Raw genomic sequence first — 56,304 nt, forward strand, 5'->3', positions numbered from 1 at the left:
TCGAACAGGTCGGCCGCCATGCCGGCGCAGTCGCCGACGTTGTCGCCCACGTTGTCGGCGATGGTGGCCGCGTTGCGCGGGTCGTCCTCGGGGATGCCCTGCTCGACCTTGCCCACCAGGTCGGCGCCGACGTCGGCGGCCTTGGTGAAGATGCCGCCGCCGACTCGCATGAACATCGCCAGCAGCGCCGCGCCGAAGCCGAACCCTTCGAGCACGCCCGGGGCGTCACCCTGGTAGAGGAGCACGACCACGGCCGCGCCCAGCAGGCCGAGGCCCACGGTGAACATGCCGGCCACGCCGCCGGTACGGAACGCGATCCGCATGGCGCGCTTCTCGCCCGCCTCGTTGGCCGCGGCGGCGACGCGCACGTTCCCGCGCACGGCCAGCCACATGCCCATGAACCCGGTCAGCGCGGAGAAGACCGCCCCGACCACGAAGAAGATCGAACGCCCGATCCGGACGTCGGTCTCCCCTGGTAGCAAGAGCAACAGGAACGGGATCACGACGACGAAGATCGCCAACGTGCGGAACTGCCGCGCGAGATAGGCGGCGGCGCCTTCCTGTACGGCACGGGCGATGTTCTGCATACGTTCGGTGCCTTGGCCCGCGCCCAGCACCTCGCGCACTAGACCACCTGCCACGGCCAGCGCGATCAACGCGACCGCGGCGACCACGACCACGATGGTGAGATTGTTTCCGCTCAGGGCCAGATTTGACGCTGGCTCCGCTGCCAGCATGTGCCTGCTCATCGTTCTCCTCGGCAAGACCGGTCGTCCTGCCCGGGCGGTGCTGCGCCCCCTCCTCGGCGGGTGTTGCGGCACCATCCGGGTTGTGGGTGCCGCTTCCGGTTGAATCCGCGTTCCGCCGGATCACCTTGGCCGGTGCCGGGAGTCTACGCAGGCAGTGAACGGATATGAAGGCTCCGAAGGTCACTAATTATCCGCGAGTCCAGTAAGAGCCGGTCAGCAGCCCGGTATGCGGCCTGACAAGCAGAATTTCCCTGGGATTAAGGTCATGACACGGAAACGATATGGGCTGACCGAAACCAATCTCCATCGAACGCTTGCCCGACGGTCCTGCGGCGGTCCGATGCCCTCCGTGCCGCTCGGCGGAAGCGCCGGTCGCCCGCAGGTTCGCGGCGTCATCGCCGGAGGCGGGGCAGTTCGACGCGGTGCGCGGCGAATTTCTGGATCATGGAAACCTGGGTGACCACGCTACGCGCCTCAATAGGCGGTCACACAAAAGCAAACAGATCGTCCCACAGGTGGACGGTAAGCACGCCTTTACCCAGCCTTTTGGATCATCAGGGGGAACGCACAAAACCGGAGTGCCGCACCAAACCGCCACATTGTCGACCTGCACACTGCGACCTGCATCCCGAACAGGCCACACGCCGCGACCAACGGACCGCACTCTCATGCGACCTGGGCCCAGGCCCTATGGACGGGCGCCCCATGGGTGGGCCAGACGCCCCACGGACGGGCCAGACCGCCCGTGGAAGGGCACACGCCCCCAGGGACGGAGCCGCACACCCCGCGGACGGGCCAGACGCCCGGAAGGGCAAACGCCCCACAGGCCGACCACCCACCCCGCATCAGGTGCCTGTGCCCACTCCCGCACCCGCCCCGTGCCCCCCGTGCTCGTGTCCGCCCCCGCCCCCTCTCGTGGTCCTGCCCGCCCCCACTCCCGCCATCGCGGTCGGGGCGCTGAAGGCATGCAGGGGGCACGCACAGCCACAGGGGGTAACTGGATGGCGTAGAACCGTCGCCAGGCGGTCAGAGGCGCTACAGAGGCCGTCAGACGCATTCTCCGGCTACCGGGACGCGCCACCGCGCCCGGGCGAAGAAGCCGGTCAACGCTTCGCCACGGCGATCGGGATTGGGGCGCCGTGACGGCGGCCGGCCACGTGCGGGTCAGGAGCGTCACCCTGGAGGCCCCCGGCGGGGGTCGGCGGGTGGGGCTGGGGTGGCTTGCCGTAAAAACACAAAAAGAAAAAAGGGGGTGTCAGGCGCCCGGGGAGGGCGCCCGAAGCACTTATGGGAGGGCGGCAACCCTCACGATGCGGGAATCCCGTTGGTCGCGGGCCAGCTCATCCGGATGTCGGTCCCTTTGGCCGTGGGAAAGACCTCGACATCGTCGGCCAGCCCGGTGATGACCGCCAGGCCGAAGCCCGTCATGAACGAGTCGGACAGCGTACCCAGGTCGAGCGGCTGTTCCAGATGGATCTCGTCGCTGGGGGCATGGTCGCTGACCGTGACCTCGAACCGCCCGGAGTCGTCTCGGAGCTCGATGCGGATGGGCTCGCCCGGGCAGTGGGCGCGGTGCGCCTCCACAGCCCGGGAGCATGCCTCACCCACGGCGAGCCTGACCTCGTCCAGCAGGGACTCCTCCACGCCTGTGCGCCGGGCGATGGCCGTGGCCACCAGCCGTGCGGTGCGCACGTGCGCGGGGAGGGCGCTGAACGTCAGCTCGACGGTAGCCATGCTACTTGTCTTTGCCGTGAGCTTCCTTGGCCTCGTCGACCGAAGCGTAGATCCCGAAGACCTTGGTCAGGCCGGTGATCCGGAAGATCTTCAGGATGCGCTCCTGGGTGCAGACCAGTTCCAGGGAGCCGTCGTGCGCACGGACCCGCTTGAGCCCGCCGACCAGGACACCAAGACCCGTCGAGTCCAGGAAGTCGACCTTCTCCATGTTGACGAGAAGGTGGAAGTTGCCCTTGTTCACCAGGTCGATGAGGAGCTCACGCAATCTCGGCGCAGTGTAGACATCGATCTCACCCTCGACCTCGACGATGGTGAGTCGGTCCTCGTTGTGGTGATCCAACTTCAGATCCACAGATCCTCCAGCGCCTCGCCTGCGAAAGTACTCTTGCCGGCCTGGCAATCTGGAGCGTGGCCCCAGACTGTCCGACCCTGACGCGCGGCATTCAACCACGCGTCTGGCTTGTGTCTATACGAAATCACGATTCCCGGCGACTTTGCCCACTGATGCAAGACTGGAAACAGTGACTTCCTCCGCATCCTCCCCAGAACAGGCAGGTCCACTCCTCCGCCACCTGCTCGGTGTTCCCGCACGTCATGAGCGCGTCACCCATGTGGAGCATGTTCCAGCACGTCAGGCGGGTCAAGTCGGTTGGCCCGATTGGGCGCCGGACGTGCTGGTTACGCGCTTGGCGAACCGCGGAGTCACGGGCCTCTGGCCACACCAGTACGAGGCCGCCGACCTGGCATTCCGTGGCCGAAACGTGATCGTCTCCACGGGCACGGCGTCCGGGAAGTCCTTGGCGTACCTGACTCCGGCGGTCGCGTCCTGTGTCGACGGCGGGACGGTGCTTTACCTGACGCCGACCAAGGCCCTGGCCGCCGACCAGCTGCGCGGGCTCCGCGAACTGCACCTCACGCAGGTGCGCGCGGCCACGTACGACGGCGACACGCCGTTCGAGGAACGCACCTGGATACGCCGACACGCCAACTACGTCCTGACCAATCCCGACATGCTCCACCGGAGCATCCTGCCCAGGCACGCGAGCTGGATGTCGTTCTTCCGGCGGCTGCGCATGGTCGTCGTGGACGAGTGCCATGGCTACCGGGGCGTGTTCGGCTCCCACGTCGCCCAGATCCTGCGCCGTCTCCGCCGGGTGTGCGCACGGTACGGCTCGACGCCGACGTTCCTGCTCGCCTCGGCGACGGCGAGCGAGCCGGGGGCGTTCGCGATGAGGCTGACGGGGCTTGAGATGGACGAGGTGACCGTGGACGCCTCTCCCAAGGGCTCCACCACCATCGCGCTGTGGGAGCCGCCGCTGACCGAGCTACGGGGCGAGGGAGGGGCGCCGGTGCGGCGTACGGCCACGGCGGAGGCCGCCGACCTGCTGGCCGACCTCGTGCTGGCCAACGTCCGCACCTTGGCGTTCGTACGCTCCCGGCGCGGCGCCGAGACGGTCGCACTGACCGCCCGCGCCAAGCTCGCCGACGTGGCCTTCTCGATGCCGTACACGGGCACCCCACTCCCGGCCACCCACCGCCCAGAGGCCGCAAAGCCAACCACGACCTCACCCCCTCAGGCCATCCACTGGTCACCTGACCCGGCCCTCGACAACACGATCGACAACGACCCCCACAACGGTCCTGACCACGCCCCAGTCAACGACCTCGGCCAAGCCCTTCTCAACGACTCCAGCAGCGGTCCCGACCACGTCCAGCTCAAGGACCCCAACAACGGCCCTTGCAACAGTCCCCACCACGGCCCCAGCCGCAGCCCCAGCGAGGGCCCCAGCAGCAGCCCGGCCAATGACTCTGCCGAAGGTCCTGCCCACGGCTCTGCCGATGACCCTGCCGACCGCCCTGCTCAGGGCGCAGCCCAGGGCCCTACCGACGGCCCTACCGACGGCCCTGCCGACGGCCCTGCCGACGGCCCTGCCAAGGGCCTTGCCGAGGGGCGACCCGGCAGTGCTCCCACCGGCGCTCCCGAAAGCGACCCCGCCCGTCCCCCATCCCGCAACGCGCCCGACAACCCCTTGTCCTGGGCCTTGCCCGACATCTCCGACCTGTCCAACCTCCCCGACAAGATCGCCGCCTACCGCGCCGGCTACCTCGCCGAAGACCGCCGCGTCCTGGAGAAGGCGCTCCGCGACGGCACCATCATGGGCCTGGCCACCACCAACGCCCTCGAACTCGGCGTCGACGTCTCCGGCCTCGACGCCGTCCTCATCGCCGGCTGGCCCGGCACCAGGGCCAGCCTCTGGCAGCAGGCGGGCCGCGCGGGCCGCGACGGCCAGGACGCCCTGGCCGTCCTGATCGCCAGAGACGACCCTCTGGACACCTACCTCGTCCACCACCCGCAGGCCCTGTTCGGCCAGCCGGTGGAGGCGATCGTCCTGGACCCCGACAACCCGTACGTCCTGGGCCCCCACCTGTGCGCCGCAGCCGCCGAGATCCCGCTGACCGAGGCCGACCTGCCCATCTTCGGCCCGACCACCACCGACGTCCTGGACGACCTGGTGAGCCAGGGCATGCTCCGCGCCCGCCCGACCGGCTGGTTCTGGACCAGGCGCGAACGCCCCACCGACCTCGCCGACATCCGCGGCGGCGGCGGATCCCTCATCCACGTCGTGGAGTCGACCACCGGCCGCCTCCTCGGCAGCGTGGACGAGCCCTCCGCCCACACCACCGTCCACACGGGCGCGGTCTACATCCACCAGGGCGAGACGTTCCTCGTGGAGGCACTCGACCTGGACGCCGACGTGGCCCTGGTCACGGCCGCCAATCCCGACTACTCCACGTTCGCCCGCGACATCACCGACATCTCCATCCTTTCCACCCAGCGCTCCCACCCCTTGGGACAGGGCACGCTGCACTTCGGCGAGGTCGAAGTGACCAGGCAGGTGGTCTCGTACCTCAAGAGGCGCTTCCAGTCGGGCGAGATGCTCGGCGACGAGCCCCTTGACCTGCCACCGCGCACCCTCCGCACCCGCGCCGTCTGGTGGACCCTCCCGGCGTCGGCCGTGACCCCCCTCGCGGAGTCGGGCATCGACCTCGGCGGCGCGGCCCACGCCGCCGAACACGCCTCCATCGGCCTCCTCCCCCTGTTCGCCACCTGCGACCGCTGGGACATCGGCGGCGTCTCCACCGAGCTGCACGCCGACACGGGCCTGCTGACGGTCTTCGTGTACGACGGCCACGAGGGCGGCGCCGGATTCGCCGAACGCGGCTACGCCCGGGCGAACGACTGGCTGACGGCCACCCGCGAGGCGATCACCTCCTGCGAGTGCGACCGCGGTTGCCCGTCCTGCATCCAGTCACCCAAGTGCGGCAACGGCAACGAGCCCCTGGACAAACGGGGCGCCATCCGCCTCCTGAACACCCTGCTCGCCACCGACTGACCCAGCAAGACCGAACCCGCGAGCCCATCTCGGCAGAGCGCCATCTCGCAACGGCCCCTCCGGCGGTTCGGACCGCCGTGCCCGCCGCCCAACCAGATCCCTAACTGAGACCACCCTTGTGCCGCCGCCCTGCATAGGCGGAGGAACCAACACCACCAGAACCATCCACCCCAGCAGCGCCACCAGCACCAGCGGGCTTGTCCACCTCAGAACCGTCGACACCGCTCCCACCAACGCGGGAACCGCCTGTAACAGCACTACCGGCACTACCAGAACGACCGGTCACAGCACTGGCAGCATCACCAGAATCGCCTGTCACAGCCCCCGAACCACTAGTTCCGGCATCACCCGAGCCGCCGAGAGCCGCCCCACCAGAACCGCCAGTCCCCGAACCGCCGATCCCGGCATCACCCGAACCGCCAGTCCCGGCATCACCCGAACCGCCAGCCCCGGCATCCCCCGTACCGCCGACAGCGGCACCCCCAGAACCGCCAGTCCCGGTCCCGCCAGCACCACCGGCTTCGATCGTCCCGGCACCCCCGACGCCACGACTCGTCCGGCCCTCAGCGCCCTCGTCATCTGGCGCCCAGAAATCCCGCGCCCCGGGCTGCGGCCGCTCCCAGAACCCACTGTCCTCCATGGACCTGGGCGAAGGCGGCAGATAGTCATCCCAGCGCTCCTCGATCCGCACAGCCGGCCGCGGCGCCGTCCCCACGGCCGCCTCCGACACCTCGATCACCGCCGAACTGGGCAGCGCGATCCGCATCGGCTCCTGCCGTCCACCACGCCCACCACGTCCACTGTGATCAGCCGAGCCCCCTTCACGGCCCTGGCCACCGGCATAGCCCTGGCCCCCCTTGCTAAAGTCACCGCCATCCCCTTGACCCTGCACACCTCTGTAGCCCGGATCGCCCTCGTAGCCTTGCTGACCTGGACGATCGACCGTCGGCGGAACCAGATGCGCCGAACCCCCCTCCGCCGGGAGCGCTCCTCGCACAGGAGCAGCATCCGCGACAGAAGCGATGCTCGCCCCGCCAGCCCCTAACCCAGGCACCGCAGACACTTGCCGCAAACCCTGCCCACCACCATCCGCGAACGCCGCCCCGCCGCCCGCACCCGCCCCCTGCCAACCAGCAGGCAAAGGCGACGAATCACCATTACTGGAAGCTCCGCCGGAAGCCGAAGCCTGCCCATCAGCCGTCTGCGACCCCGACGGCATCCGCGTCTTCGCCACCGCAAGGATCACAGCCGGCCTACGCCGAGGCGTCACCCCAGCCGCCCCTTCTCCCCCTTCACCACGCGCGGCCCCCGCCCCCGAAAGTCCCGGCTCGGTCCCGGTCCACGAAACACCGGCACCCCCCGCCACCCTCGAAGCAGAAGCAGAAGCAGAAGCCGGAGAAGCAGAAGTCCCCCGCGCCATCGACGCCAGCCCCGTTCTCAGTGCCCGCGAACTCCCGCCCCTTCCTCCCTCGGCAGCCAACGCCCGCCGCCGAGCCCAAGCTCCGGCATGCGCCCCGAGCAGCAGCAGAAGCAACCCACCCGCGACATACAGCCCGTACTGCCCGACGTCCCCTAACGCAGAATCGCTCGACTGCGCCTTCACGCCGTTCACTTGTACGGACGCGGCATCCGTGCCCCCCTCGCCCCGATCACTCCGATCCTCGCCGGTCCCACCTGACGGCGTCAGACCGTCAGTTTCTCCCTGCCGTTCATCAGCAGTCGGAATAGGCAGATTGCCCTTCGTATCCGTGTCAGGAATCGCGGGAACCTTGGCCGTCGCCTTGGGCCGGTGAGTCGTCGCCTTGCGTGTCGGCTGAGTCTGCTTCTTCGCGGGCAGAGTCGGCAGCGGATCGACCCTCTCGGACACCTTGGGCGCCTGCCGTGTCTTGTTGACTTCCTTCTTCGGCTGAGCGGCGGGCGGAGCGGGCACGCTGACGTAGGCGGTGCCCGACTCGCCCGATCCGATCGACCCGCCGTCCCCGTCGCTCCGGAACGCCCTGACCGTGAACCCCACCTTCTGCCCCGCCGCCTTGGCCGGCACCGCGAGCACCGCCTTGCACGACCCACCGCTGCACGCGCTGTCCGCCGCCAGCCGCCCCACGACCCCCGACTGCGTGTTGGACACCTGGTACGTCTGCAGATCGGGCTCAGCACCCTTGCTCCAGGTCACGACGACCTTCGTGGTGCCCTGGAGATCGGCGCTCACATTGCTCGGCGTCTCGGCGGGCCGCCGCAGCTTGAAGGAGCTGCTGTCGTACCTGGTGCCGGTGATCTCCCCCTTGAGGGTCACGGTGAAGGTCCCGTTAGGGGCACTGCCGGCGTCGAACGTGCCGGAGATGGTCTGGTTGGAGCCCCCGCCGGCCACTTTCACCGAGCCGGTGGACGGCCCGTCGACGTACAGCCCCATGCGCAGTTGCATGAGCCCCGTACGTGCAGAAACGGTGACCGACGACCCGGAGACGACCTGCCCGTCCGACGGTGAGGTGATCTGCCCGGAGGCGCCGCTTCCCGCCGTCACGGCCGCATGAGCGGGTCCACCGAACACCATGGACCCCACCGCGACGATCCCCGCGGCCACCACTCTGCCAACTACCGTCACGACGCTTCCCTCCATCGAGAGACTCGCGCCACCCGGCCCACTCGCGAAGAGCGAGTCGAGCGACGACCGGAAGTGCAGTTCGCCCGGCGATACGGTCACCGACCGCCCCTGGCCCGCACGCTAGCGACTCCGTTCTGGCTCTCCCAGATCCTTCATCAAGAACGGCATGGACCGCGGGTAAGCGGAACGTTACGTGAGCAAGCGGACTCTTGGACACCGAGTCCAAGAAGTCGTGACTTGATTGCGACCTAGCCCCACAAACCCCAAAAACCACTTTTCTTCACCACGTACGCCACCACCAGCAAACCCTCCTTACAAGCCACACCTCACACCACCGGCTGCACCCATCTCAGCACCACCAAAACCGCCTTATGAGCATGTCCCATATCTCCGCACACCACCCTGCAGCACTCATCCAGGAGAACCGACACCACGCTGATCTTTACGACGAAATACTTGTCAACAAAACCCGACCACCCATCCACACACCCAAAAGGAAAACCACCAATATCCGGGATTACGCTTTTCGTGCCCCCATAGCTGATGATTTGGCCAATAGCGCCACCGCGCGCCCGCGAACCGATGGCAACGTCTGGGAACCGACCAGGCGCACGTCCACGCCACCGGCAGGGACGCGGACGAGCGCAGCCACCCCAGCGCCCGAGAGTGCTGCGAGGTCTATGATCACAAGCTCATGAGCCCATCACCCACGCTGTCCGCCACGGAAGTCACGTCCGAACGACTCGTGCTCCGCAAAGTGCACCGCGCCGACCGCGAAGATCTCATCGAGCTCATGACCGACCCCGAAGTTCAGGCATACCTCGGTGGTCCCCGCCCTCGGAGCGAGGTCGAGCAGCACTTCGATACCATCATCGCGAACTCGACCCCCAGACCTGGCAATTTCGTCATCGCCGACAACACGACGAACCGGCTTGTCGGAACATTGATGCTCGCCCGCCGGTCGGCCGATCGCCCCGGACATGTCAATAAGGACGGCGAGGAACTGGAACTGGGCTACGTATTGCGGCGCAGTGCGTGGGGCGCGGGATTCGCGTACGAGGCCGCGACGGTCGTGTTGCGCGCCGCGGCTGACGAACTCCCCGACCAGCCAGTCCTGATCGTGACCCAGACGGCGAACCAACGATCTCTGAAACTCGCCGCCCGCCTTGGCTTCCGCCCTGTCAGCACATTCGAGGAGTTCGACGCCGAGCAGACTCTCTGCACGGCCCCCTTGTCCAAGTTCCGAGTCTGATCCCGATCATCAACACATCTGTCTTCAAGACCCCCGTCCTCAACGCGACGGCCCTCAGACAGGCGACCCGGCTTCTCGTGCTTCCCAGGCCACCAACTGCCGTACGAGCTCGATCTCGTCTTCATGCACTAATCGATCAGAGCCTGGTTGATCCAATCGGCTCGGGTCCTCGTTCACCACCACACCGACTCGACGCGTGTACCCCTCGCTCAGAGCGCTGGTATCGCCAGAGTCCGCCTGCATTGACCGATCCGCGGTCCTCATCCCGCAGGGCCGGGCTACTTAGCCGGGCCGGCTCGGGCTCTGCCCGTGACAATCCTGGTGCCTACGACCGGTAGCGAGATCGACAGAGTGGTCCAGACATCGGCCACCTCGCCGCTGATCTCGCATCGCGTCATCTCGACACCGTTGTCGGCCGCCAGCGCGCCGGCTCTGGCGCACGCCTCCTGGGGATCGAGCAGCGCGAGCCGGGCTGCCGCCAAAGCGCTGAGGTCGGCCGCGTCATTCACACGGTGGCGAGCCACCCGCGCGGTGCCCACCGTGGCGAAAGCCGTGGCCACGGCCATCAAGAGCCCCATCAGGGCCACACCCCAGAGGGTGGCGGAACCACGTTCGCCGGCATCGGCACCATCCCCTCGTGTCACCACCCACAGCCGCCGATGCGCATCGAACTGTGCGCGCCTTCGCCGGCAGGACTGCGGCGAACGTCGTCCGTCATGTGCCCGTTCTCGAACCACTCCTTGCACCTGGCTTCCCTTCAGCCGCGACTCGTGCTTGATGTCTTTCAGCGGAGGCGATGACGCCCTCCTCGGCTCGGCTGACTTGCGCCGCACAGCAGGGACCACGGGGCCGTGGCGGCGTGCTTCACCACCAGGCGGAGTGATGACGTTGGCGCACGTCACCTGGCCCCGTGGTCGCGACGATGCGGCAATGCGTGCGACAAGATGCGATGGATCTCGGCTACGGCTCTGTGTCGGCGAAGGCTGAGGCGGATACGCGTACGGGCGGGAATGCCGAACCCCATGCTGGTCTCACTTGAACGGCGATCTGAACTTTCGTCGTCTCCGGGTCACGGATGATGTCTACTTGCGCGTCCGGGCTCGTGGCCGTGATGGCTACCGCGCGGACCTTCTCCAATGGCTCGCCTCTTGCGGCGGCTCGGGCCGCGGCGCGAGCCGCATCCACGCATTCGAGCTGGACGGCGACGGACTGGATGGCCCATAGACCGGCTGCCAGGACGATCATCAGCGCCGGAAGCACGGCGGCGGTCTCAGCGGTCACCGAGCCTCGCGTTGCCGAAGCGCCTCGTGGAGGCCGCCCCGGGCTGAAAATCATGCGTCCGTGTTGAGTGCTCGGCTGATGATGCCGGTGAGCAGTTCCGCGATCTCCGTGCCGCTGACGATCTTCATAAGGAGCGCCGCGAACGCGCAGGCCGCGATGGTACCTACGGCGTATTCGGCAGTGGACATGCCGCGCTCGCGGTTGGTGGCCGCGTAGTGCAGCCATTTGTTGGAGCGGGGGTGGGGGCTCGGGTGCCTCGGGCTTTTCGCGCGTGTCCTGTGGCCGACAGTGCCCGCGCCGTTGGCCGAGGGCGCCTGGCGGTTGTCCGTCTCGGCTGCCGCATGTCCGGGCGCCGGGGCTTCACGCACAGGGGATGTCGGGGCTGTGATCGTGGTGTCGTGGTGGGCTGCGAGGACACGGCTTGTCCGGGGAGTGAAGCGGCTGGTCGAAGGCTGAGTGATGTCGCCGTGGTTTCGCTTCAGGGCGGTGGTGGGCGGGGGCGGAGTGGTGGCGGCTTCTGGGGTGGACGTGGTGGCGTCCCGTGCGGGGGCGGGGCTGTGCATTGTGCCTCCAGGTGCTTGGTCGAGCCGGTTCTGCCCGGCGAGCTACAGGTTCGTCGAGATCGAGCCGGCGGAAGCCGCCGAGCGGCGTTCTGTGGATAACAGTGCGCCGGATGGGTGTGAGGTGATCAGGAGTGGCGCGAACAGGGGAATCCGGGTGAGGACCGATGACGGGGTGACGTGCTGATACCTAAGCCGACGCGGCTGTCCCTTGTGGTGGTGCTGGTGTCCAGTGGTGATGTTGCCCAGTAGTGGCGGGTGCTGTGGACGTGGTGCGGCCCGGTGCTGATCAAGGCGGATCGCCGGGTTGCCGATCATGGTTGCGTGGCTATGGGAGGTGGAGTGGCTATGCCGTGATTGCGGGAGGCGGCCTGCTTACCGGGGGTTCCTGATTGCGACAGGTGGCATAGCAACGTTCATCCAGCTGGGGGTGACGTGCCTAGGCGATGACGTGACTGACGTGACTACGGGGTGGCATGGCTACGGCGCGACCTAGAGGGGTGATGGGCGGCGCGACATGGCTACGGGAGGACGAGGGCGGAGGCGAGGTCGGCTACCACCGGGACGATGCCCAGGAGGACGAACGCCGGGAGGAAGCACAGGCCCAGAGGGGCCACTGCCTTGACCCCGACGCGCCTCGCTGCCGCTGCCGCGGCGGCCCTGGACGCGTCGCGGGCGTCGTCCGCCAGGCGGGTCAGGGCATCGGCTACGGGGGTGCCGCTTTGGGTGGCTCTGATCATGGTTCGGGAGAGCTGCCCTAACGCCGGGTCCTTCGACAGGAGGGCCCAGGTGGGTTCTGCGTCCGCGCCGAGGCGCAGTTGAGTGCTCACCCAGGCGAGGCGCCGGCCGAGAGGACCGCCTATCGCGTCGGCGGCGATCTCGGTGGCGGAGCTGACCGGGCATCCCGCCAGGAGGCAGGCGGTCATCAGGTCGGCGGCGAAGGGGAGATCGGTCAGGATCTGCTGCTGGTCTTGTTGTGACCACGTGGGTTGTCTTTTGTGCAGGTAGATGCCGGCAGTGGGAGTTACGAGAAGTCCTACGGCCACACCGATGGCGCCGCCGATCAGGACGGCGATCGCCAGGCCCGCCGATGTCGCGATGAGAATGGTCTTTCCGGTGACACGCGGACGAGGGTGTTTGCTGAGCTGGTCCAGCCAGGCTGGGGGCGGCGGGTCGGTGTCGGCAGGGTGTGTGGTGGTTACGGGATCGAGCACCGCTGTTTGGGCTTGGGATTTGGAATTCGGACGTCGGCGGTGGTCAAGGCCTGGGGACAGGTTCAGGCTTCGCTGGTCGCCTGGGCTCATGGGTGGCTTCAGGCGGGTCAGGCGTTCCTTGGGCGTGTGTGCGGGGAGCCAGAGCCAGACGGCCATGGCGGCGCATAGCGCGGACAGCAAAGGGAGCAATGGGGTGGTCCCGTCGGTCGAGGGCGTGCGGGCGACTGGTCGATGGACCCGATGGCGTGGAGGTCCGAGTTGCGCGATCGGCTCGCGATGCTCCGATCGCTCGACGGCCACGCCATCGGCCCACGGTGCTCCGGCCGCTTGGTGATGGCGCGGTCGGTTCGTGGTGGCGCGGTCGGTTCGTGGCGGTGGCGCGGCCGCGTGGCGGTGGCGCGGCCGCGTGGCGGTGGCGCGGCCGCGTGGCGGTGGCGCGATCGCCCACGGTGAACCCAACCCGCGAGGCAGCGACGCGATCGGCCCAGGATGACCCAACCCACGCGGCGGTGGTGCGGTCGACCCGCAGTGACCGACTGCGTGGCGGTGGTGCGGTCGACCCACAATGACCGACCACGTGGCGGGGGCGCGATCGGCTTAGCAGGGTGTGGTTGGTTCTGGTTCGGGTGTTGGAGGGGCCGCGGCAGCTGGGAGTACCCGGAGGGCTGTGGATGAGAGGGAGGTAGGTGGCCGGCTGCTGGGTGTTGAGTGGGGGTGGTTGTCAGCGTTCGGCTTCGGTGGACATGCTGTGGGTCCACCACAGGCCGCAGGCGTTCAGGGCGATGCCGGTTGCCAGGCAGGCGGCGCCTGGGAGGCTGCCGAGCAGGAAACGCAGGGGATGCATGTTCAGCGTGGCGGCCATGAGGAGGCCCAGCACGGGGAGGACGGCGAGCATTCTGGCCGTGGTTCGTGGGCCCGCGAGTTGGGCGGCCACGTCCTGGCTGTGGAGCTGGGCTGTGCGTAACGTGGCGGCGACGCGGTCAGCCAGGGCGGCGAGGCCGGCTCCCGCGGTGGTGCTCACCTGCCAGCAGGCCGCCAGTTGGCGCAGTCCCTCGCCGCCCTGTGGCGGGGCCGCGTTCGTGAGGGCCGCCGGGACGTCGCCGCCGTCTCTCGCCGCGGCGAGGATCGGGCGCAGGAGATCGGGATCGGGGACGGTGATCGCCGACATCGCCCTGGTCAGAGCCTCACCCGGGGTGCGGCCTGTGGATAGTTCGGCGGAGAGGGCCTGGCAGAGCTCGATGGAGGCCAGTCTCCAGGCTTCGGTACGACGTTTCGGGCTTTGTGGAGCGCGGAGGAGAGCCCGGAAAGGACGGGATTGTCGTGATTTGGCGGACGCTGTGAGCTTGGCCAGGCGCGTTGCGGCGGTGGCGGGAGTTGTCCACAGCCAGACGGCGAAGCCTGTGGACAACGCGGCCAGCCAGACGACGGTCGGCACGGTTTTCCTCCTTCACAGGGTCAGGGGTGAGGGGTGCGCCTATGCGCCCGCCGGGTGGTGGGCGGGACGTACGGCGTGAGTGAAGGCTTCGTAACCGGGGCCGAGGTGGGTGTCGCCGGACGGGTCGAACGTCACGGCTGGGACGGACTCGACGAAGCCTGTGGATGTCCGGGTGAGCAGGCAGATCTCGGCGATGCGTCTTCGGCCGTTGTGGCGGTCGCGGGTCAGGTGGATGACGGCGTCCAGGGCGGCGGCCAGTTGGCTGTGGACGGCTTCGCGGCTTAGTCCGGCGGCGCAGCCCAAGGCTTCCAGCCGGGGCGGTACGTCGGCCGCGGTGTTCGCGTGCAGCGTGCCGCATCCGCCCTCGTGGCCCGTGTTGAGTGCGGCGAGCAGGTCCACGACCTCGGCACCCCTGACCTCGCCTACCACGAGGCGGTCGGGACGCATGCGCAGGGCCTGGCGTACCAGGTCGCGCAGGCTGACGCCGCCGGCGCCCTCCAGGTTGGGTGGACGGGTTTCGAGGCGGACCACGTGAGGGTGAAAGGGGCGGAGTTCGGCCGAGTCCTCCACGAGGAGGAGGCGTTCGCCCGGGTCGGCCAGGGAGAGGAGTCCCGAGAGCAGGGTCGTCTTGCCTGTGCCGGTGCCGCCGGTCACCAGGAAGGCCAGCCTGGCGGACACCATCGCCGTGAGCATGGCGACGGCCGGCTGGGTGATCGTGCCCGCTGTGACGAGGTCGTGCAGGGTGAACGTACGGCGTGGCGGCAGGCGTAGGGACAGGCAGGTGCCTTCAGGGGCGATGGGCGGGAGCACGGCGTGCAGGCGTACGCCTCCCGCAAGTCTCGCGTCCACGTAAGGGGAGGCGTCGTCCAGGCGTCTGCCCGCGGCGGCGGCGAGACGCTGGGCGAGGCGGCGTACGGCGGCGTCGTCGGTGAAGCGGATGGGGGTGCGGCTGAGGCCGGTGCCGTCGTCCACCCACACCTCGTCCGGGCCGTTGACGAGGACGTCTGTGACGTCCGGGCGGGCGAGGAGCGGCTCCAAGGGGCCGGCCCCGATCAGGTCCGCGCAGAGGGCGCGGGCGACGGCGAGGATCTCGGCGTCGCCGTAGACCGCCTTCTCCGCCCGCAGGGCAACGGCGACCTGGGCGGCACTGGGTTCGGCGCCGGTGCGAGCGAGGCGTACGCGGACGGCCTCGACGAGTTCGGGGGACACGGATGGTGGGGGTGCCGCGGGCGGAGGCGTGGCCGGCCAGGTGGTGGCCATTCCGGGTGAAGTTCTGCCGGGTGAAGTTCTGCCGGATGGGAGGGCGGTGGTGGTGAGCGGGATGGTGGTGAGCGGGATGGTGGTGAGCGGGGTGTTCATGGGCGGCGGTGCGGGCTCGTCGGGATGGGGTGGTGGCATGTGGGTGCCTGTTCGGCGGGGGTGGGGCGGTGACATGTGGGTGCCTCTTAGGTGGGTGGAAGTGCGGCTTCGGGCGGGTTCAGGAGGTGGTTGCGAGGAGGTCTTGGAGGAGGGAGGCGCAGAGGGTGCCCAGGGCGGTGCGGGGGCCCAGTTTGGGGAGTTCGCCGCGGTTGAGGGTGGCGGTGAGCCGGGGCTGGTCGGGGAGGGTGCCCGCGTAGGGAATGCCGAGGGAGGTGACGGCGGTGTCGGCGTCCACGATGCCCGGGCGGAGGACCGTGCGGAGGTCTGTCGTGTGCTTGCCGGCTCCGCCCAGGACCTGGCGCGCGGAGAGGATGCCGCGTACGTCCGCCGCGGCCACCAGCAGGGTGGTCTTCGCCCTGGTGAGGGCTTCGGCGGCGGCCGGGTCGAGGTGGCGTGGGAGGTCCACTACCACCAGGTCGAAGCCCCGCTGACCGGCGTCGAGGACCGAGCGCATGGCCTGGGCGGGGATCGGGGCCGCCTCGCCCCTGTGGAACGAGAGGATCGCGAGGTCGCCGAACGCGGGCAGGGCCTTCTGGAGGGCGCTGCTGCTGATCCGGCCCTCTCTGGCGACGAGGTCGCCCCATCGGGCTCCCGGCGCTTCCTCGTGGCCCAGCAGCGCGTCGATGCCGCCGCCCAGCGGATCGGCGTCCACGAGGAGGGTGCGGAGTTGGGCGCCGCCGGAGGCGTGGAGGGCGAGGCAGGCCGACAGGACGCTCGCGCCCACCCCGCCCCGCCCGCCCAGTACGCAGATCACCGGGCCCGAGCGGGGCTCCGGCTCCATGGCGTCGGCGAAGCGGTCGACGAGGTGGCGTTCGTCGCCGGGGAGGGTGACGACTGCCTGGGCGCCCGCCGCGACGCATCTTCGCCAGGTGTCGGGGTCGTCGGGGGTGCGGGTGACGAGGAGGACCTGGTCGCGGGGTGGGGGCGCGGTCGCGGCCACGGCGTCCGCCTGGTCTGCGCCTATGGCCACGAGCGGGGCGAGGTTCCAGTGCGGGCGGGCGTGGGCGGGGAGCTGGGCCACGTCGAGCTGGGCCCCGGCTGCCGCCGCTATGCGGACCAGGTCGTCGAGCAGGGCGGGGTCGTCGGTGATGACCAAGGGGCGGTGCATCTGGGCCTCCCGTTCGTGGGTGGTGGGAGGTCCAGGGTGGGGCCGAGGGCGAGTGCGGCGAGGGGCCGAACGGGGTTCTGTGGATGAGCCGGCTTCGCATGCGCGGGCCTGTGGAGAAGCACGCCAGAAGCCTGTGAAGCGCGAAGGGGCCGGAGACGCGGCTGAGACGGGAGAAAAGGGGCGACCCCCGCCGGGGGGGAGAGCGGGGGTCGCCTGATCGGTCCGGCTCCGGGGGGGTAGAGCCGGTCCCGTTTCAGAAGAAAGCTTTCATCACTTCACCGCAGCCTGGCAAGGGACTTGCAAAGCCATCCCGCGCAAGTGCGCTCCAGTTCCTGGGCGATACCAACGTATGCTGCCCGATCCGATCGAGTTTCGTCGAGCAGTAATCTCGCATTTTCGCCAAGTTTTTTCCGGAACTGATAACGATCACATAAAGAAGATCACGGAGAGTGATCGCCGAGGCCGGCTCGCCTGGCGGCAGGGAGGCTCCGGCGCGGGCGGGAGGGGGCGTAGGCGCGGGTCGGCGCCCGGACAGGTAAAGGTCTTGGCCCGAGGGGTTCCCAGCAGGGCGAATCCGTCGTAGAAAGGTGTTACGGACCACTGGTCCGGGTGCATCTAGTCGGGCACCCACGCGCGACCAGCCGCGGGAGGCGCGTCGTGACGGGCTTGACCCGCTCCGACGGATACAGGTGCACGCTTGGTAACCCGGCGTGATGCACTGGCAGACGGCGTCTCAGTATTGAGACGCCGTCAGCTATGTCGGTAGGACGTCTTACCAGGTCCTTCGCAGGCGGAGCGCGTTACGGTCGGCCGCCCGGCGCGGGCCGGTCAGCCTCTTTGCATGGCCTCGCAGATGGCGGTCGTCTCGCGGACGCCGAGGCTTACCGCGGAGGCACAGTGCTGTACCCACTGGGCGACGCCCTCCGGGGTGCCGCTCAGGTACGACCGCAGCGCCTCCGCGTACGGCAGCTCGTGATGCCCCACCTCCACGGCCACCAGCGACTTCGGGTCCAGCCCGTACTCGACCAGGGTCAGCCGCTCGGCCGAGCGCGCCACCACGCCGTCCACGACGCCGAACGGCCGCAACACCGCCAGCTCGGCGTGCACCACGGCCGCCAGCACGATCGCGGGAGCCTTCGTGGGGCGTTCGAGGAGGTCCATGAGGCCGTCCATGCGTACGGCCGTCTCCTTGGCGTCCGGGGCCGGGCCGAGGCCGAACGGGTCGGGCACGTCGCCTTCCGACCTGGGACGACCCAGGGCGTCCTCAGGGGCGAGGCCGGCGGCGGCGACCGTGTGCAGGCGGGCGAGGACCTGCCGGGGGGCGCGGCGCCAGGTCGGCCCCAGCCTGCCCATCTCCGCGGACGCGCGGAGGGCGCCCTGGACCAGCGGGTCGTGGATCTCGTCACGGCGCAGGGCGTCCAGGGGGACGTCCGCGCCCTCGATCGCGGCCGAGGCACGGGCGCCGCGCAGGGACGACTCCGTGGAGACGGCCGGGCTGGCACGGCGGAGCACGCGGTGGCGGTACAGCCGGTCGACGGACTGACGGGCCTCGTCCACGGCCTCCTGTACGCCGGGGAAGGTCGCGATGACGGCCAAAGGGTCACTCACGAGCACTGACCCTACCGGGCGGTACGGTCCACCTGCGGCAAGGCAGGGGGTGAAGGGTGCCGGGATGGGTGGGTCTCAGGCGGTTCCGAAGCCGCCGACGAGTCCGCGGGCCGGGACCGGAGCCCCGCCGCCCGGCGAAAGGGTTCGAGTGTGCCGCCTTCGCAAAGGGTCACGCAGAGCGTCCAGGAGGGCCACCGCACCCCCTTTAGCGTACGCCCCCAAACCCCCTACCCCGGGGGGCCCATAAACCCGCCGCCCCCCACTCCCATATTCTCTGGATTTCAGGATGACAACATTTCAATTGCGAAGGTAAGTGCCCCTGATAACCGAGCCCCCGCCCCCGAGCCCCGAGGTACAGACCTGTCTAGACCTCTTGTGTGCGAGGGTCGTGAGCTGGTGAAGTGGGACATGACCTATCCAACCTGGCCATAGAAGGAGCACGAGGTGGCCCCGGAGACCCCTGGCAACGAGCCCCAGGCGCTGTCCAATCTGCTGCAGGAGAACCGCCGGTTCGCACCTCCGGCCGACCTCGCGGCGTCCGCGAACGTGACCGCCGCCGCGTACGACGAGGCCGCCGCCGACAGTCTCTCCTTCTGGGAGCACGCGGCCGAGCGGCTGACGTGGGCCAAGCGGTGGGACAGGACCCTGGAGTGGAATCCCCCCTTCGCCAAGTGGTTCATCGGCGGGGAGCTCAACGTGGCCTACAACTGCGTGGACCGCCACGTCGAGGAGGGCCGGGGCGACAAGGTCGCCTACTACTGGGAGGGCGAGCCGGAGGACGACACCCGCGTCCTCACCTACAACGACCTGAAGACCGAGGTCAGCAAGGCGGCCAACGCGCTGGCCGAGCTGGGCGTGGGCAAGGGCGACCGGGTCGCGATCTACATGCCGATGATCCCCGAGCTGCCGATCGCGATGCTGGCCTGCGCCCGCATCGGCGCGGTGCACTCGGTGGTGTTCGGCGGGTTCTCCGCGACGGCGCTGAAGAGCCGCATCGACGACGCCGACGCCAAGCTGGTGATCACGGCGGACGGCGGCTACCGCCGGGGCAAGCCGAGCGCGCTCAAGCCGACCGTGGACGAGGCCGTCGCCGAGTGCCCGCAGGTCGAGAACGTCCTCGTGGTCCGGCGCACCGGCCAGGACGTCGCGTTCGGCGACAAGGACCTGTGGTGGCACGACGTGGTCGACCGCCAGAGCGACGAGCACACCCCGCAGCCGAACGACGCCGAGGACCCGCTGTACATCCTCTACACCAGCGGCACCACGGGTAAGCCCAAGGGCATCCTGCACACGACCGGCGGCTATCTGACGCAGACGGCCTGGACGCACCACGCGGTCTTCGACCTCAAGCCCGAGACCGACATCTACTGGTGCACGGCGGACATCGGCTGGGTCACCGGCCACTCCTACATCGTCTACGGCCCGCTGGCCAACGGCGCGACGAGCGTCATCTACGAGGGCACTCCGGACACGCCGCACCGCGGCCGGTTCTGGGAGATCGTGCAGAAGTACAAGGTCACGATCCTCTACACGGCGCCGACGGCGATCCGGACGTTCATGAAGTGGGGCGACGACATCCCCGCCAAGTACGACATGTCCAGCCTGCGGGTCCTGGGCTCGGTCGGCGAGCCGATCAACCCCGAGGCGTACGTCTGGTACCGCGAGCACATCGGCGGCGACCGCTGCCCGGTGGTCGACACGTGGTGGCAGACCGAGACCGGCGCCATCATGATCAGCCCGCTGCCGGGCATCACGGCCGCCAAGCCGGGCGCCGCGATGCGCCCGCTGCCCGGAATCGCCGCCGACGTGGTGGACGACCAGGGCAACAGCGTCCAGAACGGCGGGGGCGGCTTCCTCGTCGTACGCGAGCCGTGGCCGTCCATGCTCCGCACGATCTGGGGCGACGACCAGCGCTACATCGACACCTACTGGAGCCGTTTCGAGGGCATGTACTTCCCCGGCGACGGCGCCAAGAAGGACGAGGACGGCGACCTCTGGCTGCTCGGCCGGGTCGACGACGTCATGCTGGTCTCCGGGCACAACATCTCCACCACGGAGGTGGAGAGCGCGCTGGTCAGCCACCCGAAGGTGGCCGAGGCGGCGGTCGTGGGCGCGACGGACCCGGTGACGGGTCAGGCCATCGTGTCGTTCGTGATCCTGCGCGGCGGCGCGGAGGAGAGCGACGACATCGCGTCCGAGTTGCGCAACCACGTGGCCAAGACGCTCGGCCCGATCGCCAAGCCGCGGCAGATCCTGGTGGTGCCCGAGCTGCCCAAGACCCGGTCCGGCAAGATCATGCGCCGTCTCCTGCGCGACGTGGCCGAGAACCGCAGCATCGGCGACGTCACCACGCTCGCCGACAGCACGGTCATGAACCTCATCGCGGAGAAGCTGCCGTCCGCCAAGTCGGACGACTGACGCACGCCACGACCACCGCAGAAGGGGCGCATGTCACACACAGTTGACGTGCGCCCCTTCTGTGTCGGCGCTATGTTCTCCGATCGGGTAGATCTGGGAGTGATAGCGCGGCTCGTCCTTGGGAAGTTCCTCGGCGTGTTCGGCGGCGCGAACGGGCCCCCACTGGCGCGGTGGTGCCGCCGCACCTCCCGGGTACGCGGCCGTCGCGCTGCGCTGGATGATGATTGACACGGCCCCCGGGCCTCGATAGGAGACGTTCATGCCGCAGACTCCCGAGGAAGAATCCCTGGGCTCCCTGGTCGCCCAGGCGAGCAGTCAGATCTCGACCCTGGTCCGCTCGGAGATCGAGCTGGCCAAGGCCGAGTTCAGGTTCGACGCCAAGCGGGTGGGCATGGCGGGCGGCCTGTTCGCCGCCGCGGCGTTCATGGCGCACCTGTGCCTGATCCTCGCCTCCTTCACGATCGCCTTCGTGCTGGCCCAGTGGCTGCCCTACTGGGCGGCCTTCCTCATCGTGACCGTGTTCTACCTGTTGGCCGCGGGTCTGCTGGTGTTCGTTGGCGTACGCCGGCTGAAGGGCCTCGCCGGGATGAAGCGCACCGCGGCGTCGCTCAGGGGGCTCAAGGAGATCGCCACCCCCGAGGACGAGGCGGCGACGCTCCCCGCCACGGCCCCCGACGGCCGGCCGGCGGCCCGAGATCGTGAGCCGGTGGCCCGAGATGCGACCTGACGAGTCGGTCGTCCAGATCGAGGGCCCCTGGACGCACCGCGCGGTGCACGCGGGCGGCACCCGCTTCCACGTCGTGGAGGCCGGTGACGGACCGCTGGTCCTGCTGCTGCACGGATTCCCGCAGTTCTGGTGGACCTGGCGGCACCAGCTCGTCTCGCTGCCGAAGGCCGGCTACCGGGCGGTCGCGGCCGACCTGCGCGGCTACGGCGGCAGCGACAAGCCGCCGCGCGGCTACGACCTGCCCACGCTGGCCGCCGACGCGGCGGGGCTGATCCGCGCGCTGGGCGAGACCGGGGCGATCGTGGTAGGGCACGACTGGGGCGGGCTGCTGGCCTGGACGATGGCCGTGCTCGACCCCAAGTGCGTGCACCGGCTGGTCGCGGTCTCCGCCCCCCACCCGCTGCGGCTGCGCAACGCGCTGCTCACCGACCCGATGGGGCAGCTCAGGGCCAGCAGGCAGGCGCTCGGTTTCCAGGTGCCGCTGCTGCCCGAGCACCGGCTCACCCGCAAGGGCGGCGCGCTGGTCGGCCGGTTCCTGCGCGACTGGTCCGGTCCTGGCTGGCCGGAGGCCGAGGAGGCGGAGGTCTACCGCGAGGCGTTCCGCATCCCGGCCGTCGCGCACTGCGCGCTGGAGTACCACCGCTGGTTCGGCCGCTCGCAGCTCCGGCCCGACGGGCGGCGCTTCGCCCGAGCCATGCGCACGGAGATCGAGGCGCCCACGCTGCACCTGCACGGGGCGCTCGACCCGCGCGTGCTGCCCCGCACCGCCCAGGGATCGAGCCGGTACGTCGCCGCCCCCTACCGATGGCGGCTGTTCGAGGGCGCCGGCCACTTCCCGCACGAGGAGATCGCCGACGCGTTCGACACCGAGCTGCTCGGCTGGCTGGCCGACCCAGAGCCCGACCGGTGAGCGAGCACGACGAGAAAGCCTGAGACATGAGAGACCGCGACCCTGAGGGCCGGCCGCGCAACGCCCGGCCGCGCGACGCGTACGGCAGGCCGCTCCCCTACGGCTCGCCCGGCGTGCCGAGGGTTCCCGACGACTACGCGCCCACCGCCGAGCAGGCACTCGCCGACGGCCGGCGGTTCCTGGCGGAGGGAATGCCGTTCCACGCCCACGAGGTGTTCGAGGGCCGGTGGAAGTGCGCCCCGGAGGAGGAGCGCGAGCTGTGGCAGGGCCTCGCGCAGATCTGCGTCGGGCTCACGCACCTGCAGCGCGGCAACGGGCGCGGGGCGCTGACGTTGTTCGCGCGGGGCGCGGCCCGGGTGCAGGCGTCCGGCGGCGCGTACGACGCCGTCGGCAAGGTCGCCTCCGGCCTGGGCCAGGACAGCGACCCCGGCGAGGCGATCGCCCTGATCCTGGAGAAGCTGCCGCGCTAGCCGGTCAGTCGCACTTCTGGGTGCTGGCCGGCGAGGTGTCGGTGCGGCCGAGCGAGGCGTCGGAGGCGACCTCCTCGGCCGTCAGGACGTAGCCGGTCTCCTGCTCGTTGACGGCCGCGGCGAAGATCACGCCGAACACGCGGCCGTCCACGGTCAGCAGCGGGCCGCCGGAGTTGCCGGGGAGCACGAGGCCGCGGATCTGGTAGACCTTGCGGGTCACCGTCGTGTCGCGGTAGATGTCGGGGCCCTCGGCGTCGAGCTTGCCGCCGATGCGGGCGGGCTCGGCGGTGAAGCCCTTGCCCTTGGGGAAGCCTGCGATGATCGCGTTGTCGCCGCGGCTGCCCTCGCCGTCGAAGGTGAGCTGGGGCAGGTCGAGGCCGGGGACATAGAGGATGGCGATGTCGCGGCGCGGGTTGTAGCGCACGACCGTGGCCCGGTGGCGGGCGTTGTTGTAGTCGACGATCTCCAGGTCGCGGGTGACGCCGGCGACGACGTGCGCGTTGGTCATGATGCGGCCGGGGGCGTAGACGAAGCCGGTGCCCTCGATGTGCTTGTTGCAGCTCTGCGCGTCGCCCTGCACCTTGACGATGGCGCGGCGGGCCCGGGAGAGCCGGTTGCCCTGCAGCACGCTCTGGTCGGGCGGCGGCACGTCGAAGAGCTGCCCGGCGCCGATGTCGTCGAAGACCGGCGGGAACTCCGAGCGGTCGATGAACCTCTTGAACGGCGCCTGCCAGTTGCGCGCCGCCTGCGGGATCGCGTCGTCGACGGTGGTGAGCAGCGCGGAGTTCTTGACCTGGTCGACCAGCGGCGTGAACGACGTGGAGACGATCAGCGAGCCGATCAGCCAGGCGATGACCAGCACCGACAGCGCGCTGGCGAATGTGCCGCCGACCGCGTCGGCCACCTTCGCCGGCTCCCACGTCACGTGGCTGCGCACGACCGCGCCGATCGTCGAGGAGGCGAACTGCCCGATCGTCGCGGACAGGAACACGATCACGATGGCCAGCAGCGCCTGCGGCGTGTCGCCGTCGACCACGGCACGGGAGACGGGGGGCGCGATGAAGACCCCGAGCACGGCGCCGCCGACAAACCCCACGAAGCTCATCGCCCCGATGATGAAGCCCTGGCGGTAACCCGAGATGCCGAAGGCGACCACGAGGCCGATCAGGATGAGGTCAAGCAGATCACCGCGCACGCTTCAAAGGTATCCACGGATAAGGTCAAGCGTGCACGTCTTCGGCCAGGACAGCGTCACCCTCCTGGCTACCTTGGCGCTATGCCGCAGGCCGAGGGAACAGTTCGCGAGCTCATCGAGGCCGCGCTGCGGGACAGCGATCCTGACGGCCCGCTGCGCTGGCACGTGATCTCCGTGCTGCGCCAGCGCGGCGACCTGGAGTCGTTCATCGAGGCCCGCCGGCTGTGCGCCGCGGACAACGTCACCGAGCGGCTGCTCGGGGTGGACATCATGGGGATGCTGCGGCCGTTCACCGACCGTACGCTGCCGGTGCTGCGCTACCTCGCGGCCAGCGAGGACGACGCCATGGTGCTCTATTCGGTGCTGATCGCCTTCGGGCACCTCGCCGACCCGCGCTCGCTGCCGTCCGTGATCGAGCTGGCCGCGCACCGCGACCCCCGGGTGCGCTACGGGGCCGCGTACGCGCTCCAGCACGTGCTCGGCGACCCGCCGGACCCGTCCGGCCTGGCCGCGCTGCGGACGCTGGCCGCCGACGACGACGCCGACGTGGCCGGATGGGCCTCACTCGGGGTCGCGCTGCGGTCGGCCCGTTAGAGCGTCAGGCCCTTAGGCCCCGCGCTCGGCGCGGACCAGGGTCTCCAGCGGCATCTCCGTCACCCGCGAGCTGTCCCACGGCCGGTCGAGCCCGCCCGCGCCCAGCGTGCGGTCGAGCACCATCGCGGTGAACCCCCACACGAGCATCCCCCGCACCTGGAACGCCGGCCCGGCGTCACCGGTGGGCAGCCGCAGCGTGAACCGGTTGGCCGGATCGACCAGCTCGGCGATCGGCACCCGCTCGACCGAGTCGACCTCGTCGGGTGAGGCCGCGTGCACCGCCGACGGCTGCCGCCACCAGGCGACGACGGGCGTGACCCGGTTGTCGCTGTGGCGGAGGTAGAGCTCGGGCAGGGTGCCGAGCACGTGCACCCCGCGCGGGTCGGCCCCGGTCTCCTCCTCGGCCTCGCGCAGCGCCGCCTCGACGGGGCCGCCGTCCTCGGGGTCCACGCCGCCGCCGGGGAACGCGGGCTGGCCCGGATGTCTGCGCCCGCGTCTGCTGCGCTGGATGAGCAGCACGTCGGGGCCGTGCGGCCCCTCGCCGAACAGCATGAGCACCGCCGCGAGCCGGCCGCGTCCGTCGGGCGGCCGCAGGTATCGGGGGACGCTGAGCCGCTGGGACTGGTCCGCCAGGCGGATCAGCCAATGGGGGACTTGTGTCACGCATCCTCCAACACGCCGGGGCTCCTGCTGCTTCCCCTGTGCCGTCAGGAGAAGGGGCCGGGCCTGACGAGCTTGCGCGCCTCGGCCTCGGACGTCGGCCCGGTGCCGAACGACGGGCAGAGCGCGGCGAGCGGGCAGACGCCGCAGGCCGGGCGCCGGGCGTGGCAGATGCGCCGGCCGTGCCAGATGACCCGGTGGGAGAAGATCGTCCACTCGCGGCGCGGCAGCAGCTCGCCCACCACGTGCTCGATCTTGACGGGGTCGGTCTCCTCGGTCCAGCCGAACCGCCGCACCAGGCGCTGGAAGTGGGTGTCGACGGTGAGCCCGGGGACGTCGAAGGCGTTGCCGAGCACCACGTTGGCGGTCTTGCGGCCGACGCCCGGCAGGGTCACCAGGTCCTTCAGCCGGCCGGGCACCTCGCCGCCGTAGCGCTCGCACACGGCCTGGGCCATGCCGATGATGCTGTTGGTCTTGGCGCGGAAGAAGCCGGTCGAGCGGATGATGTCCTCCATCTCCGACCGGTCGGCGGCGGCATAGTCCTCGACCGTCGGATATTTCGCGAAGAGGACGGGGGTCACCATGTTGACCCGTTTGTCGGTGCACTGCGCGGACAGGATCGTGGCGACCAGCAGCTCCAGGGGGTTGCGGAAGTCGAGCTCACAGTGGGCGTCCGGGTAGGTCTCGGCCAGGACGCGGTTCATCCTGCGCGCCCGCCGTACGAGTGCGAGCTGGGTCTCCGGCTTGCGCCCCGCCGCTTTCGTCGCCATGACCGCAAGGGTAGAAGGTTCCGCCGGTGCTTGAACCCCGGACGCCGGGACGTCGTACAACCTGGCGACGCGGGAGGGGTGGACGACCATGGGCGGTCAGGGCGCGACGGTGGCGGAGTTCGTCCGGAGCTCGGGGCCGCTGCGCGGGCCGGCGCTGCACCGGCTGGCGCTGGCCTGCGCCGCGACGATGGCGCGGCTGCACGCGCGCGGGGTCGCGGGGCTGCGGCTGAGCGAGGACAGCGTGGCGCTCGGCGCGCACGGTCAGGTGTTCATCGGCTGGACGCCGTCGGCGGCGGCGTACGAGGGCGCGGTGGCCGACGACGTACGGGCCTGGGCCGATCTGATGGTCTTCGCGGCGACCGGCGTCCGCGACGGCGATCCGTACGCACTCCCGCCGGCGCTGCGTCTCGCGGTCGCCCAGTGCCGCCGTCCCGACTGGACGGCTCGCCCGCGCGCCGCCGATGTCCTGCGTGTTCTCCTCGGCCAGTCGGTGGCGAATGCGATGGCCTCCGTGGACGACCTGCTGGCCTGCTGAACCGGAGCTTCCGGTAACTTTCCCCCTGGACTCGACGTACCCGGACGAGCCAGAACACTCCGGCATTCCCATAACCTGTGTGTGCCGCCTTGAGTGGGGTGAGTCACAATGGCAGCAGAGGAGGCAGAGTGAACACCGACGATGTGCTGGGCAAGGCCCCCCTGTTCGCCGCGCTCGACCGCGAGAGCGCCGCGGCGCTGCGGACGAGCATCACCGAGGTCCAGCTCTCCAAGGGGCAGACGCTCTTCCACGAGAACGAGACGGGCGACCGCCTCTACGTCGTGCTCGAAGGCAAGATCAAGCTCTCCCGCACGTCCCCGGACGGCCGGGAGAACCTGCTGAGCGTGCTGGGGCCGAGCGAGATGTTCGGCGAGCTGTCGCTGTTCGACCCGCGCCCGCGCACGGCCACGGCGACGGCGCTGACCGAGGTGCGGCTGGCGGGCCTCGGCCACGACGACCTGCGTCCCTGGCTCACCGGCCGTCCCGAGGTGGCTCTGCACCTGCTGCGCGCGCTCGCGCAGCGCCTGCGCCGCACCAACGACGTGCTGGCCGACCTGGTCTTCACCGACGTGCCCGGCCGGGTGGCCAAGCAGCTGCTCGACCTCGCCGAGCGGTTCGGCACCAAGACCGAGGACGGCCTGCGGGTCCACCACGACCTCACCCAGGAGGAGCTGGCCCAGCTCGTCGGCGCCTCCCGCGAGACGGTCAACAAGGCGCTGGCCGACTTCGCCCAGCGCGGCTGGTTGCGCATCGAGGCCAAGGCCGTGGTGATCCTCGACACCGACCGCCTCTACAACCGCTCCAGATAGTCGAGCTGGGCCCGCACCGACATCTCGGCGGCGGGCCAGAGCGAACGGTCCACGTCGGCGTAGACGACGCGGACGATCTCGCGCGGGGTGCGTGCCCCCTGCGCCTGCGCCGCCCTGATCTGGTCCAGCCGCTCGCGCCGGTGCGCGAGATAGCCGTCGAGCGCCGCGACGGGGTCGGTCAGCACGGGGCCGTGCCCCGGCAGCAGCGCCCTCGCCTCCAGGCGCTCGGCCGCCTCCCTCAGCCGGTCGAGGCTGCGCAGGTAGTCGGCCAGGCCGCCGTCGTCGGCGATGATCGTGGTGCCGCGGCCGAGCACGGTGTCGCCGGTCAGCATCGCGCGGTCCTGCGGCAGCCAGAAGCACAGCGAGTCGAACGAGTGGCCGGGCGTGCCGTGGACGTGCACCTCCAGGCCGCCGACCTTGACCACGTCGCCGTCGGCCAGCCCCTCGCCGCCGAGCCGGTGCCGCGGGTCGAGGGCACGGACGGGGGCGTTCACCAGCGCGGCGAAGGAGCGGGCGCCGCCGCTGTGGTCGAAGTGCCCGTGGGTCAGCAGGATCTCGGTGACGCGGCGGCCGTCGAGGTGGGCGCGCACCCGCTCCAGGTGGCCGGCGTCGTCCGGGCCCGGATCGACGACGATCGTCTCCTCGCCCTCGCCGATGAGCCACGTGTTGGTGCCGTCGAGCGTCATGATGCCGGGGTTGGGGGCGAGGACGTTGACCGCGTGCTCGGTGCGGGCCCCGTCGGGGCCGCCGTCGAGCGGGATGCGCAGCCCGCTCACGTGGTCACCAGCCGCATCTCGCCCTCGACCTCCACGGCCTTCGGCAGGATGGTCACGATGTCGCGGGTGGCGGCCAGCACCTCGGCCACGCTCCCGTACGCCGAAAGCTCGCTCAGGGTGCGGTGCGTCGGCGGCATGAGGAAGATCTCTCCCTGGCGCGCCTGCTCGACGGCCTGCGCGGGCCGCGTCCAGACCACCTTGTCGGCCTCGCCGCCCACGTCGCGGGTGCGCTGCCCCTCGGGCAGCACGGCCACGAAGAACCGGGTGTCGAAGCGGCGCCGCTCGATCTCCGGCGTGATCCAGTGGGCCCACGGCTTGAGCAGGTCGGAGCGGAGCACCAGCCCTCTCCGCGCCAGGAAGTCGGCGAAGGCGAGGCTGCGGTCGATCAACGCCAGCCGGTCGGCCTCCCAGTCGTCGCCGGTGGTGTCGGCGACGACCGAGCCGGCGTCGGGGCCGGCCAGCAGCACCCCCGACTCCTCGAACGTCTCGCGTACGGCCGCGCACACCAGGCCCCTCGCGAGTTGCTCACCGACGCGGAAGGCGGCGCCCCACTCGGCGGGCGACGGGCCGGCCCACGCCACGGCCTGGTCGGTGTCGCGGGCGTCCACCGACCCGCCGGGGAAGACGTACGCGCCGGCCGCGAAGGCCATGGTGGCCTTGCGCCGGAGCAGGTAGGTCCGCGGCCCGCCGGGGCCGTCCCGCAGGATCACCACCGTGGCGGCGTCCCGCGGGGTCACCGGCTCGATCCTCCCGGCGATGAGATCCCTGGCCCGCGTGGCGAGCTCGGCTGGAAGCGGCATTCCGGTCACATGACCTCCTCTAGAACATCACTCGGTCATGGTGACATATCTCCGCTCAGCCGACTTCGGCGATCAGCTCCACCTCGACCGGAACGTCCAGCGGGAGCGCGGCCACGCCCACGGCGCTGCGCGCGTGCTTGCCCGCCTCGCCCAGCACCTCGCCCAGCAGGTCGCTGGCGCCGTTGCCGACCTTGGGCTGGTCGGTGAACGTCGGGACGCTCGCGACGAACACGACGACCTTGACGATCCGTACGATCTTCGCGAGGTCGCCCACCTCGGCCTTCAGCGCGGCGAGGGCGTTGAGCGCGCAGATGCGGGCCATCTCGTAGCCCTGCTCCAGGGTGACCTCGCCGCCCAGCTTGCCGGTCGCCGCCGGCTTGCCCTCGACCACCGGCACCTGGCCGGAGGTGTAGACGAGGTTGCCCGTACGCACCGTCGGCACGTACGCCGCCACGGGCTTGACCACCTCGGGCAGCGTCAGCCCCAGCTCCGTCAGCTTCTGCTCCGGCGTCATCACGGCTTCTCCCTCTTGAAGTAGGCGACGAGCTGCTCGGGCGTGGCGCCCTGCACGATCTGGACCAGCTCCCAGCCGTCGGAGCCGAAGTTGTCCAGGATCATCTTGGTGTTGTGGATGAGCACGGGGGCTGTGAGGTACTCCCATTTCTTCATGAGGGTCAGAGTAGTGTGAGCAATCTCAAAGGGTGGTCACCGGCTTTCGACAAGTAACCGTTCGGTAGCCTCGAAGCGTGGATTCTCCGCACACGGAATGGGCGGACGTGCGGCTGCACGTCGTCACCGGCAAGGGCGGCACGGGCAAGACGACCGTCGCCGCCGCCCTCGCGCTCGCCCTGGCCTCGGGCGGCAAGAAGGTGCTGCTCGTCGAGGTGGAGGCCAGGCAGGGCATCGCGCAGATCTTCGACCTGCCGCCGTTGCCGTACGAGGAGCGCCGCATCGCCGTCGCGCCCTCCGGCGGCGACGTGTACGCGCTGGCGATCGACCCCGAAGACGCCATGCTCGAATACCTGGAGATGTTCTACGGCATGCGCCGGGCCGGCCGCGCGCTGAGCAAGATGGGCATCGTGGACTTCGCCACCACCATCGCCCCCGGCTTCCGTGACGTGCTGGTCACCGGCAAGACCACCGAGGCCGTACGCCGGCGCAACCGCAACGGCCGCCGGGTCTACGACGCGGTCGTGCTGGACGCGCCGCCCACCGGCCGCATCACCCGCTTCCTCAACGTCACCCAGGAGGTCGCCGGGCTCGCCAGGGTGGGGCCGATCAAGAACCACTCCGAGCTGGTCAGCAGCGTCGTGAAGAGCCCGGAGACCGCCGTGCACTTCGTGACCGTGCTGGAGGAGATGCCGGTCCAGGAGACCCTGGACGGCGTCGCCGAGCTGCGCTCCGCGGGCCTGCCGCCGGGCGGCATCTTCGTCAACATGGTGCGCGAGTCGCAGCTCCCGCAGTCCGCGCTCGACCAGGCCGCCACGGGCCACTTCGACGCCGCCGAGCTCGTGCTCGGGCTGAAGGCGGCCGGCCTGGCCGACGGCGCGGAGGCCACGGCGCTGGCCGAGGCGCTCGCCGAGGAGGTCGTCGAGCACGCCCACCGCACCGAGCTGGAGCGCACCGAGCGCGAGTCCCTGGCCGAGGCCGGGCTGCCGAGCTTCGAGCTGCCGCTCCTCGCCGACGGCGTCGACCTGGCCGGCCTGTACGAGCTGGCCGAGACCATCCGCACCCAGGGAGCAGCGTGAAGAAGCCCGCCCGGCTGGACATCGACGCCATCCTCGACGACCCCGGCACCCGGATCATCGTCTGCTGCGGCGCGGGCGGCGTGGGCAAGACCACGACCGCCGCGGCGCTCGGGCTGCGGGCCGCCGAACGCGGCCGGTGCGCGGTCGTGCTGACCGTGGACCCCGCGCGGCGCCTGGCGCAGTCGATGGGGCTCAGCGAGCTCGACAACACCCCGCGCCTGATCCACGAGTCGGAGGACGGCGGGCAGCTGTTCGCGATGATGCTCGACATGAAGCGCACGTTCGACGAGATCATCGAGGCGCACGCCGACCCCGAGCGGGCCGGCCAGATCCTGTCGAACCCCTTCTACCAGTCGCTGTCCTCCAGCTTCGCCGGCACCCAGGAGTACATGGCGATGGAGAAGCTGGGCCAGCTCCGCCGCTCCGACGAGTGGGACCTCATCGTGGTCGACACGCCGCCGTCGCGCTCGGCGCTGGACTTCCTGGACGCGCCCGAGAGGCTCGGGAGGTTCTTGGACGGCCGGTTCATCCGGCTGCTGACGGCTCCGGCCAAGGTCGGGGGCCGCAGCGCGTTCAAGCTGCTCAACGCCGGGTTCGGGCTGATGGCCGGGGCGCTGACCAAGCTGCTCGGCGCTCAGGTCATCAAGGACCTGCAGACGTTCGTCTCCGCGCTGGACGCCGTCTTCGGCGGGTTCAGGCAGCGGGCCGAGATGACTTACCAGCTGCTCCAGGCACCTGGGACGGCCTTCCTCGTGGTCGCCGCGCCGGAGCGCGACGCCATGCGCGAGGCTTCGTACTTCGTCGAGCGGCTGGCCGAGGAACGTATGCCCCTGGCCGGCCTGGTGGTCAACCGGGTGCACACGTCCCCCGCCGCCGCGCTCTCAGCGGCGCGGAGTGCCGCCGCGGCCGAGGACCTGGAGTCCAAGGGCGAGCACGAGCTGACCGCCGCCGTGCTGCGGCTGCACGCCGGTCGGATGCAGCTCGCCGCTCGCGAGAACCGCGAACGGGAGCACTTCGTCACGGCACATCCCACGGTGCCGATGGCGAAGGTCCGCGCCATGTCGGAGGACGTCCACGATCTGACCGGTCTGCGGCAGATCGGGGAGCTGCTGGCGAGCGCGTAGCCGCTCTTCCCGGGGAATCTCCCGGGAGTCTCATGGGAGTACGGCCGGCGGACGGCGCCGGCCGTACGTCAACGCTCTCGGCTCGCCGGGCCGGATCAGCCCGCGATCAGCTCGTTGGTTCGCTCGTACTCTTCTTTCGCCGACTCGAGCAGCTCTCGCCACGAGTCGACGTCGGGACGCCGCCGTAGCAGCGCACGTCGTTCGCGTTCGGTCATACCGCCCCACACCCCGAACTCGATGCGGTTGTCCAGCGCATCGGCGAGGCACTCGGTACGGACCGGGCAACCCCGGCAGATGAGCTTCGCCCTGTTCTGCGCGGCGCCCTGCACGAACAGGGCATCCGGATCCGCACCTTTACAGGCGGCACGGGAGGTCCAATCCGTGATCCACATTTTTCGACCCCACTCCCCTTAGGTGGTCAGTCGTCATTTGGGGCCGACGGGCGCGGGCGCCGAGCCTCCGTTATTCAGTTGCCGCAGGGAGAACGTACGCAACGAGACGTTCGGGCCGACAGACCCCAGAGGACCAATTTCTCGCGGCCCTGTTGACCGGGAATGACTAGTCACCTGGCCCAGTCAAGGTGAAATGTGGCGCGGCTACCGATTCGGTTAGCCTTTGGACGTACCCTTGGTACCGTGCAAGCGCAGCGCAAAGATCGACCCAATCCCGTTCTGGCCCTCGTGCGACTGATCATCGCCGCGACCGCGGCCGGGGTGCTCGCGGCCGCGGTGGCCCTGCCCGCGGTCGGCGGTGCCGGGATGTCGACCAAGAGCGCGCTGGAGGGGCTCAACCTCAAGCCGGAAGAGCTGGACGAGCCGCCTCTTCCCGAACGCACAAAGATCCTCGACGCCAACGGCAAGCAGATCGCGCTCTTCTACTACGAGAACCGCCAGTCGGTGACCCTCGACCAAGTAGCGCCGATCATGCGCGAGGCGCTGATCGCGATCGAGGACTTCCGTTTCTACCAGCACGGGCCGATCGATGTGGAGGGAACCGCCAGAGCGCTGGTGAAGAACCTCACCAAGGGCGGCGTGACGCAGGGCGGCTCCTCGATCACCCAGCAGTACGTCAAGCAGGTGCTGGTCAACGCCGCCGAGACGCCGGAGGCGCAGGCCGCGGCCATCGCCCCCACGGTCTCCCGCAAGCTGTCCGAGCTGCGCTACGCGATGGCGATCGAGAAGAAGTACTCCAAGGACCAGATCCTGGAGAAATACCTCAACATCGCCTACTTCGGCGCCGGAGCCCACGGCATCCAGGCCGCCGCCAGGCGCTTCTTCGACAAGCCCGCCTCCAAGCTCAACCTCGCCGAGGCCGCCACGCTGGCCGGCGCCGTCCAGAACCCGGCGCGCACCGACCCCAACGTCGGCCCCGAGTCCCGCGAGCGGCTGCTGCAGCGGCGCAACACCGTGCTCGACCGGATGGTCGAGATCGGCAAGATCTCGGCGCAGGACGCCGCCGCGGCCAAGGAGAAGAAGCTCGGCTACAAGGACGTCGAGTTCCCGGGCGGCTGCGAGGAGAGCAAATACCCGTACTTCTGCCTCTACGTCCAGTACGAGATCCTCAACAACGAGGAGTTCGGCAAGAACCCCGACGAGCGCAGGAAGCTGCTGCAGCGGGGCGGCCTGACCATCAAGACCACGATCGACCCCAAGATGCAGGCCGCCTCCGAGAAGGCGATCAAGAAGTACGTGTCCACCAAGGACAAGCCCGTGGCCTCGCAGGCCATGGTCGTTCCCGGCACCGGCGAGATCAAGGCGATGGCCGCCTCGCGCAAGTTCGGCGGGAGCAAGAAGAAGAACGAGATGAGCTACAACATCGTGGCCGACGCCGCGCACGGCGGCGGCCGCGGGTTCCAGCAGGGCTCGACGGCCAAGGTCTACACGCTGGCCGCGGCCCTGGAGGAGGGGCTGAAGTACGGCGACGGCTTCCCCGCCCCCGCCGGCTACAAGGCCGACGCCTACAGCACGTTCAAGAACTGCAAGGGCGAGAACGTCGGCGACCCCAACCACACCGTCACGAACTCCAGCGAGGGCGGCGGCGGCTTCAAGACCCTGGAGACCGGCACCTGGGGCTCGGTCAACACCTTCTTCCTGCGGCTGGAGCAGAAGGTCGGGCTCTGCGACACGGTCAAGATGGCCAAGAAGCTCGGCGTCAAGCGGGCCGACGGCAACAAGCTGTCGGAGGTGGAGACGTTCACGCTGGGTGTCAACGAGGTCGACCCGGTGACGATCGCCAGCTCGTACGCGGTGTTCGGCTCGCGCGGCAAGTACTGCAAGCCGCTCGCGATCACCGAGATCACCGACCGCAACGGCAAGGTCAAGCAGTACAAACCGAAGTGCTCCCAGGTGCTGGAGGAGAAGGTCGCCGACGCGGTCAGCGGCATCCTGTCCGGGGTGTTCACCAAGGGCACGATGACCGAGGTCGGCGGCATCGGACGGGACGCGGCCGGCAAGACCGGCACGACGGACAACTACATGTCCGCGTGGTTCGCCGGCTACACCCCCAACCTGGCCTCGGCCGTCTCGCTCGGCGACCCGCGCGGCGCCGCGAACCACGAGCTGATCGGCATCACCATCGGCGGGCGCTACTACTCGTACGTGTACGGCGCGTCGATCTCCGGGCGCATCTGGAAGGACGCCATGATCGGGGCGCTGAAGGGCGTCGAACCGGTCGACTTCACGCCGGTGGACCGCTCGCGCTTCGGCGGGTGCACCGACCACTGCGCGCCCAAGCCCAAGAAGAAGAAGGACGACAGGAAGCCGGGCGACCGCGACAACCCGTTCGACATCTTCAACCCGCCGGGCAACGACGACCGGGGGTTCGGCGACGGGCGCGGGCGCGACGACAACGGGCGCGGGCGGGGACGCGGCGGCGACGCCGGGCCGATCATCGTGCCGGGCTTCGGCGGCAACTGACCCCTGGGGTTCCTGAGCCTGGGCCTCCTGTCATCGCCAGGAGGCCCTGTGGCCGCCACAGAACCGCCCAGAAGCGCCGCAACGCCCTTCCTGCCCCCAAAGGTGCTCCCAGCCACCGCGAAGCCTCCCTGGACCCTTCGAGGGCTGTGAGGCTGTGGGGCTGTCGAGCTGCTGGGGCTATTGAGCTGCTGGGGCTATTGAGCTGCTGGGGCTATTGAGCTGCTGGGGCTATTGAGCTGCTGGGGCTATTGGGCGGCGAGGCGGGTGCGCACCGTGGCGGCGACCCGCCCGCCCTCGGCCCTGCCCGCGACCTTCGGATTCACGGCCTTCATGACCTGCCCCATGGCCTGCGGCCCGGACGCGCCCGTCTCCGCGATCGCCGCGTCCACGAGCACGACCAGCTCCTCGTCGGACAGCTGCGCGGGAAGGTACTCCTCCAGCACCGCCTGCTCGTCCAGCTCCGCCTGCGCCTGCTCGGCGCGCCCGGCGTTGCCGAACGCCTCGGCCGCCTCCTTCCGCTTCTTCGCCTCCTTCGTGAGGACCTTGATGACCTCGTCGTCGGAAAGCTCCCTGGCCTCCTTGCCGGCGACCTCCTCGACGTTGACCGCCGCCAAAGCCATCCGGATCGTACGGAGACGTACCTCGTCGCGGCTCTTCATCGAGGCCGTGAGGTCGGCCTTCAGCTTGTCCTTCAATGCGCTCATGCGGTCCATCTTGCCGTCTGCGCGGACACCTCGTGCCCGATGTCGGGCATCATGAGTGGGTGAGGAAAGCCGTCGCAGTGCCCCTGTCCATGTTCGGTCTCGGCCTGGCCGGGCTGGGTTACGCGTCCGTGGTCGAGCGCAACTGGTTCCGGTTGCGCCGCTTCGACGTGCCCGTCCTGGAGCGCGGCCAGCGCCCGGTGCGCATCCTCCACCTGTCCGACCTGCATCTGACGCCACGCCGCTCGATGCTCATCACGTGGGTCCGCTCGCTGGGCGAGCTCAAGCCCGACCTGGTCGTCAACACCGGCGACTCCATCGCCCACCCGGACGCCGTCCCCGCGCTCCTCCACGCCCTGGAGCCCCTGCTCTCCCGTCCGGGCCTGTTCGTCTACGGCTCCAACGACCTCTACGCCCCCAAGCCGAAGAACCCGGCCCGCTACCTCTGGCGCACCTCCAAGAACGAGCGCCGCCAGCACGTACCCAACCTCCCTTGGGAGGAGCTGGGCGCCGGGATGGCCGCCGAGGGCTGGCTCGACATGAACAACACCACGGCCCGCATCAAGGTCGGCGACCTCGACGTGGCCGTGGCCGGCATCCACGACTCCCACATCTCCCGCGACCGCTACGACCTGGTCGCCGGCCCGGCCCCCGCCGACGCCGACCTCCGCCTCGGCGTCATGCACTCCCCCGAGCCGCGCAACATGAGCCTCTTCGCCGCCGACGGCTACCAGCTCCTGCTCGCCGGCCACACGCACGGCGGCCAGCTCTGCGTCCCCTTCTACGGCGCCCTGGTCACCAACTGCGGCATCGACCGGGCCAGGGTGAAGGGCCTGAGCCGCCACGACGGCTCCTGGCTGCACGTCTCGGCCGGCCTCGGCACCTCGCCGTACGCCCCGGCCCGCTTCGCCTGCTTCCCGGAGGCGTCCCTCCTCACCCTCGTCCCGCGCCGCGCCTAAAGGCGGTCACAACCACCTTGGGAGTCCGCTAGACTTTTCCAGGTACGCACCGATCGGCGCGTGCACCGGGGTGTAGCGCAGCTTGGCAGCGCGCTTCGTTCGGGACGAAGAGGTCGTGGGTTCAAATCCCGCCACCCCGACACATTGCCACAGACAGACCGCTTCCGAAGATCGGAAGCGGTCTTTCTCGTCTCTCCAGTGACCGGCTGCGTGACCACGCGAGCCGAGCAGGCCGGCCGGCTCCTGTGCGACCATCGGCGGGTGCGACCTGTGGGTGAGACTTCCCGGCCGTCTGCTCTGAGGCGGGTGTTGCTCGTGGTGGCCATCGTCGCCACGCTTTTCCTCCTGGTGTACGCCGCCGCGATGGCCCCCCGGTGGATCAACGATCACCGCCTGGCGAGCCTCGCGGATCGAGCCCGGGAGCATCCGTTGCCACCGAGCACGACGTTCCTCTCATGGGAACCTCAGGGGCCCGTGACCGGGGACTCCGGCGACTGCTGGGCCGACTTCGCCTTCAGGCTCCGCACCGATCGCCCAGCCGAGGAGATCAAGCGGTACTACGAGGCGGCCCCCTTCATGCGGACCGACGCGCACTTCTCGGAGCTGAGCGTCATCGCCTGGCAGGTGTCGAGCGACCAGGTGTCGGTCGCCGTCAGCACGATTTCCTCCGGCATCGGGGACCCACGCTGCTGGTGAAGGCTCCTCAGGTCCCTGAACAAGGGCTCTGAACTGCGGTGATATGCATTCGAATATCGGTCTTCCATCAATATCAGTATTGGACAGTAACGATGTCCTGTGATGGCCTCTGCGCATGAAGAAGACGATCCCGCAGGTCCTACGCTCCGGGCTCGGCGCCGCCGTGCTCGTCTCGCTCACTCTCTGCGGCGCCCCCGCGTACGGTGCCACCACCCACGGCGCCATGGTCGCGGCGGCCCATGAGGTCAGGCCGGGTACCGTCGTACGCGATGATCTGCGCGCGGTGTTCGACACGGCGAAGGTGCGAGGCACGTTCGCGTTGCTGGACGTGTCGTCCAAGAAGGTGACCGTGGTGGACCGCCGGCGCGCCGAGAAGCCGATGGTGCCCGCCTCCAGTTTCAAGGTCCCGCACGCGCTGGTCGCTCTGGAGACCGGCGTGGTCAAGAGCCCCGACGAGGTGATCCCCTGGGACGGCACGCCGCAGCCGTTCCCCGAGTGGGAGCAGGACATGAGCATGCGGGAGGCCGTCCGTGTGTCCAACGCGGCGGCGTTCCAGGTGATCGCCCGCCGCATCGGCCTCCAGCGCGAACGGCAGTGGCTGCACCGGCTGCACTACGGCAACCGGCAGACCGGGACGGTGGTGGACCGGTTCTGGCTGGACGGCCCGCTGAAGATCTCGGCGGTGGAACAGACCAGGTTCATGGAACGGCTGGCCGCCCTGCGCCTGCCCGCCTCGCGTGAGCACCAGCGCACCGTCCACGACCTGATCAAGCAGGAGGAGAAGGACGGGTACGCGCTGTACGCCAAGTCAGGCTGGCAGAACGCCCCCGGCCCCGGCACGGGCTGGTGGACCGGGTGGGTCGAACGCGGCGGACGCGTGTACACGTTCGCGCTGAACATGGACATCGCCAAGGACGGCGACGCCGCCAAGCGCGCCACCCTCGCGCGTGAGCTGCTGCACCGGCTGAACGTGCTGCCCACGGCGTGACCAAGCCCCTCCCCGACCACGGCGACCGTCACACGGTCGTCGTGGTCGTCGCCATCCAGGCCGCCATCTCCCTGGGCTACTTCGCGGCGATGGCGCATGTCGTCCTCCACCTCAAGGTCGATCTGGGGCTGGCCGCCGGGCTGATCGGCCTGGTGCTGGCGCTGCGCAATCTCGTGCAGCACACGCTGTCGCTGCCGGTCGGCGCGCTGGTGGACGTGCTCGGCCCGGTGCGGATAGGCGTACTGGCGTGCCTGCTGCGCGCGGCCGGGTTCGCGCTGCTGGGCACCGTGTCCTCGCTGCCCTGGCTGGTCGTCGCGGCTGTGCTGCTGGGCACGGGCGGGGCGCTGTTCCATCCGGCGGCGCAGTCGCTGCTGGCCGGGCTCGCCGAACGGCGGAGGGCGCGCGGGTACGCGGCATACACGGTGACGTTGCAGATCGCGGCGGTGCTCGGCCCGGCGCTCGGGCTGGCGCTGTTGAACGTCGGCTACTGGCTGGTGGGGCTCACCGCGGCCGCGCTGTGGCTCGGTGCGGCCTTCCTGTTCGCACTGCTACGGCACGGCCCGCCCGTCCGGGCCGTGAGCGGGGTGGTCTCCGGGGTGCGGACGGTGCTGCGGGACCGGGTCTTCCTGGGGTTCGCGGTCGTGTCGACGCCCGCGATGCTGGTGACGGACCAGGCGTCGGTGGTGGTGCCGCTCAGCGGCGTGGACGCGGGAGCGGTGACCGTGTTCGTCTGTGTGCTCGCCATGGTGTCGGCCATGGTCCAGCCGTGGTGCGCGGTGCCGGGCCGCGCCGACCGGCCCGGCGTGCTGCGCGCTGGGCTGCTGTTCGCCGCCGCCGGCCATCTGCTGCTCGCTGTCGGCGCGGGCGGCGCGCTGACGGGCCTCGTGTTGGTGGCCGCGCTGCACGGGCTCGCCGACGGACTGCTGCAACCGGCGGTGTTCCAGACGATCGCCCGGCTCGCTCCGCCGACGCGTTTCGGGGCATACCTGGGCGTACAGACGTTCCTCTCGGGGCTGTTCGCGTTCGCCGGCGGCATCGCCGTGGGCTGGTCGTTCGACCGGGGGCCGGGCGGGGCGACGGCGGCGCTGGTCGTCCTGGCGTTGATCGCCTGCGCCGCGGCGGCCTGCGCCCGCCCACACCCCGGACAGGCGATCGATGCCCGGGACGCGGCGCAGGCGCGTCTCCCGTGACCGCGCCGGTCCTTCGATCAGTTTGTACGGGTGCGCGCCACCTCCGCGGCCACGGCGCGGAAGGCGGTGAATGCCTCGTCCAGGTCGATCTGGCCGCCAGGTGTTGAGATGACCGACTTGACGATGACCACGTCATGCTTCGGCGAGACGTAGATGTGCTGGCCACCGAACCCGGCCGCCATGTAGTCCTTCTCGCCGCCGCCGCCCAGCCACCAGTGCAGGCCGTACCGTTCGTTGAAGGAGGCGGACGGCTTGGTCGAGCGCCGCACCCAGGAAGCGGGAACGACCTGCTTGCCGTGCGCCTTGCCGCCCCGCAGGTAGAGCAGGCCGAAGCGGGCGAAATCACGGTCGGTGGCATGGAAGCAGCAGTAGCCGAGGTTGTCGCCGGAGGAGTCGTTGCCGATCAGGACGGACGACTCCATCCCCGCCGGCTTCCAGATCTTCTCCTGGACGTACCGGTGGTAAGGCATGCCCGTCGTCTGCCCGATGAGCCGGGCGAGCACGAAGGAGTTGACGCTGGTGTACTCGAACCTGCTGCCCGGTTTCCAGCCGCGCTTCTGCCGCGCCGCGAAATTCTTCAGCGGCCGCCCGCGCTGCGCGAGGGCCTGCAGCTGCGGCGCTCCCTTGGTCTCCTCCCACTCGATGCCCGAGGACATGCGCAGCAGGTTCCTGATGCTCACGCCGTCGAAACCGGAGCCCTTCAACTCGGGCAGATACCGGGTCACCGGGTCGTCGATCGAGCGGATGTGCCCCTCGCCCAGGGCTATGCCGATCGCCGCCGAGGTGAAGGACTTCGCCATCGACCAGGACTGGAACCGCATGTCACGGTTGGCGCCGACGTAGCGTTCGAGGACGATGTCCTGGCCGTCCAGGACGACGAAGCCGTTGGTCCTGGTGGCCGTGAGGAAGTCGTCGAGCGTACGTTCCTCTCCCTTGTGGGTGTAGGTCACCGCGAGCTTTCTCGGTGCGCTGCGCAACACGACCGGGTTGTCCGACGGGCGTACCTGGTCGGCGCCGATCAGGTACGCCGACGCCGTCTCCACGCTGACCTGGGCGGCGGAGGCCGGTTCAAGGGCGCTCAAGGGGAGCACGGCGGTGGCCACCGCCAGGGCGGCGGCCGCCAGTCTCCCTGTGTGTCTCGGTCGGCGGCGAGCGGTGCTGGGGTGGGACACGTTCCCTCCTGTGAACGGTCGCGGGCCACGTGCCCGCGTGTCGCCACGAGAGGCTGGCGTATCTTCTTGGCATATTTCTGGGAACGGAGCCGAGTCGTCTCCGTCAGCCCCGGGACACCGCCAGCCAGGCACCGCGATGCGCCCTCCCCCCAGGCTCTTGCTCGCCTCCCGCCGCTGGTAGGCGTACCACGAAGCGCGTGCCAGGTCCGTCCTCAGGATCCGTCACCTCGACCTCGCCCCCGTGCAGCCTCGCCTGCTGCCGTACCAGCGTGAGCCCGAGTCCGGAGCCCGAGCCGGCCGCCCCACGGTGGAACCGGTCGAAGACCTTCTCCCGTTCGGTGACCGCGATCCCCCTCCCACGATCCCGTACGGACAGCGCCACGACGGTTCTCTCGGTCGTCAGCGTCAGCGTGATCTCGACCTGCCCTGCCTCGTCCGCCCCGTGAATCGCCGCGTTGTCGAGCAGGTTGTCCACGATCACGCGCAGTCCTTCCTCCCAGCCTCGCACCCGTGCCGGGACCGACTCCGCCAGGATGATCGTCACTCCCGGATGGCGCCGGCGCGCGTCGTCGACCGCGTCCGCGACGACGTCGGCCAGATCGATGTCGGTGAACGTCGTGGTGTCTGCGAGCTCGCCACGGGCGAGCCCGCGCAGCAGAGTGATCAGCCGTTGCAGGCGCAGGTGCTCCCCCTCCAGGTCGGCGATGATCCCGGCCTGGTCGTTCGGCTCCAGGCCAGGATGACGCAGCAGGCCGAGGTTGGTGCCCATGCTGGTCAGTGGTGTCCGCAGCTCGTGCGCCACGGTCGCGGCGAAGGCACGGGCGATCTCCAGCGCCTCTCCGGTACGGCTGACGGCCTCGTCGCGCCGGGCCAGCGACTCGTTGAGCAGGGCGGCCAGTTCGTCGATCTCGGTGACCCGGGAGGCGGTGCCCAGCCGCACCGTTCCTGGCGCCGACCGGCCGAGCTCGCGGGCCTGCCGTCGCAGCACCACCAGGGGATGCACCGCGAACCGCCCGAGCACGAGCCCTGCTCCGACCCCGGCCAGCGCCGCGATCAGCGTCACGCCGCCCAGACGGCGCCGGAGCAGCGCGATCTGCCGCTCAAGGAGCTGTTCCGGCTCGAACACCCAGACCCGGGCGAGGCTACCGGCAGGGCCGAGATCCGCGGCGACGTACCGCCACCGGCGCTCCCCCTCCGTGTAGCCGCCGGGGCCGTCCACGGTGGGGGCGGGCCGGCAGCGCGGCGTGTCCCCGATGACGAGCGCCTCGGTGCCGGACACGTCCACCACCACTCCACCCGGGTCGTCGGCGCCCAGCGCGGCACCGGTCAGTCGCTGGGCGAGAAAGTCCGGGCGCGTCCACGGTCTGAGCTGATGGGTCCAGGCGTACGTCTTGGCCATCGGGGTCAGCGCGCTGAGCCGTGCCTCCAGTCTCCGGTCGCGTTCGGCACGCAGATCGGCGCTCACCAGGCCCAGCACCAGCACCCCCGCGAGCAGCACCAGCAGCGGCACGACCGCCGCCAGGCACACCACGAACCGGGTGGACAGCCTCACGCGGGGTCGTCCCGCAGCACGAAGCCGACCCCGCGTACGGTGTGCACCATCCGCGGTTCGCCCTCCGCCTCCAGCTTGCGCCGCAGATACCCGACGAAGGTGTCCACGGCGTTGTCGGTCACCTCGAAGTCGTAGCCCCACACCCGCTCCAGCAGCACCTGCCGGGTCAGGACGATTCCGGCGTTGAGCGCGAGCACCTCCAGCAGCTCGAACTCGCGCCGGGTCAGCTCGACCCGCCGCCCGTTCATGGTCACGCGCCGGGTGGCGGGATCGACGGACAACGGCCCTACGCGTACCGTCTCGTCGCCGGCCGCCACGCGGCCCGTACGCCGCAGCAGGGCCCGTAACCGCAGCGCCAGTTCCCTGAGGTCATAGGGCTTGACCACGTAGTCGTCGGCGCCCGCCGCCAAGCCGGCCACGCGGTCGGCGACCTCGTCCAGCGCGGAGAGCATGAGCACGGGCACCTCCGCCCTCCGCTGCCGTAGCCGCGCGCACACCTCGATGCCGGACATCCCGGGCATCGACACATCCAGCACGATCGCGTCCGGCGACTCGCTCTCCGCGATCTCCAGCGCCGTCGGCCCGGACCCGGCCGTCCGGACGTCGAAGCCTTCCAGGCGAAGCCCTCGCCGCAGCGAGCGCAGGATCGCGGGATCGTCGTCAACCGCGAGAATGCGATACTCCCCCATCGACGTCTCCCCGTGCGTCATCGATTCGGCCATGTAGGCCGTCATACGCTGCCCCCGGAGACTCCGGCCCACGGCCGAGCCGGCGCCGGTGAGGCCGCCGCCCCGTAGCCCCCACCGAGGTACCCAGCAGCGGGCACGGCTCGATCGTAACCCCGTACACCGGTATGCGGCGGGGATCGGTGTTGCGTTTCGTCCTATTGGTCCGCGGGGCGGTAGCCGTCCGGGAGGCCGTTCTTGACGTATCTGGTCTTGCCGGTCGCCAGGTCGAGGAAGAAGTCCGTGCGCTCCTCCTCGCCGGCGTCCCGATGGATCTGGAACGGGCCCTTGCTCGACCAGCCGACGCCCTCTTCGATCGGGTCACCGTCGGGGAGCCGGGGGCGCACGCGGTGGATCCGCTCTCGGGTGGTGAGGTCGTAGGTCTCGACGAGGCTTCCATAATCGCTGATGACCACGAGCCGGCTGCCGTCCGGCTTGAGGAAGGCGGTGCGGGACTCCAGGAGCGCGCCGGGGATGGCGATGCTCAGAAGCTCCTTGCCGCGATGGTCATGGGCCACCAGGTGGGAGGCCGTCGTGGCCACCACCCCCGCCGAGTTGACTTCGAGCACTTTCAGCGCACCGGGAAGCACGATCTCGCTCCTTGACCTGGTGTCGATGACGCGGGTGCCGTTCTTGGCGAGGGCGACGTACCTGCCGCGCTCGCTGACGCTCACCTCGGGCACGTCCGTGTCGGCGAGCGGCCCGCTGAGGTCATACCGGTTCCCCGCGTGCTGGTGGACCAGGCGGCGCGAGGTCCGGTCCAGGTAGACGACGGATCGCCGATCGGGGCTCACCAGGAACGGCGCCGCCGTCGGCGCCCCGCCCTTCATGACGACGTACGGCGCGGCCTGCGGGAACGGCTCGCCGTCCACCCGCCAGTAGCGGCACGGATCGTCCATCTGGTCGATCCACGGACAGGTGGGCCGTTTGACCTCGCCGATCTTCTGGAAGGAGACCTGCTGCTCCGGGAACTGCCTGGGCTTCGCGTACTGCGGCAGTTCACCCGGTTGTGCCTGCCAGGGGGTGATGAGAACGCCGGCGAGCACGGTCGCACATCCCGCTAAATAACGGGTACGGACGGACCATCGGCGAATGACCGACTCCGTTTCGTCCGGTATTTCGGGCCCGGCGTTTCGCCCGGCACGCGATATCGCCGTCACCACCACGACCACGATGGCGGCATGGGCCAGCCGGGTCGGCGTGATTCCCCGCGCCGTCAGGAGATAGCAGGCTGTCATGGCGGAAACGCATACGGCGAGCATCCAGGCGCGGCGATAGACGGCATCAGGGGCCGGCGAGCGTACGGCACGGAATACCGGAACCGCGCACCAGCCCAGGACGAGATAGAACGGATCCGCGGTCAGGCCCGCCACGGGAGCCGCGAGGACGACGGTCACCAACCGCCACCGGCGCAGACCCGCGAAATGGTCGATGATTTGGCGGGCATTGTTCGCGGTGACCTCAAGGCCCGCCAGGGCGGCGAACCTGTCGAGACGCCCCGGGCTGAGCGGCACGGCCGCCGCGAGCACGGTGATCACCGCGGCCACCCAGGAAATCATCGGGGGTGTCGTCACAAGGCGCCACGATATATGGTTCCGTCTCGTGACTTCAGCGGACTTATGGCAGCAATTCGGCGTTGCCCCGCGGAGGCAATTGCCGCTCGCCGTGTCCAGTTGTCTCGTGCTGATATGCGGCGCGATGGGCTTGTGGTGGTCGGGGTCGATAAGGCCGGACGTCCGCTGGGAAATCAGTGATTTCCATCTCAGCGCCGGAGTGGACGACAATGGGGTGCTGTCGACCAATGTCTGGATCGAGCTTGAGAACGGGACGATCACCCCAATCACCATCACGGATATCTCGATGCCCATACCGGGCCTGCGCCTGCTCCCTCCCAAGGACACGGACGACGATCCCGCCGAGATCACCGTCGCGGGCAACGGGTTCAAGACGGTGATACGGCGGCTCGTCATCGCCGACTGCGCGGCGGTGCCGCACGAGCCGCAGCCGATCCGATTCACCTACCGGACCTGGCTGGGATCTGGTTCGTCGGAGGTGACTCTGGACCCCTGGCAGCTGACCGGGAGCGAAGGCCAGGTTCCCGTGGCCTGGCAACGCGGCCTGGCCGGTGTGGTGTGCAACAAGGCAGTGAGCGGCGAGTTCTGACGACCGCCCGATGAGAGAAGGGCACCGCGCGTGCGTCCCGTCACGAAGATCGCCACCGGGCTGGTCATCGCCTTCGGCGCGCTCCGGCTCAACGGCTTCGACCTGCTGTTCGACCCCGTCGGCTGGAGCCTGTGCGCCGCCGGGCTGCTGTCGTTGCAGCGACCGGGCGACGCCTTCGCCGTGGCCCGGGCATGGGCGGTCTGCATGGCCCCCGTCTCGCTGGTGGCCGTCCTCGCGGACGGTGTACGCACGGACGCGCCGATCAAGCACGTGGTCGGCATCGCCGTCACGGTCGGTGGCCTGATCACGGTCTGGCTGATCGTGGACGCGCTCGTGATCCGGATGCGCTCACGCGGCGACAGCTCCCAGGTCGCCCTGCTGGACGTGCTGCGTTGGGCGGTGGCCGGTCTGGGCGGGGTCGGCCTGCTGGCCAGGTACGGCTACGGAGAGCTGTCGCCCGTCCTGCTCGTCGGGTGGTTCGCCGCCCTCGTCGTCCTGATCGTCGTGCTCTATCGCTCGGCCGGCCGGCCGTATCTCTGCGCCACCCCGTAGGAAAAGCGATTGCCTCTGCGCCGGAGCTCAGGTTGGCTGGGGCAGCATGGCTCAACTGCGTACCGATCGCCTCATCCTGCGCCGATGGCGTGACTCCGACCTCGAACCGTGGGCGGCGATGAACGCTGATCCCGAGGTCCGGGAGCACTTGGGCGACCTGCTCACCCGCGAACAGAGCGATGCCTCCGTGTCGCGATTTCAGGCCGAGTTCGACCAGCGAGGCTACGGGTGGTGGGCGGTCGAGATCGAGGCCACGGGCGAGTTCATCGGCTTCGCGGGCCTGGACGAAGTGGACGCCCACATGCCGTTCACAGGGGTGGAGATCGGGTGGCGGCTCGCCCGCTCGGCCTGGGGCCATGGCTACGCCACCGAGGCTGCGATGGCGGTCCTCGCCCACGGCTTCGATGCTCTTGAGCTTCCTGAGATCCTCGCCGTCACCACGGCCACCAACCATCGTTCCCAGGCGGTGATGCGCCGGATCGGCATGACCCGGGACCCGGCTGACGACTTCGACGATCCCACCGAGCCGGAAGGGCCGCTGCGTCCGAACGTGCTGTACCGCATCGCCCGTGGGGCGAGGATCTGACGTTCTCCGCTGAGGTCGTGGGATCAGGGTGCTGCGGCGACCGGGAGTCCGCTCCACGGCCAGCGACCGCCGGTCGTCGAGTTCGTGGTCAGCCATCCACGCGCTGAGGGTTCTCCAGCCGGAAGGAGTTGCTTGGGCTGCCGTCGCTCCTGCACTCCTGGTAGATGAAGTTCAGGCCACGCTCGTCGAACGTGGCGAACCACTCCTCCCAGCTCACGTGCCGGAGCTGGCACCGCCGTATCCCGGGGAGTCGAAGCGCAGCACGCCCAAGTGATCGCCGTGCTCGGTCCCCTCGACGGTCGCCGGTTGCGCCTCTCGCTCCTCGGCCCACTGGTGATCGAGCAGGGCCGACGGGCGGCGGGAAGATGGCACGACGCGTAACGCCACCACCCCACGCGGCCGAAAGTGCCTCAACCCCGCATAACTTCGAGGAGCCTGCATGGGTCGTAGGTCAGTAACACGTACAGCAGCAGAGGAACTGGTGAAGCGGCGCTAAGCCGGCCCAGTGCTGGCGGCGATACGTCGGCGTATGGCGGCCAGTGCGCGATCCGCCCGCGAGAAATCGACACGCGAACTTTTGTGATCGTCTGTGCTGACCTTGGTTGTCACGGTGAAGCGGTCCCCTGGAACGATGAGAGTGAACCGTTCGGCGACGGTGTCCTTCTGCTGTGCGTCCACGAAGGCATAAGTGGGTTCGGCGTCCTCCGTCTTCTTCGCTCCCGGTGGAAGATCCAGTCGAACGGTGTTCACATTGACTGAGACGATGTCTCGATAGCGATATTCACTGGTCTGCTCCTCAGGCTCCCGTGCGCCAGTGATAGAATTCAATACTGTCCGGTAGGCCCCTAGCTTCTGATCCGCCATGCACACCACAAAGACGGTATAGCGTGATGCGATGTAACCGTCCCCCACTTTATGGTGCCTCACCAGCTTGGTCTTTGGAGGATTCGCGGGACCTACGATGACAAGCGGGTCGGTGATGCGGCCGGTGTTGTGTAGTTCCTCCATCACAATACCCAGCCGCGTGAGCGCTCGATCGACGATGACATTTACGTCGTGTTTCAGCCAGCGACTTATCTGATCCTCCGACGGAAGGTTCTCTTCATAGGTGCGCGACTCCTCCCGATAGTCTTCCATGGCGCGCCGGAAGAGGCGATTGCGCCGCCAGTTGAAGAACGAGGCTTTGACTGTCAAATAGCCACCGAGAGAAGCCAAGAAGACGCCAACCATACCGATGTACGGCACCGGCGACAGAAGGGACCACAAGGGACCGCCGTAAGATGACAGAAGTGTGATGGCGACCCAGAGGGTCACGCCTCCCCCCGCCAAAGGGAAAAACCCGTAGAGGGGGTTGAGCCGTGGTTCTCTCACCGGTGCGGCCGGTGCCGGCGTGAACAAGGTTCGCATACGATGTTCGCGCTCGACGCGTTCGTCATCACTGAGCGAAAGTACCGGAATGGGCACAGTCCCACCGGGCGTGACCCGTTCATCGAGAGCCTGCCACGTTGGTGATTCGCGAACCGAGATCGCCGTCACGATCCGCCGCGCCCACTCAAGACTCAGTCCTGCACTCGCCCTCTGAGCCTCGTCCGAAAAACTTCCCTCCCGAAGAAAGGCATGGTCGAGGTCTTCGTTGAAGATGGCCATGAGGACGGCGGCTGCCGCTGAGTCCGGATCGAGTTCGCAAGCTTTGGACAGCAGTGCGTATATTTCGTTCTGAATCCGATCCAGATGGGCGCGCGGACGTCTCCCTTGCAATTTCGCAAAGGCATACTCTGTTCGTACCTCGGCCATCTTGCTCCGAGAGGAGGCGGGCTCTCGCCTGAAGTAGTCCGCGTAGTGCTGGCAGCCCTGCCCCCACTGATGCTCCGCCAGGGCCCGGCGAGCCGCGTCGAGGTATTCCTCCGGCTTCCGGTCTCCCGCATAGAAGTTTTCTATGTTCTGCTGGTTCTCGACATGGGCGTGATTGTTGACGTGCATCTCGCTCGGGCCAGGGCCGGTGGTGTCCTTCTCGTCAGCGAGATCCGTCATGTCATCCGCCGATGATCGCCGATACTGCAGTGATCGCGCTGGCGACCTTGGCCACGTCATCGGCGGATGCCCCACCGATCGCCAGCAGATCGCGGAGCTTCTGCAGTGAGGCTTTGAGACGGTTGGTAGGTTTGCCGTCCGCCTCGTTCAAACTCTCCTCGACTTCAGCGACGACCTCCGCCCCTGCGGCCTCCGGGATGGCCCCGGCTGCAATCAGACGCCCGATCTGTGCGATTCCGGCTTGGATGTCAGCCTGAGGAAAAGAGATGTTGCGTTCGATGTTGGTTTGGTTGGTCACCGATCCGAAATTGTTGACCTGCACCTTGTCTCCGCTCCGTTCGGCTACGTCACTGCGCTACGTATGGGGAGGGCGATCACATCTCGTCTTGCCTGTGCATCGTTCGAAAGGGTAGGAGCGTTGCGGGCGCTGTCCACGTACAGGCATGCCGGGACTATCTTCCACGAAGCCGCCACGCTCTCGAGAGCGACCGTCGCTGGCTTGGTGATGTGCCCGAGTCGCACCGTTTGAAGAGGATGGCACAGCGAGGATGCAGGCTACAGATGTCCCCCGCGCGGTGGCGGCGGCCAGGTCGGTCGCCTCGTCGCTCGGGCTGACGGCCGACGACGCGATCGTTCTTCATAATTCGAACAAGCTCACCCTGCGGCTGCTGCCGTGTGACGTCGTGGCCCGGGTGGCGCCCGTGGCGCAGCAGGTCGCGCAGTTCGAGGTCGAGCTTGCCCAGAGGCTGGTCGAGTCCGGTTGTCCTGTGGCGGCTCTCGACCCTCGGGTGGAGCCGGGTGTTCATGAGCGTGACGGGTTCGTGGTCACGCTGTGGACCTACTACGAGCCTGCGTCGTCTCGGGAGATCTCTCCGGTCGAGTACGCCAAGGCGCTCGAACGGCTGCATGCGGGCATGCGTGAGCTCGATTTCCCTGCGCCGCACTTCATGGATCGGGTCGAGCAGGCTCAACGGCTTGTGGCGAGTCACGACCTCACGCCGGAACTTGCCGACGCGGATCGGGAGCTGCTCGGGGACACGTTGCGGAGCCTCAGACGAGTGATCGGTGAGCGGGGCGGAGCCGAGCAGCTTCTGCACGGCGAGCCGCATCCGGGCAACGTGCTCAGCACCGAGAACGGGTTGCTGTTCATCGATCTGGAGACGTGTTGCCGTGGGCCGGTCGAGTTCGACCTCGCTCATGCGCCGGAAGAGGTCGGCGAGCACTATGCGGGGGTGAGTCCGGACTTGCTGCGTGAGTGCCGGGCTCTCGTGCTCGCGATCATCGCGACCTGGCGGTGGGAGCTGGGCGATCAGCTTCCGGACGGGCGGCGGCTGGGCGCGGAGTGGCTCGACCAGATCCGGGCGCTGGGGTTCACCGCCGGCTGATCCAGGCGTGCAGGGGGACGTGGTCGGACCATGCGCTGCGGGCGTAGTCGAGGAAGCAGCGGCGTACGCGGCCGTCGCGGGCGAACAGGTAGTCGATCTTGCGTTTGCGGGTGACGTACGTCCAGCGGTTGCGGGGGTCGCACTCGTCGCGGCCCTTGTAGGCGATGGCGGCGGCACGTGGCACCAGGTTGAGGTCGCCGCCGACGACGTCCGCGCCGAGCTTCAGCAGCTCGCGGAGCTGGGTGTGCCGGTAGGGGGCGCCCTTCTGGCGGTCGTCGTTCCGCATGCCGGAGGAGAGGTGGGTGGTGCAGAACGCGCGGTCGGCCGTGCAGATCGCAAAGCGGCGGGGGCCCCACGGGGGTGAGGTGAGCGGGTGCACCTCGAAGCGAACGTCCGGGCCTGCTACGGCCAGGGTGACGCTCTGGGTTCCGCGTGGTCTGCCGGTTCGGTCGGGGTGGCATTGGTACGGGGAGCCGTCCGGGTGGGTGAGGGGGGCCGACTTGACGGTCCACGCCCGGCCGGTGCGGGCTTCCAGTTCGCGTTCGAGGTCGGCGTCCGCGCCCGTGCAGAACTCCTGGAGGAAGATCGCGTCCGTGTCGCTGGCCAGGACGGCGACGTGCCAGGCCAGGTCGGCGGTGGAGCGACCATAGAGCGGGCAGGCGCTGTTCGTGCCGGCGCAGACGTTCCAGGTCATCACGTGCAGTGCCGGCGCGGAGGTGGTCGGCGCAGACAGCATGGCGGCGATGAGGATATGTCCGATCATCGTGGCAAATTTCAGCACATGTGGCGCCGGTGTGCTTCAGGTCAGTTTTCAAGAAGCCGTACGCCCAGGTGCCTCCCTAGCATGGGAACCGCCCAACAAGCAGCACCACAGGAGGAACCGGCATGAGCGCCGCGAAGAACACCAAATCCACCGCCTTCGAGGGTTTCTCGGAGGAGGAGCGTGCCGCGATGAAGGACCACGCTCAGGAGCTGAAGAAGGCGGCGCGGCGTGGCTCCAAGCAGGTCGACCTGGAGCCGGACGTGCTCGCGAAGATCGCCGAGATGGAGGGGCCGGACCGGGAGCTGGCCGAGCGCATCCACGCCATCGTCAAGGCCAACGCCCCCGAGCTCACGCCGAGGCTCTGGTACGGGATGCCGGCGTACGCCAAGGACGGCAAGGTCCTCTGCTTCTTCCAGCCCGCGTTGAAGTTCAAGTCGCGCTACGCGACGCTCGGCTTCAACGACGTCGCGAACCTGGACGACGGCACCATGTGGCCGGCCGCGTACGCCCTCACCGACCTGGGCCCCGACGAGGAGGCGCGGATCGCCGCCCTCATGAAGAAGGCCGTGGCCGAGCCGGCGTGACCCGTTCTGTCTGCTGAAAGTTTCAGCGGGGCGGCGCAGGTGGGCGGGCTTTCCCGCACCGGCGCGTTGAGATCGGGCGGACGGCATGCCTACGGTGCTGACAGCGGTTTGCCCCGATCCGGTCAAGGAGTCCGTCATGCGGCGCGGTCGCGTCATCCCGGCTCTGGTCCTGGCCCTGCTCGCGTTCCTGGTCACCGCGCCCGAGGCGCGGGCGCAGGCGGCAGGCGGGTTCGACTTCGACCGGGCGGAGGTGGCGGCCACGGGGCTGCAGGTGCCGTGGGCGATCGCGTTCCTGCCGGACGGCAGCGCGCTCGTGTCGGAGCGGGGCACCGGGCGGATCATGCAGGTACGCCCCGGGCAGCCGGCCACGGCGGTCGCCACGATCAGCGGGGTGAGCGCGTCGGGCGAGAGCGGCCTGCTGGGGATCGCCGTCTCGCCGTCGTACGCGCAGGACGGCTGGGTGTACGCCTACTTCACCAGCACGGCCGGGGACAACCGGCTGGTCAGGCTGCGGCTCACCGCGCCCCAGACGCAGCCGGTGCTGCTGTCCGGCGTGCCGAGCGCGACGATCCATGACGGCGGGCGGCTGGCGTTCGGGCCGGACGGCATGCTGTACGTCTCCACCGGCGACGCCAACACGACCTCGAACGCCCAGAACCTCAACAGCCTGGCGGGCAAGATCCTGCGCCTGACGCCCGACGGCGGCGTCCCGGCCGGCAACCCGTTCCCCGGCTCGCCGGTCTACAGCTACGGTCACCGCAACGTGCAGGGCCTCGCGTGGGACGCGCAGGGCCGCATGTACGCCGCCGAGTTCGGCCAGAACACCTGGGACGAGATCAACCAGATCGTGGCGGGCGGCAACTACGGCTGGCCGACCTGCGAGGGCGTCTGCTCCGGCTCCTCCTTCCGCAACCCGATCGTCACCTGGACGACGGCGGAGGCGTCGCCGAGCGGCCTCGCGTACGCGAACGGCACGCTCTTCGCGGCGGCGCTGCGCGGGCAGCGGGTGTGGGCGGTGCCGCTCACCCCGAGCGGCACGGCGGGCACGCCGGTCCCCGAGCTGCAGGGCGCGTACGGACGGCTCCGGGCCGCCGCAGTGGGCCCGGACGGCTGGCTGTGGCTCTCGACCAGCAACCGGGACGGCCGTGGCACTCCGGTCGCCGCCGACGACCGGATCATCCGGGTTCCGCCGTCCGGCGTCGGCCAGCCGGAGACCTGCGCCGTGACCGCCACCACCCAGACCCAGTGGGGCAACGGCTACGTGATCCAGCCCGTGACGGTCACCAACACGAGCGCCACCGCGATCAACGGCTGGTCGGTCACGTTCACGCTGCCGCCCGGCCACGTCATCACCGGCTCGTGGAACGCCGTGCTGACGGTGAGCGGCCAGACCGTGACGGCGCGGAACGCCGCGCACAACGGCTCCCTGGCTCCGGGGCAGAGCACGACGTTCGGGTTCCAGGCGAGCCGGACCACCGGCGGCTCGCAGTTCCCGTCCGGCTACCGCTGCGCCTGACGGCTGCGGATTGCCAGAAGCTCCCCTTTTGCCCCACTCTGTTGCGAGTGACACCTGGACCGTTCCCGCCCGATCCGGAGGAACCGCCCGCGCTCACGCTCCGCGTGCTCGGCCCGCTCCAGGCCGAGGCGTACGGGCGGGCCGTGGACCTCGGACCGGCCAGGCAGCGGGCGGTGCTCGCGCGGCTGGCCGTGGCCGGCGGGCAGGTCGTGTCCACCGACCGGTTCATCGACGACCTGTGGCGGGGGCAGCCGCCGCCGAAGGCGCTGGCCGCGCTCCAGGTGTACGTCTCCAACCTGCGCCGCGTCCTGGAGCCCGACCGGCCGCCGCGCGCGCCGGCCCGGGTCGTCGTGAGCGCCCCGCCCGGCTACCGGCTGCGGCTGCCGGACGACGCCGTGGACGCCTGGCGGCTGCCCCGGATCGTCGAGGAGGCGGGGGCGGCGCTGCGTCAGGGGGCGGGGGCGGTCGCGTACGAGCTGCTGGACCGGGCGCTCGGGCTGTGGACGGGGGCGGCGTACGAGGAGTTCGCCGACGAGGAGTGGGCCGTGCCCGAGGTGGAGCGGCTGGCCGAGCTGCGGCTGCTCGCCGTGGAGCACCGGGCGGAGGCCGCGCTGCTGCTGGGCAGGCACGCGGAGGTCGTGGCGGAGCTGCGCGGGCACGTGGAGCGGCACCCGCTGCGGGAGAGCGGCGTACGGCTGCTGGCGCTGGCCTGCTACCGGGCGGGCGGGCAGGCGGAGGCGCTGACCGTGCTGCGGCGGGCCAGGGAGCGGCTGGCGGACGAGCTGGGCGTGGACCCCGGGCCGGAGCTGCGGGCCCTCGAACAGGACATACTCCAGCACGCCGACACGCTCAACGCGCCGGAGGTGCCCAGGTCGGCCTCCGCCCAGCCCCAGAAGGCGGCACCCGAAGAGCGGGAGGAGCCCGCGGCCCCCGTGCTCGTCGGCCGCGCCCGCGAGCTGGCGGTCCTGCGCGAGGAGGCCGCCCAGCCCACCCACCGCACCGTCTGGCTGGGCGGCGAGCCGGGCGCGGGCAAGAGCACGCTGGCCGAGGCGTTCGCGGTCGAGTTGGCCGGGCGCGGCTGGCGGGTGGCGTTCGGCCGCTGCCCGGAGACCGACGGCGGGGCCCCGCCCGCGTGGGCGTGGAGCGAGATCGTCCGTACGCTCGCCGAGGAGCTCCCGCCTGAGGACCCGGCCGGGCTGGCCCCGCTGCTGCACGACGGTGTCCCCATCCCCAACCAGTTCCTGCTCGCCAGGGCGGTCGCCGGCTACCTCGCCTCCTGCGCGCCCCTGCTGGTGGTGCTGGAGGACGTCCACCGCGCCGACGGCGAGACCCTGCACCTGCTGCGCCACCTGCCGCAGACCGCCCGGCTGCTGGTGGTGGCCACGTTCCGCCCGGCCGAGACCACCGAGGACCTGGGCACGACGCTGGCCGCGCTGGCGGCGGGCAGCCGGCACGTGGAGCTGTCAGGACTGGGCGAGGAAGCGGTCGCCGAGCTGCTGGAACGCCACACCGAACGGGCCCCGGACGCGGCGACCGTGCGCGCGGTGTGCGAGCGCACGCTGGGCAACCCGCTGTTCGTGTGCGAGATCGCCCGGCTGCTGGCCTCGGAGGGCCCGGGGGCCACGCGGGCGCTGCCGCCCGGCGTACGCGACCTGATCAGGCGCAGGATCGCCCGCCTGCCCGCCACGGCGCAGACCGTGCTGCGCAACGCCGCCGTGGTCGGCCGCGACGCGGACGTGGACGTGCTGGTCGCGCTGCAGGACGGCGACGAGGACACGGTGCTCGACGGCCTGGAGGCCGGGGTCATGACCGGCCTGTTATCCGAGCCGGGCCCGGGGCGGGTGCGGTTCACGCACGTCCTGGTGCGGGAGGTCCTGTACGAGGACACGGCGCGGATCCGGCGCACCCGCCTGCACGGGCGCGTGGTGGCCGCCCTGGAGCGGCTGCGGCCGGGCGAGGTGGCGGCGCTGGCGCACCACGCGCTGGAGGCCGGGGCGCCGGGCGCGGTCGGCCACGCGCGGGCGGCGGCGGCGCAGGCGTCGGGGTTGCACGCGCACCGGGAGGCGGCGGCGCTGTACCGGGCGGCGCTGCCGTACGCGGGCGACGACGACACCCGGCTGGAGCTGCTGTGCGGCCTGGTGTCGGCGCTCGGCCACGCGGGCGACGTGGCCGGGGCGGTCGAGGCGCGGGCGGAGGCGGTCCGGCTGTCGCCGGGGGTGCGCGCGCTGACCTCGTACGACGCCCCGGTGATCTGGACCATCCAACCCGACACCCGCTACGACGCGGAGTTCGTCGCGGCCGTGGAGCGGGAGCTGGCCGCTGGGCACGGGCCGGAGGCGCGCTGCCGGCTGCTCGCCGCGCTGGTCTTCGCCATGGAGGGCCACGACGACGAGCGGGTGGAGGCCGCCGGGGCCGAGGCGGTGGCGCTGGCCCGCGAGCTGGGCCGGCCCGACCTGCTGTGCCTGGCGCTCAACGCCCGCTATTTCTCGCTGCTCTCCCCCGAGCGGCGCGAGGAGCTGGCCGCGCTGGGCGGGGAGCTGCTGGAGCTGGGCCGGACGCACCGGCTGGTCGGTTACCTGACGCTGGCCCACTTCGCGCTGCTCATGGCCGCGCTCGGCAGGGGCGACCTGGAGGCGGCGGGCCGGCACGCCGACGCGGGCCTGGAGTCCTCCACGAGCGGCCAGCTCGGCCTGTCGCTGGTCGTGCTGTCGCTCTTCGGTGCGCTGCGCAGGCTCGTCGAGGGCGACTTCGACGCGGCCGAGGAGGCGTACACCACGATCACCGGGCAGATGGCCGAGCGCGGCGCGGTGAACGCCGAGGCCATGGGCATGCTCAGCCGGTTCGCGGTGCGTGTGGCGCGCGGCGACGTACGGGACTCGCTCCCTGAGCTGTCCGCCCTGTACGCGCGCCTGTCGAACCCCGGGACCCGCGAGCTGTACGCCCGCGCCCTGACCACGGTCGGCGAGCTTGACGCGGCCCGCCGGGTCTGGCGGCCCGGCGAGCGGCACTCGCGCGACTACTACTGGCTGCTGTGGGAGGCGATGCACGCGCAGACCGCGGTGGCGCTCGGGGACCGCGGGACGGCCGCGCGCTGCTACGACACCCTGCTGCCATGGGAGGACCGGGTGGCCGGGCTCAGCAGCGGCTCGGTCACGCTCGGGCCGGTCGCGCAGGTGCTGGGCGACCTGGCCCGGCTGCTGGAGCTGCCCGTGGCGGGCGCGCACTACGCGCGGGCGGCGGAGGTCGCCGAGCTGATCGGCTCGCCCCACTGGGTGGCGGCCGCCCGCGAAAGCCTCGAAGACGTCACAGGCTCCCGAAGATGAGCCGCTGGCGGCGGCGGTGCCCGCGGCTGAACACCGCGATCAGCGCCCCGAGCACCGGCCCCGCCGCCCTGCGCAGCTCGGCGAGCTCGTCAGGGCGCGCGTACTGGGCGATGCGCGGCAGGTCGAAGGCCGTGTCGCCGCCCTTGCGCACCTCGGTCTCGACCTTGTGCCAGTCGGCCTCGGAGACGTACTTCTCGATGATCGGGAACAGCAGCCGCTCCTCCTCCTCGATGTGCTCGTCGAGCAGGTCGGCGAGGATGCCGAGGGTCCTGGCCAGCCGCTTGGCGGCGGCCGGGTCCTGGCCGAGCCGCCCGGCCGCCTGGGTGATCTCGTCCAGCAGCGGGTCGAGCTGGGTGTGGTCGTCGGTGAGGTCCGTCAGGTCCACCTCGGCCCCGGCCGAGCGGACGATCACCGGCCAGAGCACGTCGTCCTCGGCCTTGTGGTGGTGGTGGATGCCGGCGCACAGTTTCGTGGCGAACGTGGCGATGGCCTTGAGCCGGGCGGCGTCGGCCCGCTCGTCGCCGGCGGCGATGCCGTCCATCGTGCGGGCCAGGCGGCGTGTGTCGCCGCGCATGGCCCGGTGGGTGATGCGGAATCCGATCGTGTTGGGCGC

The 56,304-nt window shown here is 70.0% G+C and carries 54 protein-coding genes and 1 tRNA gene (2 of these 55 running past the window's edge); 25 read left to right on the plus strand and 30 right to left on the minus strand.

Translation table 11 applies throughout. The features are described 5' to 3' along the window. The 3 genes from BMW85_RS37820 to BMW85_RS37830 all read right to left on the minus strand — a co-directional run. Positions 1-749, minus strand: the beginning of a protein-coding gene (locus BMW85_RS37820; protein ID WP_091091449.1) for a sodium-translocating pyrophosphatase. Its footprint begins 1,573 nt before the window's first position; the window shows 749 of its 2,322 coding nt (coding positions 1-749); the start codon lies at positions 747-749; its stop codon lies off the left edge, out of view. A 1,305-nt stretch (positions 750-2,054) separates the two neighbouring features. Further along, a complete protein-coding gene (locus BMW85_RS37825) occupies positions 2,055-2,483 on the minus strand; it encodes an ATP-binding protein (RefSeq protein ID WP_091091452.1) in 429 nt (142 codons plus the stop codon). Between the two features lies 1 nt (position 2,484). After that, entirely contained in the window at positions 2,485-2,835 is a 351-nt protein-coding gene (locus tag BMW85_RS37830) for an STAS domain-containing protein (protein WP_020542579.1), read from the minus strand. Between the two features lie 409 nt (positions 2,836-3,244). On the opposite strand from BMW85_RS37830, the gene BMW85_RS37835 reads away from it, so the two are divergent. The 3 genes from BMW85_RS37835 (at position 3,245) to BMW85_RS37850 (ending at position 9,729) form a co-directional block, all read left to right on the plus strand. Then, on the plus strand, positions 3,245-5,878 hold the full coding sequence (locus tag BMW85_RS37835; RefSeq protein ID WP_245775289.1) for a DEAD/DEAH box helicase: 2,634 nt from the start codon (positions 3,245-3,247) through the stop codon (positions 5,876-5,878). A 1,943-nt stretch (positions 5,879-7,821) separates the two neighbouring features. Next, positions 7,822-8,406 (plus strand): hypothetical protein, encoded by a 585-nt coding sequence (locus tag BMW85_RS37845; RefSeq protein ID WP_091091453.1) that lies wholly within the window; start codon positions 7,822-7,824, stop codon positions 8,404-8,406. A 765-nt stretch (positions 8,407-9,171) separates the two neighbouring features. Continuing rightward, the gene (locus BMW85_RS37850; protein WP_091091456.1) at positions 9,172-9,729 is read left to right on the plus strand and encodes a GNAT family N-acetyltransferase; all 558 of its coding nucleotides are present in this window, start codon (positions 9,172-9,174) and stop codon (positions 9,727-9,729) included. A 278-nt stretch (positions 9,730-10,007) separates the two neighbouring features. Here BMW85_RS37850 and BMW85_RS52385 read toward each other — a convergent pair whose 3' ends face one another. The 8 genes from BMW85_RS52385 to BMW85_RS37890 all read right to left on the minus strand — a co-directional run bounded on the left by BMW85_RS52385 (position 10,008) and on the right by BMW85_RS37890 (position 18,354). After that, on the minus strand, positions 10,008-10,631 hold the full coding sequence (locus BMW85_RS52385; RefSeq protein ID WP_342743481.1) for an Rv3654c family TadE-like protein: 624 nt from the start codon (positions 10,629-10,631) through the stop codon (positions 10,008-10,010). 58 nt (positions 10,632-10,689) lie between these two features. Continuing rightward, positions 10,690-11,064, minus strand: a complete 375-nt coding sequence (locus BMW85_RS52155) for a TadE family type IV pilus minor pilin (RefSeq protein WP_281249657.1) — start codon at positions 11,062-11,064, stop codon at positions 10,690-10,692. Further along, a complete protein-coding gene (locus BMW85_RS52390) occupies positions 11,061-11,573 on the minus strand; it encodes a DUF4244 domain-containing protein (RefSeq protein WP_342743482.1) in 513 nt (170 codons plus the stop codon). Before BMW85_RS52390 ends, BMW85_RS52155 begins: the two co-directional genes overlap by 4 nt. Positions 11,574-12,091: 518 nt before the next feature. After that, entirely contained in the window at positions 12,092-12,940 is an 849-nt protein-coding gene (locus BMW85_RS37870) for a type II secretion system F family protein (RefSeq protein ID WP_245775290.1), read from the minus strand. 565 nt (positions 12,941-13,505) lie between these two features. Continuing rightward, entirely contained in the window at positions 13,506-14,219 is a 714-nt protein-coding gene (locus BMW85_RS37875) for a type II secretion system F family protein (protein ID WP_245775291.1), read from the minus strand. Between the two features lie 39 nt (positions 14,220-14,258). Next, a complete protein-coding gene (locus tag BMW85_RS37880) occupies positions 14,259-15,479 on the minus strand; it encodes a TadA family conjugal transfer-associated ATPase (RefSeq protein WP_245775301.1) in 1,221 nt (406 codons plus the stop codon). A 217-nt stretch (positions 15,480-15,696) separates the two neighbouring features. Further along, complete coding sequence (gene ssd / locus BMW85_RS37885; protein WP_091091470.1) at positions 15,697-16,746, minus strand: septum site-determining protein Ssd; 1,050 nt, start codon at positions 16,744-16,746, stop codon at positions 15,697-15,699. 828 nt (positions 16,747-17,574) lie between these two features. After that, entirely contained in the window at positions 17,575-18,354 is a 780-nt protein-coding gene (locus tag BMW85_RS37890) for a Fic family protein (protein ID WP_091091620.1), read from the minus strand. 444 nt (positions 18,355-18,798) lie between these two features. On the opposite strand from BMW85_RS37890, the gene acs reads away from it, so the two are divergent. From acs to BMW85_RS37910, 4 genes are all read left to right on the plus strand, one after another. Next, positions 18,799-20,772, plus strand: a complete 1,974-nt coding sequence (gene acs, locus BMW85_RS37895) for an acetate--CoA ligase (protein ID WP_091091473.1) — start codon at positions 18,799-18,801, stop codon at positions 20,770-20,772. Between the two features lie 259 nt (positions 20,773-21,031). Next, the gene (locus tag BMW85_RS37900) at positions 21,032-21,499 is read left to right on the plus strand and encodes a phage holin family protein (RefSeq protein ID WP_091091476.1); all 468 of its coding nucleotides are present in this window, start codon (positions 21,032-21,034) and stop codon (positions 21,497-21,499) included. Continuing rightward, a complete protein-coding gene (locus tag BMW85_RS37905; protein WP_091091479.1) occupies positions 21,489-22,409 on the plus strand; it encodes an alpha/beta fold hydrolase in 921 nt (306 codons plus the stop codon). The genes BMW85_RS37900 and BMW85_RS37905 overlap by 11 nt, the downstream gene beginning before the upstream one ends. A 26-nt stretch (positions 22,410-22,435) precedes the next feature. Then, on the plus strand, positions 22,436-22,879 hold the full coding sequence (locus tag BMW85_RS37910) for a DUF309 domain-containing protein (RefSeq protein WP_091091482.1): 444 nt from the start codon (positions 22,436-22,438) through the stop codon (positions 22,877-22,879). A 4-nt stretch (positions 22,880-22,883) separates the two neighbouring features. Here the strand turns inward: BMW85_RS37910 and BMW85_RS37915 are convergent, their stop codons facing one another. Then, the gene (locus BMW85_RS37915) at positions 22,884-24,074 is read right to left on the minus strand and encodes a MarP family serine protease (protein ID WP_091091484.1); all 1,191 of its coding nucleotides are present in this window, start codon (positions 24,072-24,074) and stop codon (positions 22,884-22,886) included. Positions 24,075-24,155: 81 nt separating this feature from the next. On the opposite strand from BMW85_RS37915, the gene BMW85_RS37920 reads away from it, so the two are divergent. After that, complete coding sequence (locus BMW85_RS37920; RefSeq protein WP_091091487.1) at positions 24,156-24,668, plus strand: HEAT repeat domain-containing protein; 513 nt, start codon at positions 24,156-24,158, stop codon at positions 24,666-24,668. Between the two features lie 12 nt (positions 24,669-24,680). Here the strand turns inward: BMW85_RS37920 and BMW85_RS37925 are convergent, their stop codons facing one another. Both BMW85_RS37925 and nth read right to left on the minus strand, forming a co-directional pair. Beyond that, positions 24,681-25,331 carry an NUDIX hydrolase gene (locus BMW85_RS37925; protein ID WP_091091489.1) on the minus strand — a complete coding sequence of 217 codons (651 nt, stop codon included), beginning with the start codon at positions 25,329-25,331 and terminating at the stop codon, positions 24,681-24,683. Positions 25,332-25,375: 44 nt separating this feature from the next. After that, positions 25,376-26,098, minus strand: a complete 723-nt coding sequence (gene nth / locus BMW85_RS37930; protein WP_091091491.1) for an endonuclease III — start codon at positions 26,096-26,098, stop codon at positions 25,376-25,378. An 88-nt stretch (positions 26,099-26,186) separates the two neighbouring features. Here nth and BMW85_RS37935 point away from each other — a divergent pair, with 88 nt between their 5' ends. Both BMW85_RS37935 and BMW85_RS37940 read left to right on the plus strand, forming a co-directional pair. After that, the gene (locus BMW85_RS37935; protein ID WP_091091493.1) at positions 26,187-26,633 is read left to right on the plus strand and encodes a hypothetical protein; all 447 of its coding nucleotides are present in this window, start codon (positions 26,187-26,189) and stop codon (positions 26,631-26,633) included. A 128-nt stretch (positions 26,634-26,761) separates the two neighbouring features. Further along, positions 26,762-27,442 carry a Crp/Fnr family transcriptional regulator gene (locus BMW85_RS37940; protein ID WP_020542555.1) on the plus strand — a complete coding sequence of 227 codons (681 nt, stop codon included), beginning with the start codon at positions 26,762-26,764 and terminating at the stop codon, positions 27,440-27,442. Here BMW85_RS37940 and BMW85_RS37945 read toward each other — a convergent pair. The 4 genes from BMW85_RS37945 to sp36 are packed head-to-tail and all read right to left on the minus strand — an operon-like array spanning position 27,424 to position 29,687. Beyond that, complete coding sequence (locus tag BMW85_RS37945; protein WP_091091496.1) at positions 27,424-28,218, minus strand: MBL fold metallo-hydrolase; 795 nt, start codon at positions 28,216-28,218, stop codon at positions 27,424-27,426. The two genes, BMW85_RS37940 and BMW85_RS37945, sit on opposite strands and share 19 nt — an antisense overlap. Continuing rightward, positions 28,215-29,018, minus strand: a complete 804-nt coding sequence (locus BMW85_RS37950; RefSeq protein ID WP_091091499.1) for an NUDIX hydrolase — start codon at positions 29,016-29,018, stop codon at positions 28,215-28,217. Before BMW85_RS37950 ends, BMW85_RS37945 begins: the two co-directional genes overlap by 4 nt. Positions 29,019-29,073: 55 nt before the next feature. Beyond that, complete coding sequence (locus tag BMW85_RS37955; RefSeq protein WP_397032357.1) at positions 29,074-29,532, minus strand: RidA family protein; 459 nt, start codon at positions 29,530-29,532, stop codon at positions 29,074-29,076. Next, positions 29,532-29,687 carry a Sp36 family protein gene (gene sp36, locus BMW85_RS49990; protein WP_177241086.1) on the minus strand — a complete coding sequence of 52 codons (156 nt, stop codon included), beginning with the start codon at positions 29,685-29,687 and terminating at the stop codon, positions 29,532-29,534. Before sp36 ends, BMW85_RS37955 begins: the two co-directional genes overlap by 1 nt. Before the next feature lie 77 nt (positions 29,688-29,764). Here sp36 and bagA point away from each other — a divergent pair, with 77 nt between their 5' ends. Next, complete coding sequence (gene bagA / locus BMW85_RS37960; RefSeq protein WP_245775292.1) at positions 29,765-30,766, plus strand: ATPase BagA; 1,002 nt, start codon at positions 29,765-29,767, stop codon at positions 30,764-30,766. Next, positions 30,763-31,890 carry an ATPase BagB gene (gene bagB, locus BMW85_RS37965; RefSeq protein ID WP_091091505.1) on the plus strand — a complete coding sequence of 376 codons (1,128 nt, stop codon included), beginning with the start codon at positions 30,763-30,765 and terminating at the stop codon, positions 31,888-31,890. Before bagA ends, bagB begins: the two co-directional genes overlap by 4 nt. Positions 31,891-31,985: 95 nt before the next feature. Here bagB and BMW85_RS37970 read toward each other — a convergent pair whose 3' ends face one another. Continuing rightward, the gene (locus BMW85_RS37970; RefSeq protein ID WP_020542548.1) at positions 31,986-32,282 is read right to left on the minus strand and encodes a WhiB family transcriptional regulator; all 297 of its coding nucleotides are present in this window, start codon (positions 32,280-32,282) and stop codon (positions 31,986-31,988) included. 288 nt (positions 32,283-32,570) lie between these two features. Between BMW85_RS37970 and BMW85_RS37975 the strand changes: the two genes are divergently transcribed. Then, a complete protein-coding gene (locus tag BMW85_RS37975; RefSeq protein ID WP_342743483.1) occupies positions 32,571-34,805 on the plus strand; it encodes a transglycosylase domain-containing protein in 2,235 nt (744 codons plus the stop codon). Between the two features lie 245 nt (positions 34,806-35,050). On the opposite strand, the gene BMW85_RS37980 is transcribed toward BMW85_RS37975, so the two are convergent. Further along, positions 35,051-35,509: a GatB/YqeY domain-containing protein gene (locus tag BMW85_RS37980; protein WP_091091624.1), complete on the minus strand. Its 459-nt coding sequence runs from the start codon at positions 35,507-35,509 to the stop codon at positions 35,051-35,053. Positions 35,510-35,598: 89 nt separating this feature from the next. Between BMW85_RS37980 and BMW85_RS37985 the strand changes: the two genes are divergently transcribed. The 5 genes from BMW85_RS37985 (at position 35,599) to BMW85_RS38005 (ending at position 39,339) form a co-directional block, all read left to right on the plus strand. Next, positions 35,599-36,465 (plus strand): metallophosphoesterase, encoded by an 867-nt coding sequence (locus tag BMW85_RS37985; RefSeq protein WP_091091627.1) that lies wholly within the window; start codon positions 35,599-35,601, stop codon positions 36,463-36,465. Between the two features lie 66 nt (positions 36,466-36,531). Then, positions 36,532-36,605 (plus strand) — tRNA-Pro (locus BMW85_RS37990). Between the two features lie 166 nt (positions 36,606-36,771). Beyond that, positions 36,772-37,161 carry a hypothetical protein gene (locus BMW85_RS37995; protein WP_091091508.1) on the plus strand — a complete coding sequence of 130 codons (390 nt, stop codon included), beginning with the start codon at positions 36,772-36,774 and terminating at the stop codon, positions 37,159-37,161. A gap of 115 nt (positions 37,162-37,276) precedes the next feature. Next, positions 37,277-38,149 carry a class D beta-lactamase gene (blaOXA, locus tag BMW85_RS38000; protein WP_091091509.1) on the plus strand — a complete coding sequence of 291 codons (873 nt, stop codon included), beginning with the start codon at positions 37,277-37,279 and terminating at the stop codon, positions 38,147-38,149. Next, positions 38,146-39,339, plus strand: a complete 1,194-nt coding sequence (locus BMW85_RS38005) for an MFS transporter (RefSeq protein ID WP_091091515.1) — start codon at positions 38,146-38,148, stop codon at positions 39,337-39,339. Before blaOXA ends, BMW85_RS38005 begins: the two co-directional genes overlap by 4 nt. A 17-nt stretch (positions 39,340-39,356) precedes the next feature. Here BMW85_RS38005 and BMW85_RS38010 read toward each other — a convergent pair whose 3' ends face one another. The 4 genes from BMW85_RS38010 to BMW85_RS48835 all read right to left on the minus strand — a co-directional run bounded on the left by BMW85_RS38010 (position 39,357) and on the right by BMW85_RS48835 (position 44,362). Then, entirely contained in the window at positions 39,357-40,511 is a 1,155-nt protein-coding gene (locus BMW85_RS38010) for a serine hydrolase domain-containing protein (RefSeq protein WP_245775293.1), read from the minus strand. Between the two features lie 103 nt (positions 40,512-40,614). Beyond that, positions 40,615-42,063: a sensor histidine kinase gene (locus BMW85_RS38015; protein WP_091091518.1), complete on the minus strand. Its 1,449-nt coding sequence runs from the start codon at positions 42,061-42,063 to the stop codon at positions 40,615-40,617. Further along, complete coding sequence (locus BMW85_RS38020; RefSeq protein WP_281249658.1) at positions 42,060-42,785, minus strand: response regulator transcription factor; 726 nt, start codon at positions 42,783-42,785, stop codon at positions 42,060-42,062. The genes BMW85_RS38015 and BMW85_RS38020 overlap by 4 nt, the downstream gene beginning before the upstream one ends. A gap of 161 nt (positions 42,786-42,946) precedes the next feature. Next, positions 42,947-44,362, minus strand: a complete 1,416-nt coding sequence (locus tag BMW85_RS48835) for a hypothetical protein (protein ID WP_143082538.1) — start codon at positions 44,360-44,362, stop codon at positions 42,947-42,949. Positions 44,363-44,390: 28 nt separating this feature from the next. Here BMW85_RS48835 and BMW85_RS50590 point away from each other — a divergent pair, with 28 nt between their 5' ends. Genes BMW85_RS50590 through BMW85_RS38040 form a run of 3 tightly spaced genes read left to right on the plus strand, consistent with a single transcriptional unit; the run spans position 44,391 to position 46,089 of the window. After that, the gene (locus tag BMW85_RS50590) at positions 44,391-44,951 is read left to right on the plus strand and encodes a hypothetical protein (RefSeq protein WP_143082539.1); all 561 of its coding nucleotides are present in this window, start codon (positions 44,391-44,393) and stop codon (positions 44,949-44,951) included. A 30-nt stretch (positions 44,952-44,981) separates the two neighbouring features. Beyond that, complete coding sequence (locus BMW85_RS38035; protein ID WP_091091524.1) at positions 44,982-45,503, plus strand: hypothetical protein; 522 nt, start codon at positions 44,982-44,984, stop codon at positions 45,501-45,503. Positions 45,504-45,549: 46 nt separating this feature from the next. Further along, positions 45,550-46,089: a GNAT family N-acetyltransferase gene (locus BMW85_RS38040; protein ID WP_091091528.1), complete on the plus strand. Its 540-nt coding sequence runs from the start codon at positions 45,550-45,552 to the stop codon at positions 46,087-46,089. 88 nt (positions 46,090-46,177) lie between these two features. Here the strand turns inward: BMW85_RS38040 and BMW85_RS52160 are convergent, their stop codons facing one another. The 4 genes from BMW85_RS52160 to BMW85_RS38055 form a co-directional block, all read right to left on the minus strand. Next, positions 46,178-46,306 (minus strand): hypothetical protein, encoded by a 129-nt coding sequence (locus tag BMW85_RS52160; protein ID WP_281249659.1) that lies wholly within the window; start codon positions 46,304-46,306, stop codon positions 46,178-46,180. Continuing rightward, complete coding sequence (locus BMW85_RS50595; RefSeq protein ID WP_218156106.1) at positions 46,303-46,461, minus strand: hypothetical protein; 159 nt, start codon at positions 46,459-46,461, stop codon at positions 46,303-46,305. Before BMW85_RS50595 ends, BMW85_RS52160 begins: the two co-directional genes overlap by 4 nt. Before the next feature lie 120 nt (positions 46,462-46,581). Beyond that, a complete protein-coding gene (locus tag BMW85_RS48840; RefSeq protein WP_143082540.1) occupies positions 46,582-48,120 on the minus strand; it encodes a hypothetical protein in 1,539 nt (512 codons plus the stop codon). 1 nt (position 48,121) lies between these two features. Next, positions 48,122-48,442 carry a hypothetical protein gene (locus tag BMW85_RS38055; RefSeq protein ID WP_091091532.1) on the minus strand — a complete coding sequence of 107 codons (321 nt, stop codon included), beginning with the start codon at positions 48,440-48,442 and terminating at the stop codon, positions 48,122-48,124. 226 nt (positions 48,443-48,668) lie between these two features. Between BMW85_RS38055 and BMW85_RS38060 the strand changes: the two genes are divergently transcribed. Continuing rightward, the gene (locus BMW85_RS38060; RefSeq protein ID WP_091091535.1) at positions 48,669-49,505 is read left to right on the plus strand and encodes a phosphotransferase enzyme family protein; all 837 of its coding nucleotides are present in this window, start codon (positions 48,669-48,671) and stop codon (positions 49,503-49,505) included. Here the strand turns inward: BMW85_RS38060 and BMW85_RS38065 are convergent. Then, a complete protein-coding gene (locus tag BMW85_RS38065) occupies positions 49,492-50,268 on the minus strand; it encodes an endonuclease/exonuclease/phosphatase family protein (protein ID WP_091091538.1) in 777 nt (258 codons plus the stop codon). The genes BMW85_RS38060 and BMW85_RS38065 overlap by 14 nt on opposite strands. Positions 50,269-50,390: 122 nt before the next feature. On the opposite strand from BMW85_RS38065, the gene BMW85_RS38070 reads away from it, so the two are divergent. The 3 genes from BMW85_RS38070 (at position 50,391) to BMW85_RS38080 (ending at position 55,691) form a co-directional block, all read left to right on the plus strand. Continuing rightward, entirely contained in the window at positions 50,391-50,852 is a 462-nt protein-coding gene (locus tag BMW85_RS38070; RefSeq protein ID WP_091091539.1) for an iron chaperone, read from the plus strand. A gap of 136 nt (positions 50,853-50,988) precedes the next feature. Next, entirely contained in the window at positions 50,989-52,368 is a 1,380-nt protein-coding gene (locus BMW85_RS38075; protein ID WP_091091541.1) for a PQQ-dependent sugar dehydrogenase, read from the plus strand. A 47-nt stretch (positions 52,369-52,415) separates the two neighbouring features. Then, positions 52,416-55,691: an ATP-binding protein gene (locus tag BMW85_RS38080; protein ID WP_245775294.1), complete on the plus strand. Its 3,276-nt coding sequence runs from the start codon at positions 52,416-52,418 to the stop codon at positions 55,689-55,691. Here the strand turns inward: BMW85_RS38080 and BMW85_RS38085 are convergent. Continuing rightward, a protein-coding gene (locus BMW85_RS38085; RefSeq protein ID WP_091091545.1) for a hemerythrin domain-containing protein crosses the window boundary here: on the minus strand, positions 55,672-56,304 show its 3' portion. It continues 3 nt past the right edge of the window; 633 of the gene's 636 nt are visible here — the last part of the coding sequence; its start codon lies off the right edge, out of view; the stop codon is at positions 55,672-55,674. The genes BMW85_RS38080 and BMW85_RS38085 overlap by 20 nt on opposite strands.

It is taken from the genome of Nonomuraea wenchangensis (assembly GCF_900111685.1).
GTDB lineage: Bacteria > Actinomycetota > Actinomycetes > Streptosporangiales > Streptosporangiaceae > Nonomuraea > Nonomuraea wenchangensis.

Bases quoted from the DNA above. Each gene is read 5' to 3' on its own strand.
- BMW85_RS37920 (WP_091091487.1), top strand. From the start codon at position 24,156: ATGCCGCAGGCCGAGGGAACAGTTCGCGAGCTCATCGAGGCCGCGCTG.
- BMW85_RS37905 (WP_091091479.1), top strand. From the start codon at position 21,489: ATGCGACCTGACGAGTCGGTCGTCCAGATCGAGGGCCCCTGGACGCAC.
- BMW85_RS52155 (WP_281249657.1), bottom strand. From the start codon at position 11,064: ATGATTTTCAGCCCGGGGCGGCCTCCACGAGGCGCTTCGGCAACGCGA.
- BMW85_RS38060 (WP_091091535.1), top strand. From the start codon at position 48,669: ATGCAGGCTACAGATGTCCCCCGCGCGGTGGCGGCGGCCAGGTCGGTC.
- ssd (WP_091091470.1), bottom strand. From the start codon at position 16,746: ATGCACCGCCCCTTGGTCATCACCGACGACCCCGCCCTGCTCGACGAC.
- BMW85_RS37850 (WP_091091456.1), top strand. From the start codon at position 9,172: ATGAGCCCATCACCCACGCTGTCCGCCACGGAAGTCACGTCCGAACGA.
- sp36 (WP_177241086.1), bottom strand. From the start codon at position 29,687: ATGAAGAAATGGGAGTACCTCACAGCCCCCGTGCTCATCCACAACACC.
- BMW85_RS38020 (WP_281249658.1), bottom strand. From the start codon at position 42,785: ATGGCCGAATCGATGACGCACGGGGAGACGTCGATGGGGGAGTATCGC.
- BMW85_RS37980 (WP_091091624.1), bottom strand. From the start codon at position 35,509: ATGAGCGCATTGAAGGACAAGCTGAAGGCCGACCTCACGGCCTCGATG.
- BMW85_RS37870 (WP_245775290.1), bottom strand. From the start codon at position 12,940: ATGGCCGTCTGGCTCTGGCTCCCCGCACACACGCCCAAGGAACGCCTG.
- BMW85_RS37955 (WP_397032357.1), bottom strand. From the start codon at position 29,532: ATGACGCCGGAGCAGAAGCTGACGGAGCTGGGGCTGACGCTGCCCGAG.
- BMW85_RS37910 (WP_091091482.1), top strand. From the start codon at position 22,436: ATGAGAGACCGCGACCCTGAGGGCCGGCCGCGCAACGCCCGGCCGCGC.
- BMW85_RS38070 (WP_091091539.1), top strand. From the start codon at position 50,391: ATGAGCGCCGCGAAGAACACCAAATCCACCGCCTTCGAGGGTTTCTCG.
- nth (WP_091091491.1), bottom strand. From the start codon at position 26,098: ATGGCGACGAAAGCGGCGGGGCGCAAGCCGGAGACCCAGCTCGCACTC.
- BMW85_RS37970 (WP_020542548.1), bottom strand. From the start codon at position 32,282: ATGTGGATCACGGATTGGACCTCCCGTGCCGCCTGTAAAGGTGCGGAT.
- BMW85_RS38040 (WP_091091528.1), top strand. From the start codon at position 45,550: ATGGCTCAACTGCGTACCGATCGCCTCATCCTGCGCCGATGGCGTGAC.
- BMW85_RS48840 (WP_143082540.1), bottom strand. From the start codon at position 48,120: ATGACGGATCTCGCTGACGAGAAGGACACCACCGGCCCTGGCCCGAGC.
- blaOXA (WP_091091509.1), top strand. From the start codon at position 37,277: ATGAAGAAGACGATCCCGCAGGTCCTACGCTCCGGGCTCGGCGCCGCC.
- BMW85_RS38075 (WP_091091541.1), top strand. From the start codon at position 50,989: ATGCGGCGCGGTCGCGTCATCCCGGCTCTGGTCCTGGCCCTGCTCGCG.
- BMW85_RS37985 (WP_091091627.1), top strand. From the start codon at position 35,599: ATGTTCGGTCTCGGCCTGGCCGGGCTGGGTTACGCGTCCGTGGTCGAG.
- BMW85_RS37880 (WP_245775301.1), bottom strand. From the start codon at position 15,479: ATGGCCACCACCTGGCCGGCCACGCCTCCGCCCGCGGCACCCCCACCA.
- BMW85_RS38065 (WP_091091538.1), bottom strand. From the start codon at position 50,268: ATGATCGGACATATCCTCATCGCCGCCATGCTGTCTGCGCCGACCACC.
- BMW85_RS37950 (WP_091091499.1), bottom strand. From the start codon at position 29,018: ATGCCGCTTCCAGCCGAGCTCGCCACGCGGGCCAGGGATCTCATCGCC.
- BMW85_RS37900 (WP_091091476.1), top strand. From the start codon at position 21,032: ATGCCGCAGACTCCCGAGGAAGAATCCCTGGGCTCCCTGGTCGCCCAG.
- BMW85_RS37825 (WP_091091452.1), bottom strand. From the start codon at position 2,483: ATGGCTACCGTCGAGCTGACGTTCAGCGCCCTCCCCGCGCACGTGCGC.
- BMW85_RS37935 (WP_091091493.1), top strand. From the start codon at position 26,187: ATGGGCGGTCAGGGCGCGACGGTGGCGGAGTTCGTCCGGAGCTCGGGG.
- BMW85_RS52390 (WP_342743482.1), bottom strand. From the start codon at position 11,573: ATGCACAGCCCCGCCCCCGCACGGGACGCCACCACGTCCACCCCAGAA.